The 57,671-nt window shown below is 62.6% G+C and carries 49 protein-coding genes and 1 tRNA gene (1 of these 50 running past the window's edge); 28 read left to right on the forward strand and 22 right to left on the reverse strand.

Annotated features, from left to right (window positions below):
- Positions 1-484 precede the first annotated feature (484 nt).
- Positions 485-1,450: a quinone oxidoreductase family protein gene (locus CFR79_RS11245; RefSeq protein WP_110547971.1), complete on the reverse strand. Its 966-nt coding sequence runs from the start codon at positions 1,448-1,450 to the stop codon at positions 485-487.
- A 157-nt stretch (positions 1,451-1,607) separates the two neighbouring features.
- Here CFR79_RS11245 and CFR79_RS11250 point away from each other — a divergent pair, with 157 nt between their 5' ends.
- Both CFR79_RS11250 and CFR79_RS15920 read left to right on the forward strand, forming a co-directional pair.
- Positions 1,608-2,507, forward strand: coding sequence for a LysR family transcriptional regulator (locus CFR79_RS11250; protein ID WP_258373554.1), 900 nt, complete (start codon positions 1,608-1,610; stop codon positions 2,505-2,507).
- A 165-nt stretch (positions 2,508-2,672) separates the two neighbouring features.
- Positions 2,673-2,825, forward strand: coding sequence for a hypothetical protein (locus CFR79_RS15920; RefSeq protein WP_181417421.1), 153 nt, complete (start codon positions 2,673-2,675; stop codon positions 2,823-2,825).
- A gap of 172 nt (positions 2,826-2,997) precedes the next feature.
- Here the strand turns inward: CFR79_RS15920 and CFR79_RS11255 are convergent.
- Positions 2,998-3,072 (reverse strand) — tRNA-Met (locus CFR79_RS11255).
- A 177-nt stretch (positions 3,073-3,249) separates the two neighbouring features.
- Between CFR79_RS11255 and CFR79_RS11260 the strand changes: the two genes are divergently transcribed.
- Complete coding sequence (locus CFR79_RS11260) at positions 3,250-4,476, forward strand: mechanosensitive ion channel family protein (protein WP_102323453.1); 1,227 nt, start codon at positions 3,250-3,252, stop codon at positions 4,474-4,476.
- Positions 4,477-4,497: 21 nt separating this feature from the next.
- Here the strand turns inward: CFR79_RS11260 and CFR79_RS11265 are convergent, their stop codons facing one another.
- Complete coding sequence (locus CFR79_RS11265; RefSeq protein ID WP_102323454.1) at positions 4,498-5,337, reverse strand: undecaprenyl-diphosphate phosphatase; 840 nt, start codon at positions 5,335-5,337, stop codon at positions 4,498-4,500.
- 90 nt (positions 5,338-5,427) lie between these two features.
- Between CFR79_RS11265 and CFR79_RS11270 the strand changes: the two genes are divergently transcribed.
- Positions 5,428-5,919 (forward strand): MlaD family protein, encoded by a 492-nt coding sequence (locus CFR79_RS11270; protein ID WP_243705302.1) that lies wholly within the window; start codon positions 5,428-5,430, stop codon positions 5,917-5,919.
- A gap of 20 nt (positions 5,920-5,939) precedes the next feature.
- Here the strand turns inward: CFR79_RS11270 and CFR79_RS11275 are convergent, their stop codons facing one another.
- On the reverse strand, positions 5,940-7,034 hold the full coding sequence (locus tag CFR79_RS11275; protein WP_102323455.1) for a D-alanine--D-alanine ligase: 1,095 nt from the start codon (positions 7,032-7,034) through the stop codon (positions 5,940-5,942).
- Complete coding sequence (locus CFR79_RS11280; RefSeq protein WP_110547973.1) at positions 7,031-7,609, reverse strand: DedA family protein; 579 nt, start codon at positions 7,607-7,609, stop codon at positions 7,031-7,033. Before CFR79_RS11280 ends, CFR79_RS11275 begins: the two co-directional genes overlap by 4 nt.
- A gap of 255 nt (positions 7,610-7,864) precedes the next feature.
- On the opposite strand from CFR79_RS11280, the gene CFR79_RS11285 reads away from it, so the two are divergent.
- From CFR79_RS11285 to CFR79_RS11330, 10 genes are all read left to right on the forward strand, one after another.
- Positions 7,865-8,887 (forward strand): lytic murein transglycosylase, encoded by a 1,023-nt coding sequence (locus CFR79_RS11285; protein ID WP_110547974.1) that lies wholly within the window; start codon positions 7,865-7,867, stop codon positions 8,885-8,887.
- On the forward strand, positions 8,884-10,170 hold the full coding sequence (locus CFR79_RS11290) for a D-alanyl-D-alanine carboxypeptidase family protein (RefSeq protein WP_408884571.1): 1,287 nt from the start codon (positions 8,884-8,886) through the stop codon (positions 10,168-10,170). The genes CFR79_RS11285 and CFR79_RS11290 overlap by 4 nt, the downstream gene beginning before the upstream one ends.
- A 2-nt stretch (positions 10,171-10,172) precedes the next feature.
- Entirely contained in the window at positions 10,173-10,829 is a 657-nt protein-coding gene (tmk, locus tag CFR79_RS11295; protein WP_110547975.1) for a dTMP kinase, read from the forward strand.
- Complete coding sequence (locus CFR79_RS11300; protein WP_110547976.1) at positions 10,822-11,784, forward strand: DNA polymerase III subunit delta'; 963 nt, start codon at positions 10,822-10,824, stop codon at positions 11,782-11,784. The genes tmk and CFR79_RS11300 overlap by 8 nt, the downstream gene beginning before the upstream one ends.
- Positions 11,781-13,319 carry a methionine--tRNA ligase gene (metG, locus tag CFR79_RS11305; RefSeq protein WP_102323460.1) on the forward strand — a complete coding sequence of 513 codons (1,539 nt, stop codon included), beginning with the start codon at positions 11,781-11,783 and terminating at the stop codon, positions 13,317-13,319. Before CFR79_RS11300 ends, metG begins: the two co-directional genes overlap by 4 nt.
- On the forward strand, positions 13,316-14,113 hold the full coding sequence (locus tag CFR79_RS11310; RefSeq protein ID WP_110547977.1) for a TatD family hydrolase: 798 nt from the start codon (positions 13,316-13,318) through the stop codon (positions 14,111-14,113). The genes metG and CFR79_RS11310 overlap by 4 nt, the downstream gene beginning before the upstream one ends.
- Before the next feature lie 4 nt (positions 14,114-14,117).
- Complete coding sequence (locus tag CFR79_RS11315) at positions 14,118-14,903, forward strand: MBL fold metallo-hydrolase (protein WP_102323462.1); 786 nt, start codon at positions 14,118-14,120, stop codon at positions 14,901-14,903.
- Positions 14,904-15,056: 153 nt separating this feature from the next.
- Positions 15,057-16,559 carry an IMP dehydrogenase gene (gene guaB / locus CFR79_RS11320; protein ID WP_102323463.1) on the forward strand — a complete coding sequence of 501 codons (1,503 nt, stop codon included), beginning with the start codon at positions 15,057-15,059 and terminating at the stop codon, positions 16,557-16,559.
- Positions 16,560-16,598: 39 nt separating this feature from the next.
- Entirely contained in the window at positions 16,599-17,894 is a 1,296-nt protein-coding gene (locus CFR79_RS11325; RefSeq protein WP_110547978.1) for an RsmB/NOP family class I SAM-dependent RNA methyltransferase, read from the forward strand.
- Positions 17,895-17,987: 93 nt separating this feature from the next.
- Positions 17,988-19,847, forward strand: coding sequence for a cation:proton antiporter (locus CFR79_RS11330; RefSeq protein WP_110547992.1), 1,860 nt, complete (start codon positions 17,988-17,990; stop codon positions 19,845-19,847).
- Here CFR79_RS11330 and CFR79_RS11335 read toward each other — a convergent pair.
- Positions 19,834-20,289: a L,D-transpeptidase family protein gene (locus tag CFR79_RS11335; RefSeq protein ID WP_102323465.1), complete on the reverse strand. Its 456-nt coding sequence runs from the start codon at positions 20,287-20,289 to the stop codon at positions 19,834-19,836. The genes CFR79_RS11330 and CFR79_RS11335 overlap by 14 nt on opposite strands.
- A 208-nt stretch (positions 20,290-20,497) precedes the next feature.
- Between CFR79_RS11335 and CFR79_RS11340 the strand changes: the two genes are divergently transcribed.
- Entirely contained in the window at positions 20,498-21,217 is a 720-nt protein-coding gene (locus tag CFR79_RS11340; RefSeq protein WP_102323466.1) for a response regulator transcription factor, read from the forward strand.
- A gap of 141 nt (positions 21,218-21,358) precedes the next feature.
- Here CFR79_RS11340 and CFR79_RS11345 read toward each other — a convergent pair whose 3' ends face one another.
- A complete protein-coding gene (locus CFR79_RS11345) occupies positions 21,359-22,153 on the reverse strand; it encodes an exodeoxyribonuclease III (RefSeq protein WP_181417422.1) in 795 nt (264 codons plus the stop codon).
- Positions 22,154-22,533: 380 nt separating this feature from the next.
- Between CFR79_RS11345 and uvrC the strand changes: the two genes are divergently transcribed.
- The 7 genes from uvrC (at position 22,534) to CFR79_RS11380 (ending at position 29,734) form a co-directional block, all read left to right on the forward strand.
- Positions 22,534-24,420, forward strand: coding sequence for an excinuclease ABC subunit UvrC (gene uvrC / locus CFR79_RS11350; RefSeq protein WP_110547980.1), 1,887 nt, complete (start codon positions 22,534-22,536; stop codon positions 24,418-24,420).
- A gap of 92 nt (positions 24,421-24,512) precedes the next feature.
- Positions 24,513-25,112: a CDP-diacylglycerol--glycerol-3-phosphate 3-phosphatidyltransferase gene (gene pgsA / locus CFR79_RS11355; protein ID WP_102323469.1), complete on the forward strand. Its 600-nt coding sequence runs from the start codon at positions 24,513-24,515 to the stop codon at positions 25,110-25,112.
- A gap of 105 nt (positions 25,113-25,217) precedes the next feature.
- Entirely contained in the window at positions 25,218-25,697 is a 480-nt protein-coding gene (locus tag CFR79_RS11360) for a hypothetical protein (protein ID WP_254058021.1), read from the forward strand.
- A 51-nt stretch (positions 25,698-25,748) separates the two neighbouring features.
- The gene (moaD, locus tag CFR79_RS11365) at positions 25,749-26,003 is read left to right on the forward strand and encodes a molybdopterin converting factor subunit 1 (protein WP_102323471.1); all 255 of its coding nucleotides are present in this window, start codon (positions 25,749-25,751) and stop codon (positions 26,001-26,003) included.
- Positions 26,004-26,010: 7 nt separating this feature from the next.
- Positions 26,011-26,475: a molybdenum cofactor biosynthesis protein MoaE gene (locus tag CFR79_RS11370; protein WP_102323472.1), complete on the forward strand. Its 465-nt coding sequence runs from the start codon at positions 26,011-26,013 to the stop codon at positions 26,473-26,475.
- A gap of 307 nt (positions 26,476-26,782) precedes the next feature.
- Positions 26,783-28,633 (forward strand): ribonucleoside-diphosphate reductase subunit alpha, encoded by a 1,851-nt coding sequence (locus CFR79_RS11375; protein WP_371208308.1) that lies wholly within the window; start codon positions 26,783-26,785, stop codon positions 28,631-28,633.
- Between the two features lie 87 nt (positions 28,634-28,720).
- Positions 28,721-29,734 (forward strand): ribonucleotide-diphosphate reductase subunit beta, encoded by a 1,014-nt coding sequence (locus tag CFR79_RS11380; RefSeq protein WP_102323474.1) that lies wholly within the window; start codon positions 28,721-28,723, stop codon positions 29,732-29,734.
- A gap of 29 nt (positions 29,735-29,763) precedes the next feature.
- Here CFR79_RS11380 and CFR79_RS11385 read toward each other — a convergent pair whose 3' ends face one another.
- A complete protein-coding gene (locus CFR79_RS11385) occupies positions 29,764-30,558 on the reverse strand; it encodes a methyltransferase (RefSeq protein ID WP_110547993.1) in 795 nt (264 codons plus the stop codon).
- A gap of 160 nt (positions 30,559-30,718) precedes the next feature.
- On the opposite strand from CFR79_RS11385, the gene CFR79_RS11390 reads away from it, so the two are divergent.
- Complete coding sequence (locus tag CFR79_RS11390; RefSeq protein ID WP_110547983.1) at positions 30,719-31,723, forward strand: polyprenyl synthetase family protein; 1,005 nt, start codon at positions 30,719-30,721, stop codon at positions 31,721-31,723.
- A gap of 32 nt (positions 31,724-31,755) precedes the next feature.
- Here the strand turns inward: CFR79_RS11390 and CFR79_RS11395 are convergent, their stop codons facing one another.
- Both CFR79_RS11395 and CFR79_RS11400 read right to left on the reverse strand, forming a co-directional pair.
- Positions 31,756-32,604, reverse strand: coding sequence for a glutamate racemase (locus tag CFR79_RS11395; RefSeq protein ID WP_110547984.1), 849 nt, complete (start codon positions 32,602-32,604; stop codon positions 31,756-31,758).
- A 15-nt stretch (positions 32,605-32,619) separates the two neighbouring features.
- Positions 32,620-33,381 carry an orotate phosphoribosyltransferase gene (locus tag CFR79_RS11400; protein ID WP_102323477.1) on the reverse strand — a complete coding sequence of 254 codons (762 nt, stop codon included), beginning with the start codon at positions 33,379-33,381 and terminating at the stop codon, positions 32,620-32,622.
- A 226-nt stretch (positions 33,382-33,607) separates the two neighbouring features.
- Between CFR79_RS11400 and CFR79_RS11405 the strand changes: the two genes are divergently transcribed.
- Entirely contained in the window at positions 33,608-33,862 is a 255-nt protein-coding gene (locus CFR79_RS11405) for a hypothetical protein (protein ID WP_102323478.1), read from the forward strand.
- A gap of 196 nt (positions 33,863-34,058) precedes the next feature.
- Here CFR79_RS11405 and CFR79_RS11410 read toward each other — a convergent pair whose 3' ends face one another.
- The 4 genes from CFR79_RS11410 to CFR79_RS11425 form a co-directional block, all read right to left on the reverse strand.
- Positions 34,059-35,357: a citrate synthase gene (locus tag CFR79_RS11410; protein WP_102323479.1), complete on the reverse strand. Its 1,299-nt coding sequence runs from the start codon at positions 35,355-35,357 to the stop codon at positions 34,059-34,061.
- Positions 35,358-35,578: 221 nt separating this feature from the next.
- Entirely contained in the window at positions 35,579-36,127 is a 549-nt protein-coding gene (locus tag CFR79_RS11415; RefSeq protein ID WP_110547985.1) for a SixA phosphatase family protein, read from the reverse strand.
- Between the two features lie 7 nt (positions 36,128-36,134).
- Positions 36,135-36,458: a chorismate mutase gene (locus tag CFR79_RS11420; protein ID WP_102323481.1), complete on the reverse strand. Its 324-nt coding sequence runs from the start codon at positions 36,456-36,458 to the stop codon at positions 36,135-36,137.
- Between the two features lie 52 nt (positions 36,459-36,510).
- Positions 36,511-37,218, reverse strand: coding sequence for a metallophosphoesterase (locus tag CFR79_RS11425; RefSeq protein ID WP_162900534.1), 708 nt, complete (start codon positions 37,216-37,218; stop codon positions 36,511-36,513).
- Between the two features lie 620 nt (positions 37,219-37,838).
- Here CFR79_RS11425 and CFR79_RS11430 point away from each other — a divergent pair.
- Positions 37,839-39,356, forward strand: coding sequence for an acetyl-CoA hydrolase/transferase family protein (locus tag CFR79_RS11430; RefSeq protein WP_102323483.1), 1,518 nt, complete (start codon positions 37,839-37,841; stop codon positions 39,354-39,356).
- A gap of 90 nt (positions 39,357-39,446) precedes the next feature.
- Here the strand turns inward: CFR79_RS11430 and CFR79_RS11435 are convergent, their stop codons facing one another.
- From CFR79_RS11435 to miaB, 6 genes are all read right to left on the reverse strand, one after another.
- Positions 39,447-43,991 (reverse strand): AAA family ATPase, encoded by a 4,545-nt coding sequence (locus CFR79_RS11435; protein ID WP_110547986.1) that lies wholly within the window; start codon positions 43,989-43,991, stop codon positions 39,447-39,449.
- Between the two features lie 16 nt (positions 43,992-44,007).
- The gene (locus CFR79_RS11440; RefSeq protein ID WP_102324181.1) at positions 44,008-44,601 is read right to left on the reverse strand and encodes a thioredoxin domain-containing protein; all 594 of its coding nucleotides are present in this window, start codon (positions 44,599-44,601) and stop codon (positions 44,008-44,010) included.
- Positions 44,602-44,780: 179 nt separating this feature from the next.
- Positions 44,781-45,704: a hemolysin family protein gene (locus tag CFR79_RS11445; protein WP_102323485.1), complete on the reverse strand. Its 924-nt coding sequence runs from the start codon at positions 45,702-45,704 to the stop codon at positions 44,781-44,783.
- A complete protein-coding gene (gene ybeY, locus CFR79_RS11450) occupies positions 45,701-46,213 on the reverse strand; it encodes an rRNA maturation RNase YbeY (protein ID WP_110547987.1) in 513 nt (170 codons plus the stop codon). The genes CFR79_RS11445 and ybeY overlap by 4 nt, the downstream gene beginning before the upstream one ends.
- Before the next feature lie 52 nt (positions 46,214-46,265).
- Positions 46,266-47,312, reverse strand: a complete 1,047-nt coding sequence (locus tag CFR79_RS11455) for a PhoH family protein (RefSeq protein WP_102323487.1) — start codon at positions 47,310-47,312, stop codon at positions 46,266-46,268.
- A 92-nt stretch (positions 47,313-47,404) separates the two neighbouring features.
- The gene (gene miaB, locus CFR79_RS11460; protein ID WP_110547988.1) at positions 47,405-48,808 is read right to left on the reverse strand and encodes a tRNA (N6-isopentenyl adenosine(37)-C2)-methylthiotransferase MiaB; all 1,404 of its coding nucleotides are present in this window, start codon (positions 48,806-48,808) and stop codon (positions 47,405-47,407) included.
- A gap of 486 nt (positions 48,809-49,294) precedes the next feature.
- Between miaB and CFR79_RS11465 the strand changes: the two genes are divergently transcribed.
- The 3 genes from CFR79_RS11465 to CFR79_RS11475 all read left to right on the forward strand — a co-directional run bounded on the left by CFR79_RS11465 (position 49,295) and on the right by CFR79_RS11475 (position 56,689).
- The gene (locus CFR79_RS11465) at positions 49,295-51,178 is read left to right on the forward strand and encodes an autotransporter assembly complex protein TamA (protein ID WP_408884572.1); all 1,884 of its coding nucleotides are present in this window, start codon (positions 49,295-49,297) and stop codon (positions 51,176-51,178) included.
- Complete coding sequence (locus tag CFR79_RS11470; protein WP_110547990.1) at positions 51,178-55,380, forward strand: translocation/assembly module TamB domain-containing protein; 4,203 nt, start codon at positions 51,178-51,180, stop codon at positions 55,378-55,380. The genes CFR79_RS11465 and CFR79_RS11470 overlap by 1 nt, the downstream gene beginning before the upstream one ends.
- Positions 55,381-55,486: 106 nt before the next feature.
- Positions 55,487-56,689, forward strand: a complete 1,203-nt coding sequence (locus CFR79_RS11475; protein ID WP_102323491.1) for an MFS transporter — start codon at positions 55,487-55,489, stop codon at positions 56,687-56,689.
- A 31-nt stretch (positions 56,690-56,720) separates the two neighbouring features.
- On the opposite strand, the gene CFR79_RS11480 is transcribed toward CFR79_RS11475, so the two are convergent.
- On the reverse strand, positions 56,721-57,068 hold the full coding sequence (locus tag CFR79_RS11480; RefSeq protein ID WP_102323492.1) for a zinc ribbon domain-containing protein YjdM: 348 nt from the start codon (positions 57,066-57,068) through the stop codon (positions 56,721-56,723).
- A 130-nt stretch (positions 57,069-57,198) separates the two neighbouring features.
- A protein-coding gene (locus tag CFR79_RS11485) for a CarD family transcriptional regulator (protein WP_102324182.1) crosses the window boundary here: on the reverse strand, positions 57,199-57,671 show its 3' portion. Its footprint extends 124 nt past the window's final position; 473 of the gene's 597 nt are visible here — the last part of the coding sequence; the start codon falls outside the window, past its right edge; the stop codon is at positions 57,199-57,201.

The following is a 57,671-nucleotide window of genomic DNA, read 5'->3' on the forward strand; positions in this document are numbered from 1 at the left end:
CTCGTCCGTCAGGTCGCCACGCATCCACAGGTCTCCGCAAAGACCAACGTTGAATCACGTCCAAGCCAGTCTGAAAAGACCTTTTGTCAACAGAACCTAGGCACGCGACATATTCCAAGAAGCCAGACAGTAAAGTTGCGTTGAACGGTACACAGGTCTGTAGACAGGTATTGAGAGCAGTTGGTTCGATAAAAAAAGTATAACGCATAGAAAACATGTGCGTCTTTATATACTTATGATCGCTTTCTTTCGGATATCAGCATTACGTTGCTATTGCTCAGTAAGGTAATGAATTCTTAAGGTCGGGTTTGATCCGGGTCATGTATCGATAAGAAGCTGTTTGAAAGTCTGCCCGGGAAACATATAGAAATCATAAGGAAGTTTTTGGTGAAGCTTTTTTCAAAAAGCTTCGGAAGACATCGCCTTTTTGAAAAAAAAGGCGATACCCAGAAAACTTTTCCTGTTTTTTGTCAAAGATTTATTTTCAAACAATTTTTAAAACGATTTTCCCTGCAAAGTTGCGATCTTCAAGCAGTCGATGCGCATCCTGACCTGCATTCAGGGGAAAGGTCCTGATATGGGGTAGCGTGATCCGGCCTGCATGCAGTGCCGCGAAAAGGCGGTCCACACGACCCTGTCGGCCCTCGCGATCATTGAGATAGGTCCATAAGTCTCCACCAATGATGCCTTTGGACCCTTCCATAAGTTCAAGCGGATCGATGAAGGGGGGCGTCCCACCCGCCTTGCCGAAGATGACGGCACGGCCGCCGGGACGCAGTGCGGCGACACTTTGCATCAGGGTCGTTCCGATCGAATCATAAGCGATATCGACACCCTTTCCCGTTGCCTGCTGAACCCGCGCTACCCAATCTTCCTGATAATCATATGCCGCCACGGCCCCATTCTCGCGCGCCAGTTCGCGTTTTGCGGGTGTCGATGCGAGTGCATGCACCTGCGCACCAAGTGCCGTCGCCATCTGCGTCACCAGTCGACCGACGCCTCCCGCAGCCGCCTGGATCAGGACCGTGTTACCGGAACGTACAGTCACGCTATCCTCCACCAGATATTGAGCTGTCAGCCCTTGCAGCAACAGGGCGGCGACGCTTTGGTCCGCAATATCATCCGGTAACGTTACCAATTGATCGGGGCGGGCCATTACCAGTTCGGCATGGGCACGCGGCACGTCAACAAACCCCACGCGCTGGCCGATTTTCCAGCCACATACATCGGCACCAATCGCCACAACATGACCGACGCCTTCATAGCCGCCAATCCACGGTGCTTCGCCTTGCAATACATAATTGCCCTGACGGCGATAAATGTCCGCGAAGTTAAGCCCGACAAAAGTCGGTGCCACCAATACTGATTGTGCATCCAGAGCGGGAGCAGGCAAGTCGCCATAGGACAGGACATCCGCATCCCCAAACCGGTCAAAAAACAGGGCTTTCATCGCTGTGTGTCCTTAAACAAAAAAGATCCAGATTTGGTTTATTTGGTTCGGAATGAAAGATATGACACAACAGTAGGGTTGGATTAATCGCCCGTAAGTGCGTTGTATTAAAACCTGTGGTTTGAAATGAAGGCCGGTTATGGATCGATTGACAAGTATGGCCGTTTTCCTGTCGGTCGTTGATCTGGGCAGTTTTACTGCTGCCGCGGAACACCATGCGATTTCCGGAACCATGGTGGCCAAGCACATCAACGCGCTTGAGGCACAGTTTCAGACGCGCCTGCTGCACCGGACAACGCGCCGGATGGCGCTGACAGAAGTCGGGGCGCTGCTTGCTGAACGGTACCGCAGGATACTGGCGGATGTGGCGGAGGCGCAGGCCGTCGCCCACACATCGGCAGTCAGTCCCTCCGGTCGCCTGCGTATCAGTGCGCCAGTGACGTATGGGAGCCTTAAGGTTGCGCCATTACTGGCTGCCTATCTCGAACTTTATCCGGATGTGCAGGCTGAACTTGTTCTGGATAATCGCAAGGTCGATCTGATCGAAGATAGTTTCGATGTCGCCTTTCGTATCGGGGATCTGGAAGATGAATGGCTTGTTGCACGACCACTCGGCCTTTACCGGACGATCCTTGCCGCATCTCCTGCATATCTTGCCAGATATGGCTGTCCTCACGGGATAGAAGAGCTATGCTCCCATCGTCTGATTGGTTACCCGCAATGGCAGTCAGATGATGTGTGGACGCTACATGGCCCCGGAGGTGACTATAAGATCCCGCTGCCTTCGCCCCGGATACGGATCAATCATGCTGCTGGCCTGCGCGAAGCTTGTGTTGCGGGGTTTGGCATTATTCTTCAGTCGTCGCTGGCCCTGAAAGCCGATCTTGCGGCTGGACGCCTCGTTCCCGTCTTGCCTGACTATGCGCCGGTCCCACGCCCCATTACCCTTGTTCATCTGCCTGATCGCCGCATGACGGCAAGCCTCCGCGCTTTCATCGCCTTCGTAAGTCAGGCCCATCTTTCGCGAAGCAGTGAGAGTGAACGTAGTAATTCCTGAAGGATTAAACGGATTCCTGAGAGAAAAATGTCTGTTCCCGGCAGTAGTCGACAGTAAGGATGACGACATTACCTGTCCACTTTCTGAATAATCGGACAGGCAGAAGGGGACTTATTATAGAACTGCTACCTCTGCTCTGTCTTCCAGAAGCAGGGCTTGGGAAAAATGACAGGATATGGGTACCATGAAGGGCAGCATCACGCCTGGGTCGTGTCCGGTTGCCGCCTGATGGATGGCAGGGGCAGGCTGTCCAGTGCAGGGACCATGGCGATTGCACGACTGGCCAATTCGGCCTGTTGGCGGCTGATCCATACGTGAGGCAGGTTTGAAATGTAGGACGCAAGGCGCGGCAACGAAGGTCTCTTGCTGCCGTTTAGAACAGGCAGGTGCCAGACCCGATGGGCAGGGAGTGCCAAAAATCCCGACAACCCCAATAGAAAGGAGATTCGGAAAAGCACAAAAATGTAAGGAAAATCAATCCTAACGCAGATGGTAGCGGTGGACGGATTTGAACCGCCGACCAAGGGATTATGATTCCCCTGCTCTACCGCTGAGCTACACCGCCATCGCGTTAGGATGAGTGCGAAATACCCGCGCTTATGGGGGAAGTCAACCCGCGTTTTGGGCACCTGCATGAAAAAGCGCAAAAAGTCGCCTGATTTGTCAGGCTCAGTCGTTAGGGGGTAAAAGTGTCCGCTCACCCCATGGCACGCACACAACCCGAAAAGGCTGCGTATCCTTTGTGAGAACTGAATTCCTTAGATTTCTGACTGCCCTGCGCCTGATGTTCGGCTGGTTGCCCGGCCTGCTGTCTTCCATCCTCATGCTCTGCGTGGCGGGTCTGGCTGCTGAAATGTTCAGCCGATTCATCACGAAACTGATCCTGCGTATTCCGGGACAGAAGCGTGGGGCTTTCATACGCTCCTTCACCATGGCCATGCAGCGCCCCGTGCGCATCATGCTGGTGCTTCTTTTCGTGGGCACGGCGCTGCCGGTTTCGGGGCTGCCTTATTCAATCATGCAGGTCGCCACCCATACGCTGGTGGTGCTGTTCGTGCTGATGCTGGGTTATGCGGCGGTTGTCGCCACCCGTATCCTGTCCGACGCCTATCTCAGGCGGATCAATGGCAAGGATGACAAGGACGACATCCTGCTACGCACGCATATGACGCAGGTGCGCGTCCTGCGCCGCACGACGGATCTGCTGATCGGACTGCTGACCATCGGTGCTGCGCTGATGACGTTCGAGCCGGTGCGGCAATATGGCCTCAGCCTGTTCGCTTCCGCCGGTGCGGCATCGCTGGTTGTCGGTCTGGCAGCGCGCCCGCTGCTGACCAACCTGTTCGCGGGCATGCAGATCGCCATGACGCAGCCCATCCGTATGGAAGACCTCATCATCATCAACGGGGACTGGGCGTGGGTGGAGGAAATCACCTCAACCTACGTCGTGCTGCGTGTGTGGGACTGGCGGCGGCATATCGTGCCGATTTCCTATTTTCTGGAAAATACATTCCAGAACTGGACCCATAATTCGGCAGCATTGATCGGGGTTGTGTTCATCTATGTGGATTTTAACGCGCCGATGGACCGGATACGGGCACGGCTGCGTGAAATCGTGCATTCCGCCCCCTTGTGGGATGGCAAGGAATTCGCCGTTCAGGTTTCCGACTGCAACGCCCATGTCATGACGATCCGTGTGATCGCAAGCGCGCGCTCCGCCATGCAGAGCTGGGACCTGCGCTGTGAAATCCGCGAACAGATCCTCGCCTTCCTGCGCGATGAATGCCCCGAAGCCCTGCCGCGTGACCGGCTTTCGCACGTCGCATCCGCATCGGGGCTGGATATGATGGGGGATCCGGCCATGCTGTCACCACCCATCTCACGCCCGCCGCCGGGCGCCTATATGGGGCCGCGTAATGGCATGAGCGGCGGTATGGGATCGACCGATGGCGGGCAGGGGCATGGCTGACCCCCACCGGCCGGTTATGGGTCAGGACAGGTAAAGGAACGCCGCCGCGCCGGCGCCAATGCAGTACCAGCCGAAGGGGCGTAGCGCCCAGTCCTCATGTTCGCGGAAATAACGCATCAGGATGCCGGTGCAGACCAGTGCGACGACAGCGGCGACGATCGCGGCGATAACGGCCACGTGCATCTGTCCCGGCAGGGGCGGGGCATGCCGCAGTTTCAGCGCTTCAAGCACGGTGGCGGCCAGAATGACCGGCTGCGCCATGAGAAAGGCGAAGCGCGCCGCGTTTTCATGCGACAGGCCGCGCAGCAGCCCGCCTGCGATGCATGCCCCCGAACGCGACAGGCCGGGAAAGAATGCCAGACACTGGAACAGCCCGATGACCACGGCTTCCCCAAATCCCAGTGAAGCAAGGGGGCGATCGCTTTCGGGCAGCAGGTTTTCGCGCATCCGGTCTACCAGCAGCAGCATGACGCCATTGAGTGCCAGGAAAACCGCTGCGTAACGCGCCGTGCCGAACAGGCTGCGGATGGCATGTTCGAACAGGCCGCCAATCAGCACCGCCGGAATGGTGGCCACGATCAGCAGTGCAAGGATACGGATGCTGTCCATCTGGATGGTGACGCCGTAGCGGCCGGTTGTACCGGTAAACAGCGCCACCCAGTCGCGCCAGAAAAATACCAGCAGTGCGACGCATGTGCCCAGATGCAGCATGACCAGCAGGGGCAGGAACATTTCCCCGTGCAGGTCCACCGGCCATTTCAGGATGGCGGGCACGATGGCCGCGTGGCCAAGGCTGCTTATGGGGAACTGTTCGGTAGCCCCCTGAATGATCGCTATAATAATTGCCTGAAGGAGTGTCATTGTCCGCTCGTCCATGACGCAGTAGGATGAAAAAAGAAGGTACGGCGTAGCGCCGGTCCCACCTTGTCCCGCATTGCGGCGGATTTCAGGATGGTACGGGGCCGCATCGGGCAGGGGGCCAGCATGGCACGGGAAAGAAGTGGCGCGATCATATCCAGCGGGCTTGTCCTTCTGGTTGCGGGAGGATTCTGTTTTTATGCCCGTGCATCGCAAAGTGGCGGATACCATGACCGCTACCCCGTAACCGCGCGTTTCGTGTCGGCTAACGGGCTGTCCGTGGGCGCGGATGTCGCCATGGATGGTGTGCCAGTGGGCCGGGTTACCTCCATCATGTTAGACCCGACGACTTATATGGCCAATGTGGGTTTCACGGTGGACCGTACATTGTCCCTGCCTGAAGATACAAGCATTTCAATCGGTAGCCCCACCCTTACCGCCGATAACGCCCTGATGATCGAAGCCGGGCATGCGACCACCATGCTCCGCCCCGGCGCCGTGATTACCAATACGCGCGAACCGGTCAGTCTGGAGCAGCAGGTCAGCAATTATATTTTCGGCAATGGCGGCCTGCCCACGGACTGACCGGGGCAGGCGATCGGCTTTCAGTCGTTCAGGGGGTAACTGGCCATCAGCCTGCGCTGGCGCAGCCAGCTCCGCAGCATGGTCATCGCGCCGCTGCTTTTCCAGCCATCGCGCCGTTTGCGCGCGCCGATGCGGAAGGTCTCGCGGTAGTGCATGAACTGCGTGGCGTAGGCATCGCGCAGGGTGGTGCGCGCATCCCATATATGGGTGGCTTCGGAACCCACGCCATTGATTTCGATGATCTGGAAATCTTCCCCCCGGCGCAGGGCGGCGAGGCTCTGCGCCTTGGCATCGATACGGCCGAAGTGGAAATCGGGAATGTCGCGCATGATGGTGTTGACGCGCGCGACAAGGGCCGGGGTGATGTCCACCGCCCGGTCGTGGAAAATCGAACCCTTGCAGTGATTGCCCGCGAATACCAGCGGCAGGGACTGACCCAGGGGCAGAACGTCGCGCAGGCGGTCCTTCAGACGGGGCAGGTAGATATGCGGCACGAGCCGGGTGCGGGCATCGGCGTGGATCAGTTCCTCCACCGTGGAATGGCCATCGCCGGTCAGGTGCGGCACCTCCTTGTAGGTGAGGGAGGTAATGCGGCCCTCCGCCTCGTCAGGGTGGCGGATATAGAACAGCCCGACTTCATGTCCGTAGGGGATCAGGTGCTGGAGCATGACCGCCACATTGCGGCCAAAGGCGGCAAGCCCGGTGCGCAGGCTGTCCACGTCGCGCATGATCCGCACGCCCGTTCCGTTGCAGCCGATATCGGGCTTGAGCACGACGGGAAAGGACAGGCCGGCCTTTTCCATGGCGTCGAGCGCGCGGGGCAGGTCGTTGTCGCCAGTGGTCAGCACGGCGTAGGGGGCGATCCATTCGCGCGCCACATCGCCCGCCATGTCAAGGATGGAGCTTTTGCTTTCACCGCACAGCCCGCCGGTTTCGATGCGCGGATTGGCGGCGGTGGGCAGGCTGAAATCCCGGTACCACAGTCCCAGCACGATCCAGTACAGGACGACCGGCGTGTAGAAGATCCACCCCGGCCAGAACTCGAAAGCCGACACGGTGGGGGCGGCTGCAGGTGACGGCGGCCGGTGGTCAAGGGTGGTGGTCATGTCGGTCATCGGGTCTCATTGCTCTGCAAACGTGCGATCATGCGGCTGATCAGGAAAATGGTCAGGACAAAACCGGCCATGCCCGCCCATTTCCATGTTCCCAGATGGTCAATCAGGAACTGTCCCACGCGTAGCGAGACCAGAAAAAGCAGGGATGTCCATATCAGGGTTGCGAGGACCGCGGCGATACAGAACAGTCCGAACCGGGCGCGAAAGAAACCACATGCCGTATAAAGCGGCAAGCGTGCGCCGGGCACGAAGCGGCTTATGAACACGATGCGGAACACGTTGCGGTCAAACCAGCGGCCTTCCTGCACGTGATCGGGCAATGTGATCCACCGTCGCGCCGGGGGCCACAGCGCGGCCAGACGGCCCATGCCATAAAGCCCCATGTCCCCCACCACGATGCCGATATACAGCGCGACCAGCGCCACCATGATATCGACATGCCCGGTGCGCACCTGCATGGCGGTCAGGATTGTCGCCGCATCCTCCAGTATAAAGGTACCGACAATGATCGCCATCGCCTGCACGAAGGGGGAGGCACCGGCGGCGGCCAGACAGGACATCAGGTATGTTGGCATACAGGCTGTTTCAGTACATCCGGCGGGGATGGAAGGGAAAAACCGTAACCACGTAACACAAGCCCTTCGGTCGGCCCGTCAGGCGGGCAGGGAAATACAGGCCATAAGGCCAACGCATGAACTGCTGTTGGCGTTCTTGTGGCATGCTTCGTCCATGGCCACAAACCGGAAATTATGTCGCGTATTGTATCACGCCTTATCCGATCTGCTTATCAGTGATTGAAACGGGCGGAACGGCGTGGCACAGCATCGGGTATGCTCGTACGTCGTCGCCTTCTTCATGTTGCCGCCGCTTCCCTCGCCGGGGCGGGTGCGTCGTGGCTGCTGCCCGCCCATGCGGCACTTCCGCATGCAGGCGCGAAAGCGGCGGCGGCGCCGGGGGATTACGCCAGTTTTGTCGCAGGCATCAGGCGTGATGCGATTCGGCAGGGACTGACGGCGGATGCCGTAACCCAGGCGCTTGCTGCCCTGACCACGCCCAACATGCAGGTGATCCAGCGCGACCGGCACCAGCCCGAATTCCACCTGACATGGGCGCAGTACCGCAGCCGTGTGCTGACACAGCGCAAGATAGATGACGGACGCGCCGCCTTCGCCGCCCAACGCGCCGTGATGGAGCAGCAGGTCCTGACCCGTTACGACGTGTCGCCGGGCGCGGTTATGGGGGTATGGGGGCTGGAATCGGCCTATGGTACGCTGACCGGCAGGTTCGACGTGGTCGATGCGCTGTGCACCCTTGCCTATGAAGGGCGGCGGGCGAAGTTCTTCCGCGATGAACTGTTCCATGCGCTGGCCATCCTCAATGCGGGTGATGTCGCCCCGGGGGACATGACCGGCAGTTACGCGGGTGCCATGGGCCAGCCACAGTTCATGCCAGGCGCCTACCTGAAATACGCCGTGGATATTGATGGCGACGGGCGACGCGACATCTGGCATTCGATGCCTGACATATTCGGTTCCATCGCCAGCTACCTTGCCGGTTCCGGCTGGGTGGGGGGCGAAAGCTGGGGGCAGCAGGTCACGATGCCCGACAGCGTGCCGCAAGCCATACTGGGCCATGCCCGTATCCGTACACTGGCGGAATGGACGGCAATGGGCGTGCGCCAGATCGGTGGCGCGCCCTTCGCCCAGCCCGACATGACGGGCGCCGTGCTGCGCCCGGACGGGCCGGGGGGCGAAGCCTTCATGGTCTATCGTAATTTCGCCGCGATCCGTCGCTACAATCCATCTGATTTCTATGCGCTGGCCGTTGGCCTGCTGGGGAACGAAATCGCGTGACGGGCACCGTCACCCCGACCGGCGGTCCGCGCCCGGTCGGTACCTACCGGACCAAGGATGCAATGCACACCCGACGTTTCCTTCTGGCTGGGGCAACCAGCCTTCTTGTATCCACCACGGCGCTGGCCGCCCCGGCACGTCGCCGCCATGCGGCCCCACACGCGGCCGATGGCGCGGCGCAGGCTTCAGCCGTACCATCCACCCCGGCGAACAGCCTGATCGGTCCCATCGACACGATTGCGCGCTGGGCGTGCATTGTCGATTACACCACCGGGGCGGTGATACTGGAAAAGGCGGCTGATGAACGGATGCCGCCATCCTCGCTGACCAAGATGATGACGGCCTATGTCGTGTTCGGCATGCTGCATGCGGGCAGGCTGACGCTGGAGCAGACGCTTCCGGTCAGCGAGAAGGCATGGCGGATGCAGGGCTCGAAAATGTTCGTGCCGCTGAACGGAACCGTCACGGTCGCCGAACTGATTCAGGGCATGGTGATCCAGTCCGGTAACGATGCCTGCATCGTGCTGGCCGAAGGCATTGCCGGATCGGAGGACCAGTTCGTCAGCCTGATGAACGCGCAGGCGGCCCAGTTGGGCATGACCAACAGCCACTTCCTGAACGCGACGGGCTGGCCGATGGACGGGCATTACATGTCCGCGCGCGATGTGGCGACGATCGCCATGCACCTGATCCACGACTTTCCGGAATATTATCATTTCTTTTCGGAAAAAAGTTTCCAGTTCAACAAGATCACGCAGGAAAACCGCAACGCGCTGGTGGTCAAGGGCATTGCGGACGGCCTGAAGACCGGCCACACGGACGCAGGCGGATTCGGCCTGTGCGCCAGCGCCGAGCGTGGCGGCAACCGTGTCGTCATGGCGCTTAATGGCCTGCCCAGCAGCAACGCCCGCGCGCAGGAAGGCGAACGGCTGTTTGAATGGTCCTTCGTCAATTTTGAAAATGCGACGCTGATCCATAAGGGCGTAGCCATGGACAACGCGCCCGTATGGCTGGGGCAGGCGGCGACCGTGCCGCTGGTGGCCACAAGGGACGTGACGCTGACCCTGCCGCACGGCTGGCAGAACAGGGTGCATGTCAGCATGGATTACAGCAGTCCCATTCCCGCCCCGGTCATGGCGGGGCAGCAGGTGGGCGAACTGGTCATCGCCAATACCGGGCTGGCTGAAATCCGGGTACCGCTGGTCGCGGGCGCCAGCGTGCCCCGACTTGGGCTTATGGGGCGGGCTACGGCGGTTCTGGGCCAGAAGCTGGGACGGGGCTAGGCATGTCCGGCCTGTTCATTACGTTTGAAGGAGGGGAAGGCGCGGGCAAGTCCACACAGGCGGGCCTTCTGGCCGGTTTCCTGCGCGCGGCGGGGCATGAGGTGGAGCTTACGCGCGAACCCGGCGGCACGCCGGGGGCGGAGGCGCTGCGTGATTTCCTGCTGTTCGGTGGCCATGACCTGTGCGCCCGGGCGGAGGTGCTGGCCCATTTCGCCGCCCGGGCCGATCATGTCGAACGGCGCATCCTGCCTGCCCTGCAACAGGGGCGGATCGTCATCTGTGACCGCTTTACCGATTCAACCGAAGCCTATCAGGGCTATGGGCTGAGCCATGCCGATCCTGCCATGCTGGACATGATCGCCCGTCTGCGCGCGCTCATTCCGGTCGTGCCGGATCTGACCTTCGTGCTGCAGGTGCCTGCCGCCATCGCCCATGCCCGCATGGCGCAGCGTGGCAGCGACCGCACGGATCGGTATGAAGCGCTGGATACCGCTTTTCACGCCCGCGTGGCGCAGGGGTTTGACGCCGTGGCCAGCCGTGACGGCACGCGCTGCCGCCGCATTGATGCAAGTGGTGCGGTGGACGGGGTGCAGGCAGCGCTTCGCGCGGAACTGGAGCCTTTCCTTGCGGATATGGCGGGCAGGGCTGGCAATGGATGATCCCCGCGCCTGCCGTCGCCTGATCGGGCATGACGCGGCATGGCAGGAGTTTCTTGCGGTCATAAGGTCAGGCCGGTTGCACCACGCATGGTTGCTGACCGGGCCGGAGGGGATCGGCAAAACCACCATGGCCTTCATGATGGCCCGTGTGCTGCTGGGCGCGGAAGATCATGACAGCGCCGTGGGCCGCCGGGTCACGGCTGGCACGCATGCCGATCTGCTGGTGGTGGCCCGCGGGATGGACGATCGGCGTCACCGCCAGCGGCGCGAGATCGTGGGCGATGACGTGCGTCCCATTTCAGCCTTCCTGCGTCGCACCGCAGCCGAGGGCGGCTGGCGCGTGGTGATCGTGGATGGTGCGGAATACATGAACCGCACGGCGGCCAACGCCATCCTCAAGATCCTTGAGGAACCGCCCGAACGCGCCATCCTGATCCTGACCTGTTCCGTGCCGGGGCGTCTGCTGCCCACGATACGCAGCCGGTGCCGGGTGCTGGGCCTGTCCCCGCTGGATGACGCAGCCATGCGCACCGTGTTCGCCGGGCGCACGGGTGGTCCCGATGCGGGCAGTCTGGCCACTATCCTGTCGCAGGCCCGTGGCGCGCCGGGCAGGGCGCTGGCGCTGCTTGATGGTGAGGGGGATGTGCTGGCCGGCCTTGTCGCGCGCGTCATGGAAGGTGAAGGGGGCGAGGCGGCAGGCTATGATATTGCCGAACAGGTCACAAAACGGGAAAATGGCTTTTCCGTCTTTTTCGATCTGCTGTGTAATGCCATATCTGAAAAGACGCGCGCGCTGGCCTGCAATCCCGGCCCCGCGCGCATGAGTGACCTTCGCCCGGCCCGCCTGGCCCTGCTGTGGCAGGAAATGGTACGGCTGCGTGCGGAAACCGAACAATTCAATCTGGATAAACAGCAGGCGGTCCTAACGGCGCTTGCGCGGGTGAGTGAAACATGACACGGCGCTACTACGTCACAACACCAATCTATTACGTGAACGGGGCGCCACATATCGGCCACGCCTACACATCCGTCGCAGCCGACGTGATCGCGCGTTTCAAGCGGCTGGCGGGTTTTGATGTCTTTTTCCTGACCGGCACGGATGAACACGGGCAGAAGGTGGAACAGGCCGCGCAGACGGCGGGCATGGAACCGATTGCGTTTGCCGACCGCGTGGCGGCCGATTTCCGCGATATGTACGATACGATGGCCATCTCCTACGATGATTTCATCCGTACGACCGAACCCCGCCATGCCGAAGGGGCATCCGCCCTGTGGAAGCGGCTGGAAGAAAATGGCCATATCTACCTTGATGCGTATGAAGGCTGGTACGCGCTGCGTGACGAATGTTTCTACGGCGAAGACGAACTGGTCGATGGTCCCGATGGCAGGAAGGTGGCCCCCACCGGCGCTGCCGTGGAATGGGTGCGCGAGCCGTCCTACTTCTTCCGCCTGTCGGCCTTTGGCGACAGATTGCTGGAACTGTATGAAAACCGTCCCGGCTTCATCGAACCGCAGAGCCGCCGTAACGAGGTCGCAAGTTTCGTGCGTCAGGGCCTGCGTGACCTGTCCATAAGCCGTACCAGCTTCAACTGGGGCATTCCCGTTCCGGGTGACCCGAAGCATGTGATGTATGTGTGGGTGGATGCGCTGGCCAACTACCTGTCCGCCCTTGGCTTCCCGGATGAAAAAGGGCCGCGATGGGATTTCTGGCCCGCCAACCTGCATCTGGTGGGCAAGGACATCCTGCGCTTCCATGCCATCTACTGGCCCGCGCTGCTGATGGGGGCGGGGCTTGAACTGCCTGAGCGTGTGTTCTCCCATGGCTGGTGGACCATCGAAGGCCAGAAGATGAGCAAGTCGCTGGGCAACGTGGTGGACCCGCGTGACCTTGTTAAGACCTTCGGCCTCGACCCGATCCGCTTCTTCCTGATGCGCGAGATGCCCTTTGGCGGGGACAGTGATCTCAGCCGCCGGGCCATCGTCTCGCGCATGAATGTGGAACTGGCGAACGATCTGGGGAACCTTGCACAGCGCACGCTGTCCCAGATCGCGCGCAACTGTGAAGGGGTGCTGCCCCCGCAGGGTGCCCACACGGCGGAAGACACCGCCCTGCTGGCCCCGGCAAGCCTGCTGCCGCAGATCATGCATGAACAGATCGACCGTCAGGCCCTGACCGATGCGCTGGAGGAGGTGTGGAAGGTCATCCGCGCCTGTAACGCCTATATCGACCATCAGGCCCCGTGGAAGCTGAAGAAGACAGATGCCGCGCGCATGGCGGACGTGCTGCGCGTGCTGGCTGATGCGCTGCGGATCATCGCCACCGTGCTTCAGCCCTACATGCCCGGCAGCATGGACCGGATGCTGACCCAGCTTGGCGTGGAAGCCGGGGAACGTGATTTCGCGGCCCTTGATACGCCGCTGCCTGGTGGCCGGGTACTGCCCGCGCCGCAGGGCATCTTCCCCCGCTTTGTCGAACCGGAGGCCACATGACCCGTACGGGACTGACTGACTCCCACTGTCATCTCGACCATTTTTCTGACGGGGAACTGCCCGAAATCCTGGCCCGCACGCAACAGGCCGGGGTGGATGGCATGGTCACCATCGGCACGCGTCTGTCGCGCGCGCAGCAGCAGAAGAAACTGGCGACGCTGGATCAGCCCGACCTGCGGGTGTGGTGCACCATCGGTACCCATCCCGACCATGTGACGGAAGAAGACCTGCCCGACGCCGCCACCATCGCCGCCATGGCGGATGATCCCTGCGTGGTGGGAATCGGGGAAAGCGGGCTGGACTATTTCCACGGTCAGGCCGATGTCCGCCCGCTGCAGCACGAAAGCTTCCGCGTCCACATCGACGCCGCGCGCAGGACCGGCCTGCCGCTGGTGATTCATACGCGTGAGGCTGATGAGGACACGCTGGCGATCCTGCGCGATGAGACGACGCGCAACGGTGCTTTCCCGTTCCTGATCCACTGCTTTTCGTCGGGGCCGGAACTGGCGCGCGGGGCGCTGGAACTGGGGGGATATATCAGCTTCTCGGGTATTGCGACGTTCAATCGTGCGCAGTCCGTGCGCGACGTGGCGAAAGACGTGCCTGCCGACCGGCTGCTGGTGGAAACCGATTCGCCATATCTTGCTCCCGTGCCCCGGCGTGGCAAGCGTAACGAGCCGGGTTATGTCGCCTATACCGCCCGCGTTCTGGCGGAACTGCGCGGGATGGAAGATGCGGCGTTTGCCGAAATGACCACGGCCAATTTCAGCCGCCTGTTCACGCAGGCGGTCTGACGGGATGGAAATGATCATCCTCGGCTGCGGTGGGTCGGCTGGCGTGCCCATGCTCGGCGGTCCGGACGGGGCAGGGGACTGGGGCGAATGCGATCCGGCGGAGCCGCGTAATCGCCGTACCCGGTCTTCCGTCATCATCAGTGACGGGCCGGGACGCACATTGCTGGTCGATACGGGGCCGGACCTGCGGGACCAGTTTCTGGCGCAGCGTGTCAGCGTGGTGGATGCGGTTCTGTATACCCATGCCCATGCCGACCATGTGGGCGGGCTGGATGAACTGCGGGCGATCAACCGTATTATCGAGGGACCACTGCCCGTCTACGGAACGGCGGAGACGCTGGATGAAATCGCCATCCGGTTCGACTATGCCTTCCGCCCGTGGACACCGCCGCGCATTTTCCGTCCCATACTGGACGCGCATCCCCTTACGCTGCCCTGCCGTCATGTGATGGCGGGGATGTCCATACACCTGTTCAGCCAGCGGCATGGCCGGACCGAAACGATCGGCCTGCGGGTGGGGCCGATGGCGTACTGCACCGATGTGGTCGAACTGAGCGACGCGGCCCTTGATACGCTGCGCGGGGTCGATACGTGGGTGGTAGACTGTTTCCAGCGTGACGATCATCTTTCCCACGGATGGCTGGATCAGGTGCTGTACTGGCGCGGGATCATACAGCCCCGCCGCACGGTGCTGACCCATATGGGGCCGGACATGGACTGGGGCTGGATGCAGGAAAACCTGCCCGCAGGGGTCGAGGCCGCCTATGACGGGATGCGGCTGTACGCCTGATCCCGCACAGTGTACGGGCCACGAGGGGCAGAAAACGTACGGACCATGCGTGTAATGCTTGCCAGCAGCGGTTTCGCACCCTATGAGGGTGCGCCAACGGTCGGTGACCCGAGGCGCGGGGAAGCCGCCATCTGCTGACGAGGCCCCTGCATCATGTCTTCCATTCAGAAAAACACATCTGCTCCCCGGCTTGAGGATCGCATCCGCGAGGCCCTGGCGTTTGATGATGTGCTGGTCGTTCCCGACGAATCGAGTGTCCTGCCTTCGCAGACATCGACCAAGACCCGGCTGACCCGCAAGATCACCCTGAACATCCCGCTCATTTCCTCGGCCATGGATACCGTGACCGAAGACAGCATGGCCATTGCCATGGCCCAGAACGGGGGGCTGGGTGTCATCCACAAAAACCTGACCGTTGAACAGCAGGCCGAACAGGTCCGTCGCGTCAAGCGCTTCGAATCCGGCATGGTGGTCAATCCTGTCACGGTCTACCCGGACCAGACGCTGGCGGAAGTCAACGCCATCATGTCCCGCCACGGCATAAGCGGCCTGCCGGTGGTCGAGCGTGAAACCAACCGTCTGGTCGGTATCCTGACCAACCGCGATGTCCGCTTCGCCACCGATCCGGCGCAGCGCGTGTATGAACTCATGACGCGCGAAAACCTTGTGACCGTGCGCAACAATGCCGACCGCGATCAGGCCCGCCAGCTTCTGCACCGCCACCGGATCGAAAAACTGCTGGTCATTGATGATGAAGACCGCTGCATCGGTCTCATCACCGTCAAGGACATGGACCGTGCGGTGCAGTATCCGCAGGCCAACAAGGACAGCCTTGGCCGTCTGCTCTGCGCAGCCGCGACGGGTGTGGGTGATGACGGGGTGGTCCGCGCACGTGAACTGATCGGGGCAGGCGTGGACGTGGTGGTGATCGACACCGCCCACGGCCATTCCGCTGGCGTGCTGAAAACCATCGAGCGTATCCGCGCGATCGAGAACGACATCCAGATCATTGCCGGTAACGTCGCAACGCCGGAAGCCGCGCGGGCGCTGATTGGCGCTGGTGCCGATTGCGTAAAGGTCGGTATCGGGCCGGGGTCGATCTGCACCACGCGCGTGGTCGCAGGCGTGGGCGTGCCACAGTTTTCCGCTGTTATGGAAACCTCTGCGGCCTGTCATGAACTCGATGTGCCTGCCATTGCCGATGGCGGCGTGCGTACCTCGGGCGATATCGTCAAGGCGATCGGCGCGGGTGCTGACGTGGTCATGATCGGCTCGCTGCTGGCCGGAACCGAGGAAGCCCCGGGCGAGGTGTTCCTGTATCAGGGACGGACCTATAAATCCTATCGCGGCATGGGCAGCCTTGGCGCCATGTCCCGTGGTTCGGCTGACCGCTATTTCCAGCAGGACATCAAGGACACGCACAAGATGGTCCCCGAAGGGATCGAAGGCCGCGTTGCGTACAAGGGCGCGATGGGTGCCGTGATCCATCAACTGGTGGGTGGCCTGCGCGCAGGTATGGGCTATACCGGGTCCGCTACGGTGGCCGACCTGCAGAAACGCGCGCGCTTCCGCCGGATTACCGGCGCGGGCCTGCGTGAAAGCCACGTGCATGACGTGTCCATCACGCGTGAAGCCCCGAACTACCGGCAGGACTGACCCTGCCGGTTCCATGACAGTATAACGGTTCCATAATCCATGACACCCAGCGCACGGCTTTCCGCCGCCATTGATCTTCTTACCGCAATGGAGGCGACGCCGCTGCGACCGGCGGACGCTCTGGCCAATGCCTTCTTCCGTGAACGGCGCTATATCGGCGGGGGCGACCGCCGGGCCATATCGGCGCGGGTGTGGGGCATCCTGCGGCACTGGCGCAGGATGCACTGGTGGATTGAAAACGCTGACATGCAGCCGACGCCCCGCCTGCTGGCGCTGGCGATGATGGCGCTGGAGGCACAGGGGCGTGAAAACCCCGATGATCTGTTTACGGGTGAACGCTATGCCCCGCTGGGCCTGACCGGACCGGAACGGCGGCTGTATGACCGGCTGCGGGGGCAGGACCTGCTCCATCCGGACATGCCGCGCGCCGTCAGGCTGGAAGTGCCCGACTGGCTGCTGCCCCGGCTGGAACGCACGTTCGGCGATGCGCTGGAAGCAGAACTGGCGGCCATGGAAGGTGAAGCGACACTCGACCTGCGTGTAAACCTGCTCAAGTCCGACCGTCCCACGGCGCGCGCGGCACTGGGGACGGAGGGCATCCATGCCGTGGAGACCACGCTTTCCCCGTGGGGGTTGCGGGTAACGGGGCGCCTGCCGGTTACATCCAGCGCTGCTTTCCGCAGTGGCCTGATCGAAATACAGGACGAAGGCAGCCAGCTTGTCGTCGCGGCCGTTGGTGCGCGACCGGGCATGCGGGTGCTGGATTATTGCGCGGGTGCTGCGGGCAAGACGCTGGGCATGGCCATGACCATGGAAAATCGCGGTCATATCGTGGCCTGCGACGTATCCGAACCCCGGCTGGAAGGGGCGGTGCGCCGCCTGCGCCGTGCGGGCGTGCATAATGCCGAACGTCACTTGCTGGTAGCGGGCGACCGCTGGGCGCGTCGGCGTAGCGGCAGTTTCGACCGTGTTCTGGTCGATGCGCCATGCACGGGCACGGGTACGTGGCGTCGTAACCCTGATGCCCGCCTGCGCCTGCGTGAACAGGACCTGCTGGAACTGACCGCCAAACAGGCCGAAATCATTGACCGTGCCGCAGCACTGGTCCGTCCCGGCGGACGCATGGTCTATGCGACGTGTTCCGTGCTGCGCGAAGAAAATACGGACCAGATCACGGCCTTTCTGGCGCGCAATCCCGACTTCGCACTGGTTCCCCCTGATTCGGAACACGATGACCTGCCGCCCGGACTGAGTACGGATGGTCAGGTCAGCCTTACCCCCCGCCAGCATCATACGGATGGCTTTTTTGCTGCCATGATGCAGCGTAAATCCTGATATACACGAACCATTACGCCCGGTCGTATTTACGCGCATGAACTGGATGCCGGCCAGGCGGCAGGGGTGTTTGCAACAAAGTGGGATACGGGCATGCAGGCCACAAACCTTGCCATAGGAATTCTGTGCGTTCTGGGCGGCGGGATCGCCGCGCAGTGGGTGGCGTGGCGCTTTCAGCTACCTGCCATCGTGCTGCTGTTCGCCCTTGGGCTGTTTTACGGGCCGGGGGTGGGGATGCTGCATCCGGCGGCGACCATTGGCCCCTATTTCCATCCCCTGGTTTCCATGGCCGTGGCCTTCATCGTGTTCGAGGGGGGACTCGCCCTGAACCTGCGCCAGTGGCGTGAATCGGGGGAAGGGGTGCTGCGGCTGACTGCAGCGGCCCTGCCGGTCAACTGGGTACTTGCATCCATTGCCGCGCATTATGTCGGGCACCTGAACTGGGGCACGGCATGGCTGTTTGGCGCGATCGTGGTCGTGACCGGGCCGACCGTGGTGCTGCCGCTGCTACGGCATACCAAGCTGCAACCCCGGGTGGCAGCCTTCCTGCGGTGGGAAGCCATCGTCAATGACCCGATTGCGGCCATCCTTGCGACGCTGGTTCTGGAATACCTGCTGATCCGGCCTTCGCATATGGGGGGCATTTCGCTGGAAGCGGTCGAGATCGGGCCGCAACTACTGTTCGCCACCATGGTTGCGATCGGGTGTGGTGTCTTTGCCGCCCTGCTGATCAAATTCCTCTCCTCACGCGATCTGCTGCCCGAGATCCTGCGTATCCCGATGATCCTGGCCTTCGCCGTGGGGGTTGCGGCGGTGTGCAATCTGGTCATGCAGGGGGCAGGGCTTATGGCGGCGACCGTGTTCGGCATGGCGCTGGCCAACCTGCAGGTCTCGGGCATGTCGGAACTGCAGCGCATCAAGGAATCCCTCGGCGTGATCGTGGTTTCATGCCTGTTTGTCCTGCTGACGGCCGATTTGCAGCGTACTCTGCTGAACCAGCTTTCTCTGCCGATCATGGCGCTTACGCTTACGGTCATGTTCGTGGTGCGTCCGCTGGGTATTTTCCTGTCCACCATCGGGGCCAGCATGTCATGGCAGGAGCGGCTGTTCGTGGGCTGGATCGCGCCGCGCGGGATCGTGGCCGCCGCCGTGGCGGGGGTGGTCGGGTTGCAGTTGCAGGAAGCGGGCTATCCGGGGGCGGACCTGATTACGCCCGCCGTGTTCGCCCTGATCGCATCGACCATGATCCTGCATGGCTTCTCGCTGCGTCCACTGGCGCGCGCGCTGCGGCTTACGCTGTCTGATGAACCGGCGCTGGCCATCATGGGGGCCAATGCGTGGTCCACCAACCTTGCCCGCGTGGTGCACGAGGTGGGAGTGCCGGTGCTGCTGGTCGATACCTATGCCCCGGCACTGGACAAGGCCGCGCGGTTTGGCGTGCCGGTGCTCAAGGCGGAACTGTTATCGGTCGAAGGACAGGAGAGCCTTGAGGAGCGGCCTGCGGACTACCTGATCGCGGCGACGCCGGATGCCATCTATAACGGTCTTGTCTGCGCGCGCATGGCGCCTGATCTGGGGCGGCAGCGTGTGTTTCAGGTCAGTCCGGGACTGGCGCGACTGGACCTGTACCATGGCCTGAGCCGGGATTCGCGCGGGAAGGTTCTGGGGGAACCGGGCTGGAATTTCTCCCTGATCGATTCCCGTTATGCGAAAGGCTGGCGTTTTAGCAGCCACGTCATCGAAGAATCCGATAACGAGGATGAAAACCCGTTACCCTCTGATCCGGTCATGCTGTTCATGATTATTCGCAAGGGAACCGCGATCTGGGTCTTTTCGGCCGAGGACGTAACCCCGATCGAGCCTGCGGCGGGTGACATCATCATTACCTACGTGCCGCCAGAAGAGGCCGCAGCGCCGGATGCGCCCCAGGTGGCGGCGCCTATACCGGCCTGACCTCGATTTCCCCCAGTCCCGCCGCCAGCAGGTGACGCAGCACGGGTTCAGGCAGGGCGATGCAGCCTTCCGTCGGTCTGCCACCGGCGGGCGGCAGGTGCATGAATATGGCCGACCCCGCGCCACGGCGTACAGGCGCGTCGTTATAACCAAGTACCACGATGATGTCGTAAACGTGATCATCCCGCCAGAGCCGTTCGTGGCGGGCGGAATGGGGCAGCGTGATATGGCGGTTATAGTCGGGATGGGTGGGGTCATCGCACCATCCATCAAGCGCGGAGAGGGGTTCCACCGGCAGATGACAGACTGGTGATGACACGCGGTCCGCGCGGTAGAAAACCCGCCGTAGCGGCAGAATACCGGCAGGCGTTGCGTGATCTCCCTCCGTTTTGTGGTTTTTTATGCCCCCTGCGCCGATGATGGCGGGAACAATTTCGCGCATGCAATGCAGTTGTGCATCCAGCCCTGTATTCGTTTGCAAAATTGCGCGTATCATGGATTCCTCTGGATTGGGTCGTATTTATGTTTATCTCCGGCCCTGATCTGACTGCGTACGGCATCATGACCGGGGGTTGTGGGGCCGGGCATGAACAGGCAAGACAAAGACCGGACCGATAACGGGCCGGGACTAAAGTGATAAAGAGGGTTCGATGGCAGGAGCACGTCCCATACTGATAGCGGACGACGATCAGACTTTACGTCAAATGCTCGTTGAACAGCTACAGGTTGATGGTGAATTTGAAGCGATCGAGGCTGGCTCCGTCGCCGAAGCCTGGGAGAAACTGCAGACGCCGGGCGCCCGGTTCGATGCAATTATTCTGGATGTTTCCCTTCCCGACGGGGATGGCCGCGATTTCTGCGCCGAGCTGCGCCGCAAGGGCAAGCGCATTCCCATCATCATCCTGACAGGTTCCGATGATGAAACGGATGTCGTCCGCGGGCTTGACGCCGGGGCGAATGACTATGTCGCCAAGCCGTTCCGTATCGCGGAACTTCTGGCCCGTCTGCGCGCGCAGATGCGTATTTTTGAAAACAGCGAGGACGCGGTTTTCGCTATCGGGCCTTATATCTTCCGCCCGTCCGCCAAGCTTCTGCAGGAAACGGCGAAGAACCGCCGCATCCGCCTGACGGAGAAGGAAGCGGCCATCCTGAAGTTCCTGTACCGCGCCGGCACGCGTCCCGTGCCCCGTCAGGTACTGCTGAACGAGGTATGGGGTTACAACGCAGCGGTCACCACCCACACGCTGGAAACCCATATCTACCGCCTGCGCCAGAAGATCGAGCCGGACCCCACCAACGCCACGCTGCTGGTGACGGAAGGGGGCGGTTACCGTCTGGACCCCGAAGGTGGCAAGACGGTCCTCGCCTGAGGACGCTCGCCCCTGGATTTACAGGCTGATTATGACGGGCCACCTGTTACGGGTGGCCCGGTCGCATTTCAGGGGGAAGCCATCCGCATCGGGCGTTAACCGGCGGCCTGTTTCTTCCCGCCCTGTGTCGAAAAAACGCCGTTAGACGGCAAGATCGACAATGACCGGCACATGGTCGGATGGCTTGTCCCAGTCACGGGCGGGGCGAAGCACTTCCATGCCACGCAGCGCGTCCTTCAGGTCCGGCGTGACCCATACATGGTCCAGGCGGCGCCCACGGTTCGATGCGCTCCAGTCCCGGTTGCGATACGACCACCACGTATAAAGCTTCTCGCTGGCCGGGACGAAGTGACGCATGGCGTCAACAAAACCGGTATCCTGCCATTTCAGCAATCCCTCGGTCTCCACGGGCGTATGGCTGACGATCTTGAGCAGTTGTTTGTGGCTCCACACATCATGTTCCAGCGGGGCGATGTTCAGATCCCCCACCAGAACCGTGCGCCGCATCGCGCGGGCGGAAAACCAGTGCCGCGCTTCCTCGATAAAGGCGAGTTTGTGCGCGAATTTCGGATTTTCCACCGGATCGGGAATATCGCCGCCCGCGGGGACGTAGAAGTCATGCACATCAATGGCGTCCGCGCCTGTGCCATGGCGCACGGCGATATGGCGGCAGTCGCCGCGCTGGCACCAGTCGGGCGTATCCTCCAGCACGGTTACGGGCTGGCGTGACAGGATGGCGACCCCGTTATACCCCTTCATGCCCCGGAAAACGACATGATCGAATCCCAGCGCCCGGACCTGTTCCATGGGGAACAGATTGTCCGGTACCTTGGTTTCCTGCAGGCACACCATATCGGGTGCCGTATCCCGGCAGAGCTGTTCCAGCAGGGGCATCCGCAGGCGAAGGGAATTGATATTCCAGGTGATGATACGCATATCGGGTGCATTGCCGATCCGGCGCGGGCTGACAAGAATATTTTTGCCACCATCGGGAAGCGGGCAGGACAAAAACAGGAACGAATTGCAAAAGGCGGCTGATATTTCGTGTGAAAAGGAAAACAACCCTCTTGAACACAGGGATGCCACAATTTGTCCACTTGTGGGGTTGACAGGGTTAAATTTGGCTAATGTTGCGAAGGAATTTTGTTCCGGTCTATGGGTTCCCAAATATATTTATTTAAAACCAATGGGTTAGCATTAGTGATGTTTTTTTGGGCAATCCAAGTTCAGGAAAGGAAAACCGCCATCCGCACGTTTTTTTCTGCTTCTGCTCCACAGACTTATCCACATCATCGGTGGATGAACGGCTACCATCCATGACAACAGCCATTTCAGCCCCCTCCACCCGTCCCAAAGGGGTGGAGGCGATTCACCATGCCCTGCAGACCATGCCGCAATCGCCCGGCGTGTACCGCATGCTGGGGCCGAAAGGCGATGTGCTGTATGTGGGCAAGGCGCTGAACCTGAAAAAACGGGTGACGTCGTATACCCATATCAGCCGCCTGACCGAACGGCTGCGCCGCATGGTGTCCGAAACGGGCAGCATGGAAATCGTCACGACCCATACCGAGGCCGAAGCCCTGCTGCTGGAGGCCAATTACATCAAGCGTATGCAGCCGCGTTACAATATCCTGCTGCGTGACGACAAAAGCTATCCATGGATCATGCTGACCGACCGGCACGATTTCCCCCAGATCAGCAAGCACCGGGGCAAGCCGGTCAAGGGGGCGTCGTACTGGGGGCCATTTGCATCCGCATGGTCGGTCAACCAGACGCTCAACCTGCTTCAGCGGACTTTCCTGCTGCGTTCATGTTCCGACAGCGAAATGCAGGGCCGCACCCGTCCGTGCCTGCTGCACCAGATCCACCGCTGTTCCGCGCCCTGCACCGACCGCATAAGCCGTGAGGAATATGCCGAACTGGCGCGCGAGGCCCGTAACTTCCTTGCCGGAAAAAGCACCCACCTGCGCGAGGAACTGGGCCGGGAGATGGAACAGGCCGCCGAGGCGCTGGAGTTCGAGCGCGCCGCCGCCATCCGTGACCGGATACGCGGCCTGTCCGCGCTGCAGCAGGATTCCAGCGTGATCAATCCCTCTACCGTGAGCGATGCGGACATCATCGCCATCTGGCAGATTGCAGGACAGTCCTGCATTCAGGTGTTCTTCATCCGCGGCGGGCGCAACAACGGCAATCGCGCGTTTTTTCCCAGCCATGCGCGCGATGAAAGCGCGCCCGACGTGCTGGCCGCCTTCATCGGGCAGTTTTACGATGACAAGCCGCCCCCCGCGCAGGTGCTGGTCAATCAGGACCTGCCGGAATGCGATGTGCTGACATCTGCCCTCAGCATACGGCGTGGGCGCAAGGTGGAAATCACCCATCCGCAGCGCGGGGAAAAGCGCGGCGTGATCGAACATGCCGAAATCAACGCGCGCGAAGCGCTGGAACGCAGGCTGGCCGAAAGTGCCGGGCAGGCCCGGCTGCTTCAGGGGGTTGCCGACCTGTTCGGGCTGGATGCCCCGCCCAGGCGGATCGAGACCTACGATAACAGCCACATTCAGGGCGCGAATGCCTATGGCGTGATGGTGGTTGGCGGGCCGGAGGGGTTCGACAAACGTGCCTACCGCAAGTTTTCCATCAAGGGACCGGTCACGCCGGGCGATGACTTCGGCATGATGCGCGAAGTGCTGGAACGCCGGTTTCGCCGCGCCCTGCGCGACCGGGAAGAAGGCAACCGCCCAGAAGACTGGCCCGACATCCTGCTGATCGATGGCGGTGCGGGGCAGTATTCAGCCGTGCGGGCGGTGCTGGATGAACTGGGGGTGACGGGCGTGACGCTGGTGGCCATTGCCAAGGGGCCGGATCGTGACGCGGGGCGGGAGTGGTTCCATATGGCTGACCGTCCACCCTTCCAGCTCCCGCTGCGCGACCCGGTTCTGTACTACCTTCAGCGCCTGCGTGATGAAGCCCATCGGTTTGCCATCACCACCCACCGCGCGGGGCGGTCCAGGACGCTGGTGCGCTCGGAACTGGATGATATTCCCGGCGTTGGTCCGGCACGCAAGCGTGCGCTGCTCAATCACTTCGGCTCGGCGCGCAGTGTACGGCAGGCGGGGCTGGGGGAACTGGAAAATGCGCCTGGCATCAACCGTGACATGGCGCGTGCCATATACGGATATTTCCATCCGGACTGGACAGGGGACTGAGCGCCTGTCATGCAGGTGTGAGCGCAGAACCTGCCTGACAGGCGTTATCGGTATTTCGATTTTTCCTCATCCTTGGCTATAGCAGTATCAGCATGCTTACCGACCTGCCCAATCTCCTGACCCTGTCCCGCATTGTCGTGGTTCCCATTGTTGTGGGACTGGTCGTCATCCATACCCCGCAGACCGATTGCGCGGCCTGCGTGCTGTTCATCCTTGCGGGGATCACGGATTATCTGGACGGAAAGCTGGCGCGGGCGTGGAACCAGAATTCCGATCTGGGCCGGATGCTCGACCCCATTGCGGACAAGCTGCTGGTCGGTGCCTCGCTCATGGTCATGGCCGGACTGGGGCGGCTGCCCTATGGCTGCCTGTATCCGGCCATCATCATCCTTTCACGCGAAATTCTGGTCAGCGGCCTGCGTGAATATCTGGCAGCGACCCGTGTGGGGCTGCCGGTAACGCGGCTGGCGAAATGGAAAACCGGCTTCCAGATGACGGCCATCGGCTTCCTGCTGGCCGGGGACAGCACGGCGGCCCTGCTGCATATCGGCTGGCTGCCGGTTGATGCGCTGGGGGCGGTAATGATGTGGATCGCGGCGGCGCTGACCCTCATCACCGGATGGGATTACCTGTCCACCGGGCTGCGCCACGTCAACGGAACCGGTACGGGCGCGACCAAATTATCTTCCTGACCTACATGAAAAATTAACGCGTATCGTTGTTGTTCTTTCCTGCGGGCCGATGCGCCCGCCTGTTGCCAGACAGATCAAGGGGGAAGAACGGTGCGCCATGTCTTGATGCTGCCAGTGCTGGTCGGTCTGGCGGGATGCGGTGGATTCGGCAAAATCCTGTCCGATAATACGGAACTGCCCGGCTCGCTTCCCAATACTCCGCGTGCCGATGTGGAAAACATGCGGCGCGTGGCGGGCGAAGCGCCACAGGTGCTGCCGATCCTGCCGCAGGAAACCAATATATGGCCGGTCGTGCCCCGGGGGCAGTCGATGCTGGCGGATACGGACGATACATCCGGCACAACGGTCGGCGCGCGCATGGCGGTGCGTGAGCAGGACCTGCCCGCGGGTGGGGAGATGCAGATCGGCAACGATGGCGTGCTGCTTGCCATGCCGGGGCAGGGGGCGCGCGTTTCTGCATTGTCTTCGGGGGCATCGCCGACGCATAAGGGCGTGTCGGATACGGCCATCATCGTGCCCAACGGCGATGGCACCAATACCGTGGTCGCATCAGACGGCACGGTGCAGGAACAGCAGACCCCCTGACAGCGAGTGGCTGTCAGTTTTCGGCCTGGCGTTAAGGGAGATAAGACCGGAATGCTGCGCATTCTCTATTTTGCATGGCTGCGGGACCGGCTCGGTCGTTCAGGTGAAACGCTGGACCTGCCACAGGGCGCGCGTTCCGTGCAGGATCTGGTTGACCAGTTGCGTGCCCGTGGTGGTGAATATGGCGAAATCTTTGCCCGGCCCGAACTGATCCGCGTTGCCGTCAACCAGAGCTTCGCCGCCATTTCGGCCCCCATCGCCGCCAATGACGAAATTGCCTTCTTCCCGCCGGTCACGGGGGGCTGATCCGGTCATGCCGCGCATCACGATCCGGGTTCAGGCCGAAGTCTTCGATTCCGGCCATGAAACCACCCTGCTGCTGGACGGGCAGGAGAGTGTGGGCGGGGTTGCCGCATTCACTGGCATCGTCCGTGGCGGTGACGGCCTGTGTGCGCTGGAACTGGAACATTATCCCGGCATGACCGAGTCCATGATGCAGCGCATCGCCGAATCGGCATGTGCGCGATTCGGGCTGGTTGGCTGCACGGTCATCCATCGCGTAGGGCGGCTGGAGGTGGGCATGCCCATCGTGCTGGTATTATGTGCCGCCGCGCATCGCAGTGCCGCCTTCGATGCGACCGAATTCATGATGGACTGGCTCAAGACCAGCGCACCCTTCTGGAAACGCGAGGAATTCGGAAATGGTCGCAGCGCGTGGGTCGAACCCCGGGCGCAGGATGACGCGGCGACGGCGCGCTGGGGCACTCTGGAATCCTGATGGCGGCGGGACGGAAAATTTAAAAAATATTCTGCCCCTTTTCGTGCTTGACCCAGCTTCCCCGCTGATTCGGACAATCCGTCCACAATTTTGTCCCCTACATTATATAGTGCAATCGGGCGCGCGGTGGTCCATATATAGGGGGCAAATCAGAAAACCTTGCCCCCAGCCACAGGCTCGAAAGACCCTGTGCATTGGCACGAGCCGATTACGGAGAATGTAAATGGTCCTGGATGACGTATCCGAAGGCATGTCCGACTGTTCTGCCTACGGGGACGGTAGCGTCCGGGGAAAGGACAGTGAGACAATGTCTGACATGCTGGATAACGTGGTCCAGTTGCCCGGTCATCATCCCGTGCGCGTGGACCATTCCCGCGATGCGCTGCTGACGGCATTTGGCAAGGCCACGCTTGATAACCGCTATCTCCTGCCGGGTGAAAGCTATCAGGACCTGTTCGGGCGGGTTGCGTCCTATTACGGTGCCGATGCCGCCCATGCGCAGCGGCTGTATGATTATATTTCCCGCCACTGGTTCATGCCCGCAACCCCGGTGCTGTCCAATGGTGGCACCACGCGCGGCCTGCCCATTTCGTGCTTCCTGAACGAAGCGAATGACAGCCTGCGCGGCATTGTCGACCTGTGGAACGAGAATGTATGGCTGGCCTCCAAGGGTGGGGGCATCGGTTCCTACTGGGGCAACCTGCGTTCGATTGGCGAGAATGTGGGCCGCAACGGCAAGACATCCGGTGTCATCCCCTTCATCCGCGTGATGGACAGCCTGACGCTGGCGATCAGCCAGGGATCGCTGCGCCGTGGATCGGCTGCGGTATACCTGCCGGTCTGGCACCCCGAGATCGAGGAATTCATCGAACTGCGCCGTCCGACCGGCGGCGATCCCAACCGTAAGGCGCTCAACCTGCACCACGGCGTGCTGGTGTCCGATGCGTTCATGCGCGCGGTGGCGGACGATGCGGAATGGGCGCTGCTTTCGCCCAAGGACAATACGGTCATCCGCAAGATTTCGGCGCGGGCGCTGTGGATCCGGATTCTGACCGCGCGCATGGAACAGGGTGAGCCGTACATCATCTATTCCGACCATGTGAACAATGCCCGTCCCGAGCACCACAAGCTGGCGGGGCTGGAGGTCAAGACATCCAACCTGTGCGCGGAAATCACGCTGCCCACGGGCATGGACCATCATGGCCGGGAACGTACGGCGGTGTGCTGCCTGTCCTCGCTCAACCTTGAGACATGGGATGAGTGGAAGGACGAACCGCAGTTTATCGAGGACGTGATGCTGTTCCTCGATAACGTGCTGCAGGATTTCATCGACCGCGCGCCTGACGATATGGAACGCGCCCGCTACGCCGCCATGCGCGAACGTTCGGTAGGGCTGGGGGTCATGGGTTTCCATACCTTCCTTCAGGCCAATAACGTGCCGTTCGAAAGCGTTGTGGCCAAGGTGTGGAACCGCAAGATATTCAAGCATATCCGTGAGCAGGCGAATGCGGCGTCCATCAAACTGGCGCAGGAACGCGGGCCGTGCCCCGATGCCGCCGAATACGGTGTGATGGAACGCTTTTCCAACAAGATGGCGATTGCGCCCACGGCGTCGATTTCGATTATCGCGGGCAATGCCAGCCCCGGAATCGAACCGATCGCGGCCAATGTGTTCCTGCAGAAGACGCTGTCGGGTTCTTTCACCGTGCGCAACCGCCACCTTGACCGCCTGCTGACCGAAAAGGGAAAGAACACCAGCGAGATCTGGTCCTCCATCACCCTGAACAAGGGCAGCGTGCAGCATCTGGATTTCCTGACCCAGCAGGAAAAGGACGTATTCAAGACCGCGTTTGAACTGGACCAGCGCTGGGTGATCGAACATGCCGCCGACCGTGCGCCGTTCATCTGTCAGGCGCAGTCGATCAACATCTTCCTGCCCGCCAACGTGAACAAGCGCGACCTGCACCAGATCCATTACATGGCATGGAAGCGGGGCGTGAAGTCGCTGTATTACTGCCGTTCGCTGTCCATCCAGCGCGCCGATGCGGTAAGCGACGGACAGGAAAAGCGTGACATGACCCAGAAGGAAGGCTCCGCGCCCGCTCCGGCGGCCACGGGCACTTCCACCGATTACGAGGAATGCCTGGCCTGCCAGTAAGGCGGGGCATTCCACCCTTGGTATAGTATTCCATGCGTTCCCCAGCCTGTCCGGGCCGGGGGGCGCATATCGATGTACAGGACAGGCATGGCCATGACCGACAACGCCCCCGGCGCAGATGCCACGACCAGGCAGGAACATAACCTGCTGACCTCCAACCCCGTCTACAAGCCCTTCCGCTATCCCTGGGCCTATGATGCGTGGCTGACGCAGCAGCGCGTCCACTGGCTGCCCGAGGAGGTGCCGCTGGCCGATGACGTGAAGGACTGGCACCGCACGCTGAGCGAAAGCGAGCGCCATCTGGTCACCCAGATCTTCCGCTTCTTCACGCAGGCGGATGTGGAGGTGAACAACTGCTACATGAAGCACTACAGTCAGGTGTTCAAACCGACTGAAGTGCTGATGATGCTGTCAGCCTTTTCCAATATCGAAACGATCCATATCGCTGCCTACAGTCATCTGCTCGATACCATCGGCATGCCCGAGACCGAGTATTCCGCTTTCCTTAGTTATAAGGAAATGAAGGATAAATATGACTACATGCAGAAATTCTCGGTCTCCGATAACTACCAGATTGCCCGCACGCTCGCGGCTTTTGGCGCGTTTACCGAAGGGCTCCAGCTTTTCGCATCCTTCGCGATCCTGCTGAACTTCCCGCGTTTCAACAAGCTCAAGGGCATGGGGCAGATCGTCTCGTGGTCCGTGCGTGACGAATCCCTGCACTGTGATTCGATGGCGCGGCTGTTCCGGGTCTTCGTGCAGGAAAATCCGGAAATCTGGACCGATACGCTGCGTGACGACATCCGCCAGATCTGCCGCGACATTGTCGAACACGAGGACGCCTTCATCGACCTCGCGTTTGAAATGGGCGCGGTCGAAGGGCTGGATGCCGGGCAGGTCAAGCAGTACATCCGCTTTGTCGCCAACCGCCGTCTGGGACAACTCGGGCTTGATGGCATCTACGATGTCGCCACCAACCCGCTGCCGTGGGTGGATGAAATGATCAACGCGGTCGAACACGCCAACTTCTTTGAAAACCGGGCGACCGAATACAGCCGTGCCTCGACCACCGGCACGTGGGAAGAAGCTTTCGCCGACTGAACCGGCGGCAGGGCCGCCCTTTGCCCGTATCAGGGCAGCAGGGCGGCCCCATCTTCCAGCACCGCGCGGGCGGTGGCGGTAAAGCGGCCATCGGCTTCATGCAGAACCAGTCCGGGCAGCATTTCGCTGCCCGCGCGTGCGTTCGCGCATCCCTGTAGCAGCACGATACGCGCCGGGCGGCCCTGCCGGGGCCAGCATGGGAAAATCCTGATCCGTCCCAGCCCGGCGTCTTCCATGGCGGCGACCCCCATGGCCAGCAGCGTGGCGGGCAGGGCGAGTGTCAGCGTGCCATGATGGCGAAGCTGGCTGCCAAGGGCGTTTACCCATCCCGCCAGCGTGCCTGCGGGCAGACGGCGGGCAAGATCACGGCGCAGATGGGGCGAAGGGGACGAATCATGCCCATGCCATGGCGGATTGGCAAAAGCATGGTCGATCCGGCGCTTGCCCGGCCCTGACAGCAGGGGGTCATCGGGCAGGGCGGGAATGGTGGCAGCGCATATACGCAGGTCGTGGCGTCCGTTCAGTTCGAAATTATGGCCGGCGAGCGCGGCGGTCGCCGTGTCATGCTCCAGCCCGATTCCGGCAAGACCGGATATCCGATTCGTCAGGCAGAGCAGCCCTGCGCCAGCGCCGCATCCACCCTCCAGCACGGTCTGACCGGCGCGCGCGGGCACGAAAGCAGCCATCAGAACCGGTTCCAGTCCGGTCCTGTTTCCCGTGATAAACTGGCGATAGATCACCTTTCCGCCCAGCAGCGCACCGGTCGAGACCGGGGGCAGGCCGACAGGTGGCGCGGGCAGCAAATCACCCGTCCCGGACCCCATGCCTGTCTGCTCCCGCTTGACCGTTATTCCAGCGCCGCCCATATACTCATATTCATGTTCATACATTCGGAACCCGGAGAGTAACCTTTTGGCCCTAGCAGTTAGTCTGCCGGAATCCGACGAAACGGCAAGTCAGAAAGACGAAGGGGCTCGCCGCCCGATGGCAGATGGATCAGAAGTCGCCCTGCGCGATCTGGCGGAATATCTCGCTGATGACATGGCTGCGTGCAATCGCGCCATTGTCGAGCGGATGGACAGCCCGGTTGCGCTTATTCCCCAACTTGCGGCCCATCTGGTCGCCGCTGGCGGCAAGCGGCTGCGGCCGCTGCTGACGCTGGCCTCAGCGCGGCTGTGCGGTTACCAGCCCGATGCCACCCATCAGCGGCACGTGGCGCTGGCAGCCTGTGTGGAGTTCATCCATACCGCGACCCTGCTGCATGATGACGTGGTGGACGAAAGCGCCCTGCGTCGCGGCATGGCGAGCGCCAATGCCGTATTCGGCAACAAGGCATCGGTGCTGGTGGGCGATTTCCTGTTCGCGCGCTCCTTCCAGCTCATGACCGATGACGGTTCGCTCAAGGTCATGAACATCCTCTCCTCCGCTTCCGCCACGATTGCGGAAGGGGAGGTGCTGCAGATGTCCACCCAGAACGATCTTTCCACCAGGATCGATCAGTATCTGGAAGTCATCCATGGCAAGACGGCGGCCCTGTTCGCCGCAGCCTGCCGTGTGGGGGCGGTCGTGGCCGAACGTGACGAGCGTGAGGAACGTGCGCTTGAATCCTACGGCACCAATCTGGGCATGGCGTTCCAGCTTGTGGATGACGCGCTGGATTACGCCGCCGATCAGGCCCGTCTGGGCAAGACGGTGGGCGATGATTTCCGTGAAGGCAAGATCACCCTGCCGGTGCTGGCGGCCTATGCCGCGGGATCGGAGGAAGACCGTGCCTTCTGGCAGCGTGTGATCGAGGAAAGCGAGCAGCGTCCCGACGATCTGGATCATGCGCTTAGCCTGATTGAAAAGACCGATGCGATCCGCATCACCCTGGACCGTGCGACGGAATATGCACAGGCAGCCTGCGAGGCCCTGTCGATCTTCCCGCCGGGCCGCCTGCGCCAGCTTTTGCAGGATACGGCAAGCTACACGGTCAACCGCCTGCGTTGATCCCGGACAGGGGCGGTGAAAGCCGCCCCCTTTTATGGGGCAGTCATCTTTCGAGGGGGCTCAGTCCCGTCTTCGTCAAAAAAGCCGATATTGCTGGCGTCATACCCCATCTGGTCCAGACCCGGCAGCAGGGCATCCAGATCAGCGGGCATTGCGGTGAACAGCACCTGCTCGGCTCTGGCAGGCATGGTTTCCCGTAGGGGGAAACTGCATGTCGTCAGCATGCTGGCGGCCTGTCTTGCAACCGCAGGGGCGGGGTCCAGCCATGTTACATCAGCCGGTCCCAGCGCCCGCATGGCATCCAGCACAAAGGTGTAGTGGGTGCAGCCAATGCCCACGACGTCAATACGCTCGCCACCCGGTTGGCCAAACAGGCCAGCCAGTTCGGCTTTCAGTCGTTCGGGGTCAGGCGGGATCTGCCGGAATGCGGCTTCCCCCATATCCGCCAGATGGCGCGCACCATGGGCCAGCAGCGTGCAGGCCGGTGCAAAGCGCATCTGTAGATCATGCAGATAGGGACGGCGCACTGTCGCGCGCGTAGCCAGCAGGCCAATCGTGCCGGTACGGGTATGATCCGCCGCCCATTTGATCGGGGGCACACACCCGACAAAGGGCACGGCATAGGCAGCGCGCAGGCTGTCCAGCGCAAGGGTGCTGGCGGTATTGCAGGCAATGACCACCACATCGGGTTTCAGCCGGGTGATGGCATGGCCCAGAAGCCTGACGATGCGCTCCCGCAGGAGCGCATCGGGCTGTTCCCCATAGGGAAAGACGGCGGTATCGGCCAGATAGTCAATCGGAACGGCGGGCAGGAGCGTGCGCAACCGGGCGACAACGCCCAGCCCCCCGATACCGGAATCAAAAGCCAGGATACGCGACATCAGCAGGGATGCGGATCAGGCTCCGGCGTCGCGCTTGGCCTTGAGCGCAAGCGCTTCTTCCGCGCTGCCCACGCCACCATGCTTTGCGGACCATGCGCAGGGATCTTCAAGGAAGCGGCGGACCTCGGCTGCATCCTTTTCCGAGAAATAGGGCTTGCCCGCGCAGGCTTCCAGCACGTCCCACCATGTGCACAGGGCATGCAGGCTGATGTTCATGTCAGCCAGCGTACGGTAGGCGCCGGGGAACACGCCATAGAAGAACACGACGAATGTGTGGTCCACGATCGCGCCCGCATTGCGCAGGGCATTGGCGAACTGCACCTTGGAAGAACCGTCCGTGGTCAGGTCTTCCACCAGCAGGGTGCGCATGCCTTCGGGCACATCGCCTTCAATCTGCGCATTGCGGCCAAAGCCCTTGGGCTTTTTACGCACATAGGCCATGGGGGCCATCATGCGGTCCGCAATCCATGCGGCGAAGGGAATCCCGGCCGTCTCGCCGCCGACTACCGCGTCGATGCTTTCATAGCCGACATGGCGGCCAATTTTCTCGACCGCCAGTTCCATGATCTTCTGCCGCGCGCGGGGGAAGAAGATGATGCGGCGGCAATCGATGTAAACCGGGGACTTCCAGCCGGACGTAAGGGTATACGGATCATCGGGACGGAAGTTGACGGCCTTGATTTCCAGCAGAAGGCGCGCCGTCATCAGTGCCGCATCGCGATCCCACGCTGTTGAACCTGTTGACAGTCCAGCCCCGTTTCCCGTGGCGTCGTGCATACCCTATCTCCGGCCAAATGATATTCGCTGTCGTGAATGACAGGACAGACGATTAACCGCAACAGATGGGAAAATCCATCGGTCTGCACGGCCTGCGGCCAAAAATGCGTAAAAAAGCGGTCCGGGAAATATAATGTGACAACTCGGCGCGGGATGAGGGGCATGTATACCTTGCCCAATCAGTCCATTCGCTCTAGTATCCCAGTATTGATAATCATTCTCAATAATAGGTCATCGCATCGTGTCTGTTGAAAACAGTCGCATCGCTCGTAAATGTGAGCGTGCCGTAATCACCGCCTACCAGGAACTGCGTGGCGTTGGGACCAGCGATGTGTCGGCTTTCCATGCCTGCACGACCCTTTACCGCATCCACCATCCCGAATCCTCGCTGAACGAGGCCCGGCGGCTGGTGTCGGAATGGATCGACCATCACGTGATCCAGAAGCGCCCCGGTCCCACAAACGGCTGCGAGTGCGACTGACCCCACTGGCTGGGGCCAAAGACATGAGAAAGGCAGGCACATGAATGTGGCCTGCCTTTTTTGTATCGGGGGTAAATCCCGATGCGACCCTATCGCGTTATTTCAGTCCTGAAATCAGGCCGGTGACGGGAGAGGGCGGCTGGTTGTCATCATGTCCATGCCGGGCGACATTCCTGCCGCCCGGCATGAAATATGATCAGCTCCGTTTGTCGAACCCGACGAAGTCACGCTGCGGCGAACCGACATAAAGCTGGCGGGGACGACCGATGCGCTGGCCCGGTTCTTCGATCATTTCCTTCCACTGGCTGATCCAGCCGGTGGTGCGGGCGACGGCAAACAGCACGGTGAACATGCTGGTAGGGATGCCCATGGCCTTCAGGATGATGCCCGAATAGAAATCGACATTGGGGTAGAGGCTGCGCTTGACGAAATATTCGTCATGAATGGCAATCTTTTCCAGTTCGATCGCCAGATCCAGCAGCGGATCATCCTTGATCCCCAGTTCGCCCAGCACCTCATGGCAGGTGGCCTGCATGATCTTCGCACGCGGGTCGAAGTTCTTGTATACGCGGTGGCCAAAGCCCATCAGGCGCACGCCGCTGGTCTTGTCCTTCACCTTGGCGATGAATTCGGGAATGTTGTCCTTGTGGCCGATTTCAGCCAGCATCTTCAGCACGGCTTCGTTGGCGCCACCATGCGCAGGCCCCCACAGCGCCGCGATACCGGCGGAAATACAGGCAAACGGATTGGCGCCCGTGGACCCGGCCAGCCGCACGGTGGAGGTCGATGCGTTCTGTTCGTGGTCGGCATGCAGGATCAGGATGCGATCCATCGCGCGCGCCAGAACCGGGTTGATCTTGTACGGTTCGCTGGGCACCGCAAACATCATGGACAGGAAGTTTTCCGCATAGGACAGGTCGTTACGCGGGTAGATGAAGGTTTCACCCTGCGTATATTTGTACGCCCATGCGGCGATGGTCGGGATCTTGGCGATGATGCGCAGGGCCGACTGGTAGCGCGTCGCCGCGTTCGAGACATCCAGCCCTTCATGATAGAAGGAGGACAGCGCCCCGACCGTCCCGCACAGGATGGCCATGGGATGCGCATCACGGCGGAAACCGTTGAAGAAGTTGCGGATCTGTTCGTGCAGCAGGGTGTGGTGCTTGATCGAGTTCACGAAGCCGTCGTACTGCGCCCGGTCCGGCAGTTCACCGTTAAGCAGCAGGTACGCCACTTCCATGAACGTGGCCTGTTCGGCCAGTTGGGCGATGGGGTAGCCGCGATGCAGCAGGATGCCCTTTTCACCATCAATGAAAGTGATCTTGCTGGAGCAGGATGCGGTTTCGCCATAACCGGGATCGTAGGTGAATACGTCGGCCTGTGCTGGCAGCTTGCGGATATCGACGACATCGGGGCCCATCGTGCCGGACAGCACGGGCAGTGACACATCCTTGCCGTTTAGCGAGATTGTGGCGGTTTTTGCGGACTCGCTCATCTACAACTCTCCTCTTGGGTGCCAGCCCCGGCGCGCTATGGGGCAGGGCGGGCACATGTCTCCATCCTCCGGGCGGTCTGTTGTTCGGCAACAGTTTGTAAGTCTGCCCGGATTTTATATTCCCGCCTGCCCATGTGGCGGCAGTCGGCGGGTCTCGGGTGTGACGATAGGAACGAAACCCCCGGCGTGGCAATCCATGCACCCGTCCTGTGGCAATGACATTATTGGCAAGACAGCTCCACAAGCCGTATTTCACCATCAGTCGCGGTATTCCACCGCTGGTCCGTGGTGAAACAGGCGATTGATGCCGGTGGAAACCCGCGTATCAGCATGTTTTCCAGTCCGGGCGGGCAGTGCCCCCCGGCCCAGTGAAGCACCAGTCCCTGCAGGCCGGGATTGTGGCCTAATATCATGATATTGTTAATTTTATCGGGAACGGCATACAGGCTGTCACGGATTGTTTCCGCCGTGGCGTCATACAGCGTGTTCACATATCGGATATCGGGTGCCTGATCGCCATAAAATGATCCGATGGCGTCCAGCGTCTGGCGCGTACGCAGCGACGGACTGACCAGAACCAGTTCCGGCGCGAAATGCCGCGCGCGCAGCCACGCCCCCTGCCGGGCGGCTGTTTCATGGCCATGGGGGGTAAGCGGGCGCTCAAGGTCGGCGTGCATTCCCATCTCCCCGAACGGGGCGGGGGCGGCCTGCGCGTGGCGCATCACAATCAGCCGCCGGGTGGGGAAGCCCCCTTCGGATCGGTCCGGCATCTGGGATTTACCGGCTTTCGCGTGCGAAGGCTTCGTGATGGCGGATGACCTCGCGGATGATGAAGGCGAGGAATTTTTCCGCGAAGTCTGGGTCAAGCTGTGCCGCCGTGGCCAGTTGCCGCAGCCGGGCGACCTGACGGGCTTCGCGCGCGGGGTCGGCGGGCGGCATCTCGTTGGCGGCCTTGAGTTTGCCCACCGCCTGCGTATGGCGGAAGCGTTCGGCCAGCATGTAGATCAGGGCGGCATCGATGTTGTCGATGCTGCGGCGCAGTTCTTCCAGTTTCTGCTGCGCTGCGTTTGCTGCGTCATGCGTGGCCTGGGTGGTGTTCATCTGTTTCTGTTCTCCTGGAAGGGGCGTGCGGAAGGCATGTCGTATGCCCCTGTTATATGACAGGTGGCAGGTCGATCCATGCCAGATGGCCGCCCTTGCCTGCGCCCGTATCGGTAAAGATGGCCTTGCCGCCCATGCGGCCCTGCCGGACCCAGGGCCTGCCATCGGTCGAACGGCGGTCATGCCCGCAATAGACGGTGTAGCCCGCAGGAATATGATCGACCCAGTTCAGCCGCCGTTCCGGGTAGCCGTCTTTCTGCATGTGGCCTGTTGTCTCGCCAAACAGGGCGCGTGACAGCAGGGGACTGACCGTGCCCAGGCCCGGCGGCGGCAGTTCGCCCAGCATGCGGACATGAAAACCCCCATGCACGAATATGGACTGCCCCAGCACGATCCACGCGGGCGCACGCGACAGGTCGGCCAGCGCGCGCTGGTACACATCGCTGTTTTCTTCCGCCATGAACTGCGCCAGCGTTTCCATAAGCGGCGGGTCGCGCCGCATCTTGCGCCCCTGTAGCGCGCGGGCCAGCTTGCGGTCGTGATTGCCCAGAATGAACAGGCCCCGGCGTTCGTCTATCAGGCGCTGCATGAGGCGGAACGCCCCCGCGCTGTCCGGTCCGTAATCGACAAGATCGCCAAGCTGGATGACAAAACGGTCCGTCGCGGCCGCATGGCGGAAGGCGTGAAGATCGCCATGCACATCGCCCACAACACGCAGTGGCCGCCCGGCCAGAAGTTCGGTCAGCGGGTGCGCAGGCATGGCCGTGGGCAGCACGGATGCCTCCGCTGCCGGGGGCGGGGCGGAGTCCTCGCGCGCCATGACAGGCCGGTAAGAGGGAAATCGACGTCTCAAGCGAAAAACCTCTCCTGTCTGTTGCTGGCTATGCCGTGTGGATACCCCTTGCTGGGTCTGGTTTCCTATTATTCACAAGATTGGTCGCCATGCACTAGGGGATGGTCAATAATGTGTCGGGAATGACACGAAATGGTTGCAGGCGGGTAACGTCATGCGCGGGGGAAGGCGGTGTATTGCCAAAAATACATCCAAAAAATACACCGCATGTCTGATCGCGCTTCCCGATGGAGCAAACGTGAAACCGCAAAGCGAAGCCTGCCGCCCGGTGTCACACTTTTTTGTTGTGACGTGGCCCGCAGGACGGAGAACAGATGATGACGTCATGCTGAAGTCAAACGCAGCGCCACGGCATAAGGTGCAAAGGGAATACCCACACCGGATGCGGCACGCGGGCTGACGGGGACAGGCCAGAGGTACTATCGGGGGCACGCTGCCCCGCCTGCCGGACCGTGGCTGAAGCATCTGACATATCCGGCCCGGCGCAGGCTGGCCGGACATAACAATAAGAGTTTGAGGGAAAGTTCATGATCGACCACACCCGAATCCGGAATGCGGCGCTCCGGGCCAAGATCACTACTGCCGAACAGGCGGCCGCCCTGATCCGCCCCGGCAGTACGGTCGGCACCAGCGGCTTTACCGGTGCAGGCTACCCCAAGGCCGTGCCGCAGGCGCTTGCGGCCCTGATGGAACGTGAGCACGCCAAGGGAAACGAATACCGCATCCGGCTTCTGACCGGGGCTTCCACAGGCCCGGAACTTGACGGCGCACTGGCGAAGGTCAACGGCATCTCCTTCCGCATGCCCTATAATTCCGATGCCGGCCTGCGCGCGCGCATCAACGCGGGCGAGACGGAATATCTGGACATGCACCTCAGCCACGTCGCGCCAATGGCGTGGGCGGGCTTTTTCGGGGAAATCGATACGGCCGTCATCGAGGCCACCGCCATCCGTGAAGATGGCAGCATCGTCCCGTCCTCCTCCGTCGGTAATTCCAAGACATGGCTCGATACCGCCCGGCAGGTGATCATCGAGGTCAATAGCTGGCAGGACAGCGCGCTGGAAGGCATGCACGACATCTGGTACGGCGCGGCCCTGCCGCCGCACCGCCAGCCCATTCCGCTGCTGCGCCCCGATGACCGCATCGGCGGCACGTCGCTCAAGGTGGACCCGGCCAAGATCGTGGCGATTGTCGAGACCAACGCCCCGGATCGTAACGCCCCGTTCTCCCCGCCCGATGAGACCGCGCGCGGCATTGCCGGGCACCTTATGGAATTTTTCCGCCATGAAGTGAAAATGGGCCGTCTTCCGCCCTCGCTCCTGCCGTTGCAGTCCGGTGTGGGCAACGTGGCCAATGCGGTCATGAGCGGGCTGGAAGACGGGCCGTTCGATGACCTGACCGCCTATACCGAAGTCATTCAGGACGGCATGCTGGGCATGCTGGAAACGGGCAAGATGCGCGTGGCGTCGGCTACCGCCTTCTCGCTCAGCCCCGAAGCGGCAGAGTCGCTCAACAGCCGCATGCGGGAATTCCAGAAGAAGATCATCCTGCGCCCGCAGGACATCAGCAACCACCCCGGCCTGATCCGCCGTCTGGGCTGTATCGCCATGAACGGTCTGATCGAATCGGATATCTACGGCAACGTGAACTCAACGCAGATCATGGGGTCCAAGATCCAGAACGGCATCGGCGGATCGGGCGATTTTGCCCGCAATGCCTATATTTCCGTGTTCATGACGCCGTCCACGGCCAAGGGTGGCAAAATCTCCGCCATCGTGCCCATGGCATCGCATGTCGATCATATCACGCAGGATTCGCAGGTTCTGGTGACGGAGCAGGGACTGGCCGATCTGCGTGGCCTGTCGCCCAAGCAGCGGGCAGAGGTAATCATCGCCAACTGTGCGCACCCGGATTACCGCCCGATGCTGCAGGATTATTACAAGCGCGCCCGCGCGGGGTCGTTTGGCCAGCAGTCGCCGCATCTGCTGACCGAAGCCCTGTCATGGCACCAGCGCTTCATTGAAACAGGCAGCATGAAAGCCTGATTGAGGACCGGCTGCGCGTGCATGGCATGCGCGGCCACCCGATAAAAGCGGCAGGACGGGATTTTTCAGCCCGTCCTGGCGTTCGTGTTTTCAGGATACGGAAACGGGACGTTCCTCATCCACCATTTCGGTGGCGCGTTCCAGATCGACGGACAGTACACGGCTGACGCCGCGTTCCTGCATGGTCACGCCATACAGTCGGTCCATATGGGCCATGGTCAACTGGTGATGGGTCACGACAAGGAAACGCGTGCCCGCTTCGGCCACCATGTCGCCCAGCAGGCTGCAAAAGCGCCCGACATTGGCGTCATCCAGCGGGGCGTCCACTTCGTCCAGCACGCAGACAGGGGCCGGATTGCACCGGAACACCGCGAAGATGAGCGAAAGCGCCGTCAGCGCCTGTTCCCCGCCCGAAAGCAGCGAAAGCGTCGCCAGCTTCTTGCCCGGCGGCTGGGCATAGATTTCCAGCCCGGCCTGTAGCGGGTCGTCATTGCCGACCATGCCCAGATGGGCGCGGCCACCGTTGAACATGCGCGCGAACAGGGACTGAAAGTGCTGGTCGATCTGCGAAAACACGGCCATCAGCCGTTCGCGGCCTTCGCGGTTGAGTTGCCCGATCATGCCGCGCAGACGCGCGATGGCGGAGTTCAGCTCATCACGCTCATGCAGGATCGTGTCGATTTTGGTCGATGCGTCCTGTGCCTCGATTTCCGCACGCAGGTTGACCGGTCCCAGTTCATCGCGCTGGCGGCCAAGGCGCGCCACCTTGCGGCGCAGGCTGGTTTCGGCGGCGACACTCAGGTCGGTCGGGACAATATCGGCAGGCGGGGAGGATTCCGCCTGTAGCTGCGCCAGCAGCACCTGCGCCTGTTCACGCCTGCCTTCGGCGCGTACCAGTGCCTCACGCGCGGTCCCCAGCGTATCTTCAGCCATGCGGCGGCCCTGCTGCATTTCCGCCAGCCGGTTTTCCGCCTGTTGCAGTTCCTGCGCCGCCTGATCGTGCGCGGCGGTATGCTGTTCCAGTTCGGTGGCGATGGCGTCCCGGCGGGCACGTACGGCTACGGGCTGTGGCGCCAGACGCTCATGTTCCGTCCGGGCGTTGTCCAGCCGGGTCCGGGCTGCTTCGGCTTCCAGTGTTGCAGCTTCCACGCGATCGGCCCATTGCGTCCTGTCCTGTTCCAGCGTGGTCTGGCGCTGGTGCAGGGCTGCCTGTTCCGTCTGGAGCCGCGCCATGTCATCACGACTGGCCTGTTCCTGCGTGCGCAGGGTTTCCGCCTGTTCGCGCAGCGTGGTCAGGGCCTGTTCCAGTTCTCCGGTATCGGGGAGGGCGACCATGCGGGCCTGTGCGGCCTGCATCGTTGCGTCCGCCTGTTCCAGCGCGTGCGACAGGTCGGTCATACGGGCACGGCGTGCTTCCAGCCGCGCGCCCGTCTCACGCGATTTCTGTTCCAGTTCGGCGCGTGCGGCGCGGACGTGTTCCAGATGGGCGCTGGTCGTATCCACCGCTTCACGTGCTTGCCGCAGGGCCTGTTCGGCCTGTGCTGCGGCATCCGTGGCCTGTGTGGCGGCGGTTTCGGCAATGGCGGGCAGGGGCAGGCTGGCCAGATGGGCCTGTTTGGCTTCAAGTTCCATACGCAGGGCATCGTGGTCGTTTTCCAGCCGCGCCTTTTCCGGCAGCATGGAATGCAGACGCGTTTCGGCTTCGCTATGGCTGGTTGTGGTGGCGTGCAGGGCCTGACGGGCCTGTTCCACGGTGGTTTCAGCCTGCTGGCGTTCCGCGCGCAGGCGGCTTTCCGTTGCCTGCGCCTCGGCAGTCTGTCGTGCGGCCTGCTGCTGCACCTGTTCCAGTTGCGCCAGTTCCGGCAGGGCGGATGCCTGCGCCATGGCCCGGTCAAGGGCCGCATCGGCTTCGCCCAGGGCCGCCTGCGCGGTTTCGTGCTGCATGCGGACGGCGTTGATCTGCGTGGCGATGGTGGCATGCCGTCGGGACAGGTCGGATTCCTTGGCCCGGCAGGTTTCCAGCACGTTTTCGGCTTCGGTCCGTGCGGTACGGGTGGTGTCCAGAAGCCCTGTTGCCTGCTGGCGGGCCTGCATGGCGTCCTGACATGCCTGTTCCAGCGCGGGCAGGGCATCGCGTGCGTGTTCCAGTTCCGCGCGCAGTTCCCGCAGGCGGCCAAGCTGTTGCAGGCGCAGCGCCGCGCGTCCCGGCAGATTGGGGGCCTGAACATAACCATCCCAGCGCCATAGCGCGCCGTCACGGGTTACAAGGCACTGCCCCGCTGCCAGACGGGGCTGTAAATCCGCCCCATCGCGCCCATCCGCCAGCAGTCCCGCCGCATTCAGCGCGCGCGACAGGGCCGGTGGGGCATCCAGCAGGGTGGAAAGCGGCGTAATATCCGCATCCGCGAAGGGAACGGGCGTGCCGGGTGGCAGGTCGCGCCATTCACGCGGGGCCTTGCCATCAATCGTGGCATCGAGGCCATCCGCCAGCACTACCGCCAGCGCCGTTTCCAGACCGGCGGGCACATGCAGGCTTTCCGCCAGCGTCACGCCGCTGGCCGGGGTCTGCTCCGTATCGCTTTGCAGGGCGCGGGCCAGACCGTCGGCCTCCGCTTCCAGACCCGACAGGCTGGCGCGGGCCTGCGCCAGTCGGGCAGTGCAGGATTCTTCCGCCTTTGCCGCGGCAACCTGTTCGGTTTCGGCGGCGGTCATGGCCTCACGGGCGGCTTCAAGCGTCCGTTCGGCTTCCGTGCGACGGTCAACAAGCCGTGCCAGATCGGCATCGGGTATGGCCTGTGCCTGCAACTGTTCCAGACTGGCGGCCAGCGTATCCACTTCGCTACGGGCACGGGCCTGTGCCGCCTGTGCGCCACGAAGTGCTTCCTCGGCTGCCTGCCGGGTGGAGCGGGCTTCCTTCAGCCGCGCATTGGCCTGTATTTCAGCCTGCGTGGCCTGCGTGCGGTTTTCTTCCGCAACAGTCAGTTCCCCGCGTATCTGCGCAAGGCGATTATCCGCCTGCGCCACCACCTGCGCCAGACGTTGCCGTTCGGCTTCGGGCACAAGGCTGGCACGGGCTTTTTCCACATGGGCATTCAGGGTGGCGACATCGCGCTCCAGCGCTTCCAGCCGGTCGCGCAGCGCCATGGTGTCGCGCGTGGCCTGTTCATGCACGCGACGGCTTTCCACGCTGGCATTACGCGCCAGCCCGGCCTGTAGCACGGCTTCGGAATGGGTGCGGGTTGCTTCTTCCCGCGTGGTCAGGGCCGTGGTGGCCTGTTCCTGCGCGATACGGATCTGTTCATCATGGGCCGCGATTGCGGCTTCGGTCGGCATGGCCGCTTCAAGGGCCGCGATTTCTTCGCTCAGGGCCGCATGCTGGGCCGCCAGTTTTTCGTGCGCAAGGGTTGCGGCATCCAGTACTTCGCGGGCCTGCGTGGCCTGTAACTGGGCTTCACGCAGGGCCACGGTGGCCTGTTCCACCCGCGCGGCCATATCGCCGCTGGCCTGCGCCAGTGCCACGCATTCATCCTGTCTGGCGTCCCGCAGGGCGGGCAGTGCGGACAGGCGTTGTGCGATCCCGGTCCGTTCGGCCTCAAGCTGTTCGAGCATCGTCTGCGCATCATCGCGCCGGGTCAGGGCGGCGGCCTGCACGCTTTCGCACTCGGCAAGGCGGGTGCTGGCCTGTTCCAGGGCGGATTCCGCGCGGGCCAGTTCCTCGGCAATGGTTTCGGCCCGGACCCGGAAACGTTCCAGCGCGGTGCGTCGATCATCCACCTGCGCCCGGAGCTGGGGCAGGGCCTGCGTCATTTCGTAATCGGCAATGACCGCGCCTTCGGCCATTTCCTCGGCGGCCCTGAGGTCGGCGCGGGCCGCATGCAGCGCCGCCTCGCTTTCGGTCACGCCGTGATGCGCGCGGGCATGCAGCAGGGCCAGAAGGGCGACTTCCGATGCCCGCAATTCCTGCGACAGCGTGCGGTAGCGGCCTGCCTGCTCGGCCTGTTCATGCAGGTCGCCCAGCCGGGATTCAAGCTGGATGCGCAGGTCTTCCGCGCGGGCCAGATTGGCTTCGGTCGCCCGCAGTTTCAGTTCGGCTTCATGCCTGCGGCCATGCAGGCCGGTAATCCCGGCCGCTTCTTCCAAAATGGTGCGGCGTTCTTCGGGCCGGGCATTGACCAGTGCCGATACGCGCCCCTGACTGACCATGGCCGACGACCGTGCGCCCGATGCCAGATCGGCAAACAGGGTCTGCACGTCGCGCCCGCGCATGGTGCGCCCATTGACGCGGTAACCGCTGCCAGCCCCCCGATCCGCCCGGCGGCAGACCTGCAGTTCGTCCTGGCCCTGAAACGGGGCGGGGGCGACGCTGGCGGCGCCTTCCAGCGTAAGGGTCACTTCCGCCATGTTGCGCGCCGCACGGGCCGCAGTTCCCGCGAAGATCAGGTCATCCATCTCACCCCCGCGCAGCGAGCGGGCGTTGGTTTCCCCCATCACCCAGCGCAGGGCCTCGACCACGTTGGACTTGCCGCAGCCATTCGGCCCGACAATGCCCGTCAGGCCGGGCAGGATGTCCACGGCGACCGGGTCGGCAAAACTCTTGAACCCGGCGATGCGCAGCCGGACGAAACGGGCGGTCATGACAGAAGGGCTCCGCTCACTGTGCCGCGGCTTCGACCTTTTTGGCGAACTCCTCGTAGGTCAGTTCCTGCGAGACCTGCTCCTTGTCATTGAAGCGGAAGGTGGGGGTGCCGTCGATCTTGTACTGCATCTGGGCGCGGTCTTCCTCCTCCATGATGGCATGACGCAGCGTTTCGTCATGGATCGTCTGCTGGAACAGGTCGGGCGACATGCCGGCAAGGGCCGCCATCTTCTGGATTTCCGCCTCATGGTTGACTTCGTTGCCATAGGCGTCCTTGCCAAAGGCCCAGCGGTCCTGACTGGACAGCAGGGCCAGCACGAAGGCTTCATACCGTTCGGGGGGCAGGGCGCGCGCCACCATGGAGGCCGTGAGCGCCACCTGATCGAGCGGGAAGTCGCGGAAGATGTAATAGACCTTGCCCGTATCGATCAGCTTGCTGCGCACCTCGGGAAAGATTTCCGCCGCGAAGCGGGCGCAATGCGTGCAGGTAAGGGAGAACCATTCCTCCACCCGCACCCTGGCCGAAGGATTGCCCGCCGCGCGGATGGTCAGGCGCGGATCGGATGCCTGCGCCATCGCCCGGCTGGAAAGCAGGCTGCCGCCCGTCATCAGCGCGGGGGCAAGGGCAAGCAGGGTGCGGCGGTTGATGGGCTTCACGGGTCACTCTCCGGTATGGAAATCAGGTGGGGACATCGCCCCGGCGGGTTAAGTGTAAAGATGCGGGCGATCCGCGTAAATCCGTCCCGCCATGCGAAGGCACGCCCCCGGGTAGGAGACGTGCCCTGCGTTCAGGCCGGCTGCGGGGCTTCTGCGGGCGGCAGGCGCACGCGCACATGGCGGATATGGCGGGCATCCGAATCAAGGGTGCGGAAAACCATGCCGCTTTCGTGGGTTACGATTTCGCCGCGCGTGGGGACATGGCCTGCGAGACGGAAGACAAGCCCGCCCACGGTTTCGATCTCGGCCTCGCGTTCGTCGCGCGTCAGGATCTGGCCGACCTTTTCCTCAAACGCCGCGACAGGGGTGCGGGCATCCACGTCAATCGTGCCGTCGGGCCTGTCGCGCATCATGTTGACGGTGGGTTCGTCATGCTCGTCCGAGATGTCGCCCACGATGGTCTCGATCAGGTCCTCGATGGTGACAAGGCCATCAATGCCGCCATATTCGTCAATTACCAGCGCCAGATGGACATGGCGCAGGCGCATCTGCAACAGCAGGTCCAGCACGGGCAGTTGCGGCGCCACCATGAGCGGCTGGCGCAGCAGCGGTTCCATGCGGAAGGCCTCGCTCGTGCCGACATAGGCGATCAGGTCCTTCACATGGATCATGCCCACGATATCGTCGAGCTGTTCGCGATAGACCGGCATGCGGGAATGGTTTTCCCGCCGCATCATCGCCAGCGCCTCATCAAGGCTGATATCCACGGGCATCGCCACGATGTCGGCGCGCGGGATCATGACGTCATCGGCGGTAATGCCGCGCAGACGCAGCACATTGGCCAGCAGGGCGCGTTCCTGCCGGTCCAGTTCGGATGAACGGGGGTCGTCCCCCTCGCTGCCCGCGGCTTCATCCGCTTCCTTGACCAGCGCGGCAATGGAATGACGCAGCCCCTGTTCGCCGCGCTTGCGGCTGAACAGCGACAGGAATCCCCTGCCGCGCGACCCGGACGGAGGTTCCGCGCCCCCTCCCGCATCAGTGTTGGGACGGCTCATGACCGGTTCTCCCGCGCGGAAGCCATGCGGCCCGCTTTCCATGGATTGGCCACGCGCAGGCCGGACAGGGTGCGGGCTTCAAGCATTTCCATCTCCCGCGCCTCGCCGGGGTGATGATGGTCATACCCGGCCAGATGCAGGACACCGTGAATGACCAGATGCGTCAGATGGGCGGCCATGTCGCGCCCGGCGGCGCGGGCTTCGCGCTGGACCGTCTCGAAGGCGATGATGATGTCGCCACCCCACACGCCGCCGCCCATCTGCATGGGAGCGTATTCGAATGTCAGGACATTGGTGGGTTTGTTGCGCCCGCGATGCTGCCAGTTCATATGGCGGACCGTGCGGTCATCCGCCAGCACGACCGTAACCGGTCCATGGCAGCCGGTGGCCTGCAACGCGGCATCCACCGCGCGCGTGACCAGACGGACGGGGCAGGGGACGGCGCGGTTCCAGCGCCTGTCCGCCACTGTTACATCGGGTTCGTCCATTCCGGCCGGAAGGACGGGCATCGTGGCCCGTCCCGCTGCATCCGCGACCCCGCCATGATGGGCGGGGCCTGTGCTACTTCGAGGTTTCATCGTTCTCCTGCTGCGATCGTGCGCGATGCGGGCGGCGTTCGGCCGCAGCACGCTGATCGTATGCCTCCACTATACGCGCCACCAGGGGGTGGCGCACCACGTCACGCGATTCAAATCGCATCATGCCGATCCCGGGCAGGCCGTCGAGTGTCTCGACAGCTTCCCGCAGGCCGGATGTTACACCGCGCGGCAGGTCAATCTGGCTCAGATCGCCTGTAATGACCATGCGCGTGCCTTCCCCCATACGGGTCAGGAACATCTTCATCTGGGCGGGGGTGGTGTTCTGCGCCTCGTCCAGAATGACAAAACAGTGCGCGAGCGTGCGCCCGCGCATGAAGGCGAGGGGGGCGACCTCGATCTCGCCCGTGCCCATGCGGCGGATCACCTGATCGCCCGGCATCATGTCATGCAGGGCATCATAGAGCGGACGCAGGTAGGGATCGATCTTTTCCTTCAGGTCGCCGGGCAGGAAGCCAAGCCGTTCCCCGGCTTCCACTGCCGGGCGGGACAGGACGATGCGGTCCACCTGTCCGGCCTGCAGCATGGCCACCGCCTGGGCTACGGCCAGATACGTCTTGCCCGTACCAGCGGGACCAAGGCCGAACACCATGTCCTGACGCGCCAGCATGGACATGTACTGCCCCTGACCGACCGAACGCGGGGCGATGGGGCCACGGCGGGTCATGATGGTGGGCAGGTCCGACAGCGCGGGGCTGGTGGGGATGACGGCGGTACGGACGTCTGGCATGGGCAGTTCCCCTGTCGCGGCGGACGGAGCGGAAAAGGCATGGGCCGCCATGCGGATGGCGGTATCGACGGCGGCTGTATCCACGGCCTGCCCGGTGCTGGCGCGGCGGTAGAGTTCAGTCAGCGTGTCCTGTGTCAGTCCCACCCGCTGGGCCGCACCCGTAATGGCGATACGGTTCCCCCGGCAGGACAGCCGGACATCAAATCCACGTTCAAGGTGCAGGAGATGCCGGTCATGATCCCCTACAAGCCGGGCCAGAAGCGCATTGTCCTCAAACTGCATGGTGACCGTGCGGTCATTCGCCGCCGTGCCATCCGGGGAGCGCCGGCCGCCGCTACGACGGGGCGCGTGGAGCGTGGATTGTGTCTGTTCTCTCAAGCCCTGTCTGCCTCCTCTGTCAGGACACCACCAAGGGAGTTGGTGTAGGTATGGCCGACCGCCACCGTGGCGATGCGCCCGATCAGGCTGTCCGGGCCTTCAACGTTCACGGCCTGTAGCCACGGGCTTTTGCCTGATATCTGGCCCGGTTTGCGTCCGCGCCCGGTAAAGAGCACCGGCACGACCTGACCCACGGTTGCAGCGTTGAACGCATCCTGCTGCACGCGCAGTACGGCCTGAAGTTCCTGCAGGCGCGCATCTTTCACGTCCTCGGGCACCTGCATGCCCGCACCTGCGGCCGGTGTGCCGGGGCGCGAGGAATATTTGAAGGAATAGGCCTGCGCGAAACCGATCTCGCCAATCAGGCGCATCGTATCGGCAAAGTCGGCATCCGTCTCCCCCGGATGGCCGACGATGAAATCGGATGACAGCGCCAGATCGGGCCGGGCGTCGCGCAGGCGGGCGACCAGCGTGCGGTATTCATCGGCCGTATGGCCCCGGTTCATGGCGGCCAGCACACGGTCGGACCCGGACTGCACCGGCAGATGCAGGAACGGCATGAGCTGCGGCAGGTCACGATGGGCCGCGATCAGGTCGTCTTCCATGTCGCGCGGGTGGGACGTGGTGTAGCGGATGCGCTGTATTCCCACCTCATCGGCCAGCACGCGGGCAAGACGGGCCAGCCCCCATGTTGCGCCATCGGGGCCTTCGCCGTGATAGGCGTTGACGTTCTGTCCCAGCAGCGTGATTTCCGCGATCCCCGCCGCCGCCAGCTGGCGCGCTTCCGCAATCACCGCCGCAGCCGGGCGGCTGCTTTCAGCCCCGCGCGTATAGGGCACGACGCAGAAGGAGCAGAACTTGTCGCACCCTTCCTGAATGGTCAGGAACGCCGAACCGCCCGCCGGGGCGACGCGGTCGGCAGGCAGGAAATCGAATTTCTGCTCGACCGGGAAATCCGTCTCGATCACGGCACCCGCCGCGCGCGCGGCGCGGGCCACCATTTCGGGCAGCCGGTGATAGGTCTGTGGCCCCAGCACGATATCGACATAGGGTGCGCGGGCCAGGATTTCCTTGCCTTCGGCCTGCGCCACGCAGCCGGCTACGGCCAGTACGGTGCCTTCGCCCCGTTCGGCGCGGGCTTCCTTCACCTTGCGCAGGCGGCCCAGTTCCGAAAACACCTTTTCCGCCGCCCGGTCGCGGATATGGCAGGTGTTGAGGATGATCATGTCCGCAGCTTCCGGCGTGCCCACCGCGCGGTAGCCCAGCGGGCGCAGCACGTCGGTCATCCGCTCGCTGTCATACACGTTCATCTGGCAGCCCCATGTTATGACATGAAGCCCCCTGACGGATGCTGTGCTGGGCTGCGGCGTGGCCACGGAGAAGGGAGACAGGCTGTTCACGGGTCAGGTATCCTCGGGCATCATCGCGGGCATGGACCCGCCTAACGGGCGCAACACATCGTAGCTCCCGTGCGTGCGGTCAAGTGCCTTGCGACCAATATGCCAAGGAACAAATGGTCTGCCCATCAACGCTCCCGGTCCGTATGGTGGGGATGCCGGGCGCGGCAACCCCTTCCTGCCTGCTGCGATCATGCCCGCCGGAATCGGGGTGCTGTCAAGCCAAGATCAATGCAGTGGATACAGTTTGCCACACAATCGCCCCCGTTTCGGGGCGCAGACATGGTATTGGGAACTTATTAAGGGACTGGTGTTAATATCGGTTTGATCATGCATGCCGGGAATGGCAGACATAACACAGTGGGAACCTAACCGCACGGAAGACAGGAACAGGGGCGGCACCGTTTGACAGGATTGCGTCATCTCCGCATGGCATGCAGCGCAAGCGCGTATGTCAGGCGCGGTGTCAGTTACATAGGCCTGTATACCATGATGATGGTTTCCCTGACCGGGGGGAATTCCGCATGGGCGGCGGACCCGCAGGATTACCTGACCACCATCCGGCCCACCGGCAATGCGGACCTTGATGCGGCGCTGCGGGCTTCTTCGGACCTTCTGTCGCTACAGAAAACGCAGGCCGTCAGCCCGTTTGCCCTTACGGGGCGTATTCACAACGATTATTCCCGCCTGATCAGCGCGCTGGAAAGTTATGGCTATTATGCCGGTTCCATCAGCATCTCCGTAACCGACGCCAGCACCAGACCTGCTGACGGAGCCGACAGGGGGCATGACGGACGTGACCCGGACCTGCCCGAGTGGCTGCAGACCATTCCCACGGGCCACAAGGCGCAGATCACCATAACCGCCACCCCCGGCGTGCAGTTTACCATCGGCACCGTTACGCTGACGCCGGACAAGGGTGATCCCCCCATCCACCTGAACGCGGATGAGGCGAAAGCTTTCGGCATGAAGCCGGGCATGCCCGCGCAGGCTGAAACTGTTCTGGGCGCGGGCAGCGCCCTTCAGACCGCGATGACGGAGGAAGGCTACGCCCTTGTTCATGTCAGCACGCCGCAGGCATGGCTGCGGCCTGCCACCCATACGCTGGATATTGCCTATACCGTCCATCGCGGGCCGGTGGTCAATCTGGGGGCATTTGACTTCGCGGGGCTGCAGCGCACGCATCCGGCCTATATCGTAAGGCGGCTGACCATTGCGCCGGGAGAGCTGTACCAGCCGTCACGCATCGAACGCGCGCGACAGGATATTGCCTCCACCGGGCTGTTTTCGGACGTGCAGGTCAATCACGGCGATACGCTGGCGTCGGATGGCACGATGCCGCTCAATTTCGCCTTCCGGGAGGGCAAGCGCCACAGCGTGGGTGCCGAAGGCGGCTATTCGACCGATCTGGGTGGCCGCGCGGGTGTGACATGGACGCATAACAACCTGTTCGGCAATGCCGAGCGGCTGCGGCTGACCGCGCTCATGACCGGACTTGGCGGTTCGGCGGAGCAGGGGCTTGGCTATGATTTCTATGCCGATCTGATGAAGCCGGATTTCGGTTCGCGCCAGCAGAATCTGAGCGTCCGGCTGGAAGGGATAAAGCAGGAACTCTATTCCTACCGGCAGACGGCCCTGCTGGCGCGCATCGGTATCGTCCGGCATATCAACCGTCGCTGGAACGTATCCTTCGGCGGTCAGATCGAGCAGGAACAGATCGAGCAGATGGGCAACACCAACAGCTATTTCATCCTGTCGGTGCCCCTTTCGGCCAATTACGACGGGACCGGCGTGGACAACCCCATAACCCCCGCCACCCATGGCGTGCGCATCGGGGCCAATATCACCCCTTCCGCATCCCTGACCGATGGGACATCGTTCTTCACCATCATGCAGGCTACGGTCTCGACCTATTTCGACCTTACGCATCTGGGCATCTCGCGGCCCGGTCGCAGCGTGCTGGCATGGCGGGGAACGATCGGGAATGTGGAAGGGGCCTCAACTTTCGCCATTCCGCCTGACCAGCGGCTATACGCCGGTGGCAGCGCGACGGTGCGCGGGTACCGTTATCAGGGTGTCGGGCCGCAGTTTGCCAATACACGTTATGCCATTGGCGGCACGTCCATGGATGCGGGTTCGTTTGAATACCGCCAGCGCATCTTGCAGAAATTCGGGGCCGTGGGCTTTGTCGATGCCGGGCAGGTCACGGCGGGACATGCCCCCTTCAATGGCACGGTGCGCGTGGGTGCCGGGGCGGGAGCGCGGTATTATACCCCCATCGGCCCGGTACGGCTGGATGTGGCCGTGCCACTCAACCGGCCTGCGCGCGGGGACAAGTGGGAACTTTACGTCGGCCTGGGGGAAACCTTCTGATGCCTGAGCAGACAGCAACACCTGCCCCGCCGCGTCGCCGCTACCGCACGGTCCTGCGTGCCGTCGCCTTCGGGCTGGGAATTCCCGTGGGGCTGGTGGCCGTGGCGCTGGGCATGGTGCTGGTCGCGGGCAATACCGGCATCGGCCAGCGCGAGATCGAACGCCGCCTGCCCGGCCTTACGGGGGGCAGCGTGCATCTGTCGGGGCTGGGCGGACGTTTTCCCGATGCGCTGCATGTCCGGCATCTGGAACTTGATGACTATCGTGGCGCGTGGCTGTCGATTGATGACCTGCAACTGGACTGGTCACCACTGCGGCTGCTGACCCGGCAGGCGGTCATAAGCAACCTGTCCATGGCGCGGCTGTCCATCCCGCGCCTGAGCGAGGACGATCCCGCCCATCCGCCAAAGTCGGAAAAAGAGTCCGGCGAGAGCATCCATATGGGTGTCAGCATCCATGCGGTAAACGTGGCGCGGATAGAAGTGGGCGCGCCGATTGCCCGCATACCTGCCGCCTTCAGCCTGAACGGCCATGCCAGCCTTGCCGATATCGCGCCCGTTCTGGACCATTTTTCCGTCGCCACCCTGCCGCCTGCCGATATTGCGCTGAAGCTGATCCGGCTGGACCATCCCGGCAGTCTGGATCTGGATACCCGGCTGGACCGGCGCACCGTATCGCTGAACCTGCACGCGCATGAGGATGCGCAGGGCTTCCTGTCCACGCTCACCCAACTGCCAGCCCTTGCCCCGCTGGACCTGACGCTTGGCCTGCATGGACCGCGCGATCAGGCGGAACTGGCCCTTGCGCTGACCACGGGGGCCGTAAAGGCGGGTGCGAACGGGCAGGTGGGGCTGATCGACCGGCATATGGCGCTGGATGTCACGGCCAGCAGTACGGACCTTGTGGCGGGCAGCGGACTGAGCTGGCAGGGGGCCAGTCTCAAGGCGCATCTGGGTGGGACCCTGAACCGGCCCAAGGGGAATGGCGTGTTCGATATCGACCGCCTGACGACCGATACCGCCGGTTTTACTTCGCTGCATATGGTGGCCGATGGATTGAGCGGGCAGGAAAATGGCCAGCCCGAACATGCCGCCATCCATGCGACCCTGACCGGCCTGCGTATTCCCGGCAGCCAGCCCACCCTGTTTGCGGATGAACCGGTCAGGCTGGACCTGATGTGGCATCCCGATGCGGCGGGCGGTCCGGTTGACCTGACGCTATCGCACCCGCTGGTCCAGCTTGCGGGCCAGATCATGACGGCGGGTGAAATGGCGGCCACTTTCCACGCGGACCTGCCCGATCTCGCGCCACTGGCGGCTGCGGGCGGGACGAAACTGCACGGTCACGCCGGACTGTCCGGGAACGTGACACTGCCGGGCAAGGGCCATGACGGGCGGTTTGGTCTTGACAGCAAGGTGGTGCTGGATGGCGGCCTGCCGATCGCCGTTGGCCTGATCGGGGACAAGGGACAACTGAACGCCGCGGGCACCATCAGCCGCGACAGGCATGGTGCCAATACCATTACCTTCACCTCGCTTGCGGTGCAGGGCAGCACCCTGCAACTGGATGCCCCACAGCTCCGTCTGGTTACGGGCAAGCCGCTCCGTGTGGATGCGGATGCCCATCTTGGCCTGTCTGATCTGCATGTGCTTGCGCCCACGCTGCATGGAAAGATGCAGGCTGACCTGCATGCGGCGGGACCAGTGGACGACCTTATGGCCAGCGTGAAAACTCAGGCCAGCATCGCCGCGGGCAATACGGTGGCGGGCGACATGCAGGCCAGCGTAAGCATGGCGCACCTGCCGCAGGTGAAGCAGGGGGCACTGGATATTTCAGGCACCCTGGACCGTGCGCCCATCGCTGTATCGGCCCGTCTGGACAGCAATGCCGATGACAGCCGCCATATGCAGGTGGAGCATCTGGGCTGGAAAAGCCTTACCGGTCAGGCGGACATGACGCTGCCTGCGGGCCATGTCGTGCCATCGGGAACGCTGGACCTGCATATGACCCGTCTTGCGGACCTGCATGAACTGACCGGGCAGGACATAAACGGCCACCTGTCGGCCACGGTGCGCACCACGGCCGCCACGGCAACGGCGCCTGCCGAACTGGATGTGAACGTGGACAGCGCGCTTGGCGCCGCCATGGCGCGGGTCGACCGGCTGGTGTTGCGGGGCAGGGTGCTGGACCCGGTCGGCACCCCCACGACCGATCTGGACCTTGTGGTGGATAACGCCCATTTCCGCGATATGGGCGGTCATGGTCATGTTACGGCCAAGGGACCGATATCCGGCCTGAACATTACGGCGCAGTCCGGGGTGGACACGCCATGGACGGGAGCCGCCACCCTTGATACCGCGCTGCTGGCCAACGTCCCCGGTCACTCCGTAACCGTTCACCGGCTGGCGGCGGAAGCGCGGCATGAGCAGGTGCGCCTTGATGCGCCTGTCAGCGTCACCTATGGCAAGGAAACCGCCATTGACCACCTGCGGGCCACCATCACGCCCCCCCACGGGCAGGCGGGTAACGTGGAAGCCAGCGGCAGGATTGCGCCCACGCTGGACCTGCACGCCAGCATCACGCGCCTCTCGCCCGACCTGCTGACGCCCTTCATCGCGAACCTGCAGGCACAGGGCATGCTTTCGGCCGACGCACGGCTGACCGGCACGACCACCAACCCTTCGGGCAAGGTCAGCGTGCATGGGACGGACCTGAAATATCATACCGATTACACATCATCCCTTGCACCTGCATCGCTGGATGCAACGGCCAACCTGAATGCCGGGATGGCGCAGGTCGATGCCCGTCTTCAGGCAGGCACGCAGGTCAACCTGTCGCTGCGTGGAACCGCGCCGGTCAACAGGACGGGACAGCTCAACCTGCAGGCCGATGGCAATCTGGACCTTGCGGTCGCCAATGCCTATCTGGGTGCGCAGGGCATGCAGGCTGGCGGCAACCTGCAGATGGGCATTGGCATGCGGGGTACGCTGGGCCAGCCGCGCATGAGCGGCACGCTGACGCTGGCGAATGGACTGTTCCACGATTTCGGGCAGGGGATTCAGCTTTCCGCCATGCGTGGCACGGTCAACGCCATGGGGGACAGGCTGGTGATTTCCTCCCTGACCGCGCAGGCGGGCAAGGGAACGCTTGCGGCATCGGGCAGCTACGGGGTGTTGCAGCCCGGCCAGCCGATCGACCTGCATATCCATGCGGATAATGCCCGCCCGCTGGCCAGCGACCTGATTACCGCCACACTGGATGGTGATCTGGGTGTAAAGGGGCTGCTGTCCAGCCGGATTGATGCGACAGGGGACATTACCCTGAAGCAGGTGGATATCAACATTCCGGATTCCCTGCCCACTTCGGTCGCCCATCTCAATGTCATCCGGCCGGAAGATGAAAAGAACGCACAAACGGTTGTCCATACCTCGCCACTGGTGGTGGGGCTGGGGCTGGATGTGCGGTCGCCGGGGCGGTTCTATGTGCGCGGGCATGGGCTCAATACGGAAATGCATGGCCGTATCCATACCGGGGGCACCGCCACCGCGCCGGTGGTGACGGGGGCTTTCTCTCTGGTCAAGGGCGGATTCTCTCTGGGTGGCATCTCCCTTGATTTCAGCAAGGGACAGGTGGGGTTCAACGGTGTCGGCGTTACCCATGCCATTGATCCCACGCTGGATTTCGTGGCCGAACGCAGCACCAACGATGGCACGGCCCGGCTGAACGTAGGGGGTTATGCCAGCGCCCCGAAGATCACGTTCTCATCCTCCCCGCCGCTGTCACAGGATCAGATTCTGGCCATCCTTCTGTTCGGCACGGATTCGCAGTCGCTCTCGGCCACGCAGATGGCGTCCATCGCGGCGGCGGTCGCAACGCTGAGTGGTGGTTCCGCCTTCGATCCGCTGGGGATGGTGCGCAAGACCCTGCATCTTGACCGGTTGCAGATGAGCAGTTCATCCAACGGGTCAGGCGGAAACGATACCGGCGCGATCGAGGCCGGGAAATACGTGATGCGCGGCGTGTATGTGGGCGCCAAGCAGGCTACATCGGGTTCCGGCACGCAGGCGCAGGTGCAGGTTGACCTGACCAAGCGGCTCAAGATCAATACGACCGTGGGTACGGGTGGCAACGTGACCGGCTTCACCACGCCGGAAAACGATCCGGGCAGCAGTATCGGCCTGCTGTACCAGTTCAAGTACTGAGCCGTGGCCTGTCATCTCCGCTGGTGAAGCGGAGCGCGGACACCCCTGTCTGGTAAGCTAATTTCACCGTGACCGTAACCGTCATCCCCTGTTCCGCAGGGGGGAAATGCATTACGGTCCCGACATGATTGCTCAAGCTGACGGCCGTGGCGGCCTGTTGCCCCTCATGCTGGCCATTGCCAGCGGCATGCTGGCGATGGGGATGGCGCTGCCGGCCCTGCCACTGGAATTCCAGTCACGTTTTGGCAGTGGCACGACCCTGATCGGCCTTGTGATGGGTATCCAGTCCGCCGCCACCCTGCTGTCGCGTCCATGGGCGGGCCGGATGGCGGACCGGCGCGGCGGTCGGGACACGCTGCTGTCGGGGCTGGCCTGCACGGCATGTTCGGGCATGGCGTACAGTCTCGCCCTGCTGCCGTTTCTTTCGCCACCCGCGCAGCAGGCCGTAATTGTCGTTGGCCGGTTGCTCATGGGACTGGGTGAAGGGCTTATGGTCACGGGCGGCGGGGTATGGGCCGTCGTGATCGTGGGGCGTGCACGGGCGGGGGCTGCGATGTCGTGGGTCGGGCTGGCCATATTCGCCGGGCTGGGCATGGGTTCCGCGCTGGGCGACGTGATCGAGGCGCAGGCCGGTTTCCTGCTGTTGTGCATTGTCGCCATCGCCCTGCCGGTGGGTGGCATGCTGCTTATCCTGTCGCGTCCATCGCCCCCCGCGCTGCATGATGGCACGCATGCGGAGGTGCGCTGGAAGGACCTGATTGCCCATACATGGATATGGGGGCTGACGCTGGGACTGTCCGCCGTGGGATTTGCGGCGATTTCATCCTTTCTGGTCATTTTCTATTCGGCCCGGGGCTGGCATGCGGGCGGCTGGGCGCTGGCGGCCTTTGGTGTCGGCCATATGATTGCAAGGCTGATTGGCAGCCGTCATGTGGACCGGCATGACGTGCGGCCCATGGTCGCCATCATCATGCTGACCGAGGCCGCGGGGCTGGCCATGATCTGGCAGGCATCGGGACCGACGGAGGCCGCGATGGGCAGTTTCCTGAGCGGGCTGGGCTATTCGCTGACCTATCCGCTGCTGGCCGGGCCAGTGCTCCGGCAGGTGCCGCCGCAGGCCGCGGGTTCGGCCATTGGGCTGTTTGATGTATTTTTCGATATTGCGGCAGGGTCCGGCGCTGTGCTGTCGGGCGTGCTGGCGGGACTTGCCGGGCCGCGCAGCCCCTTCGTGCTGGCCATGCTGGCCGCCCTTGCGGGCAGCGCGATCATGCTGATGGTGCGCTGCCCCCCGTCAGGCCGCACGGAATAACCCGTGCACAGGCGGCGGTCAGCGCGGCCCGTCAGGATTTTTTGACGAATTCCGATTTCAGGTTCATCGCGCCAATCCCGCTGATCTTGCAGGCGATGTCATGCCCGTCCGTTCCGTCTACCAGACGGATGTTCTTGACCTTCGTCCCGCCTTTGACGACGGAGGAAGACCCCTTGATCTTCAGGTCCTTGATAACCGTTACCGTATCGCCATCTGTCAGTTCATTGCCGTTGGCGTCGCGGATGACGCGCGGTCCCTGCGTATCGGTGGCGCTGTCCTGCGGGTTCCATTCATGGCCACATTCGGGGCACATCCACAGGCTGCCATCGGGATAGACATGCTCGCACCCACAGGTGGGGCATTTCAGGTCGGTCGTCATTAATGTCCTCGTTATCGGGACGCGTGCGACAGGAGCCACCGGGCATCCGTTGCCATGCGCCCATATCAAAACCGCCGGCCCATGGGCCGGCGGATCAGGTTGGGGGTAAGGGGGCAGGAAAGAAGCTGTTTCAGGCCGCTTTCATGACTTCGGTCAGCTTTTCCAGCACTTCGGTGGGTTCCTTGCCTTCCAGCACGGCAACCTCGGCCACGAAGCGTTCCTGTGCCGCTTCGAACAGCTTGCGCTCACTGAAGCTGCCATCAAGGCTGTCGACATTACGGCGCAGGTCACGCAGCACTTCGGCAATCTGCACCAGATCGCCCGAATTGATCTTTTCCTGATAGGCGACGGCGCGACGTGCCCACATGCCGCGGCTGACATGCGGCTTGCCCTTGATGATGGCCATCGCCTTGTCCACGATCTCGCGCGAGACGATCTTGCGCAGGCCCGACCGCCGGGCCTTGGACAGCGGAATGCGCAGTGTCATCTGGTTGCCGGGGAAGGAAATCTGGATCATCTCCAGCTTCGTTCCGGCAATTTCGTCGACGCCGATCCGGTCGACACGTCCGACCCCGTGCGCCGCGTAGACTATGGCGTCACCTT

The sequence above is a fragment of the Komagataeibacter saccharivorans genome, from assembly GCF_003207825.1.
In the GTDB taxonomy this organism is placed as follows: domain Bacteria; phylum Pseudomonadota; class Alphaproteobacteria; order Acetobacterales; family Acetobacteraceae; genus Komagataeibacter; species Komagataeibacter saccharivorans.

Bases quoted from the DNA above. Each gene is read 5' to 3' on its own strand.
- CFR79_RS11245 (WP_110547971.1), bottom strand. From the start codon at position 1,450: ATGAAAGCCCTGTTTTTTGACCGGTTTGGGGATGCGGATGTCCTGTCC.
- CFR79_RS11250 (WP_258373554.1), top strand. From the start codon at position 1,608: ATGGCCGTTTTCCTGTCGGTCGTTGATCTGGGCAGTTTTACTGCTGCC.
- CFR79_RS15920 (WP_181417421.1), top strand. From the start codon at position 2,673: ATGACAGGATATGGGTACCATGAAGGGCAGCATCACGCCTGGGTCGTG.
- CFR79_RS11265 (WP_102323454.1), bottom strand. From the start codon at position 5,337: ATGACACTCCTTCAGGCAATTATTATAGCGATCATTCAGGGGGCTACC.
- CFR79_RS11270 (WP_243705302.1), top strand. From the start codon at position 5,428: ATGGTACGGGGCCGCATCGGGCAGGGGGCCAGCATGGCACGGGAAAGA.
- CFR79_RS11275 (WP_102323455.1), bottom strand. From the start codon at position 7,034: ATGACCGACATGACCACCACCCTTGACCACCGGCCGCCGTCACCTGCA.
- CFR79_RS11280 (WP_110547973.1), bottom strand. From the start codon at position 7,609: ATGCCAACATACCTGATGTCCTGTCTGGCCGCCGCCGGTGCCTCCCCC.
- CFR79_RS11285 (WP_110547974.1), top strand. From the start codon at position 7,865: ATGCTCGTACGTCGTCGCCTTCTTCATGTTGCCGCCGCTTCCCTCGCC.
- tmk (WP_110547975.1), top strand. From the start codon at position 10,173: ATGTCCGGCCTGTTCATTACGTTTGAAGGAGGGGAAGGCGCGGGCAAG.
- CFR79_RS11300 (WP_110547976.1), top strand. From the start codon at position 10,822: ATGGATGATCCCCGCGCCTGCCGTCGCCTGATCGGGCATGACGCGGCA.
- metG (WP_102323460.1), top strand. From the start codon at position 11,781: ATGACACGGCGCTACTACGTCACAACACCAATCTATTACGTGAACGGG.
- CFR79_RS11310 (WP_110547977.1), top strand. From the start codon at position 13,316: ATGACCCGTACGGGACTGACTGACTCCCACTGTCATCTCGACCATTTT.
- CFR79_RS11315 (WP_102323462.1), top strand. From the start codon at position 14,118: ATGGAAATGATCATCCTCGGCTGCGGTGGGTCGGCTGGCGTGCCCATG.
- guaB (WP_102323463.1), top strand. From the start codon at position 15,057: ATGTCTTCCATTCAGAAAAACACATCTGCTCCCCGGCTTGAGGATCGC.
- CFR79_RS11325 (WP_110547978.1), top strand. From the start codon at position 16,599: ATGACACCCAGCGCACGGCTTTCCGCCGCCATTGATCTTCTTACCGCA.
- CFR79_RS11330 (WP_110547992.1), top strand. From the start codon at position 17,988: ATGCAGGCCACAAACCTTGCCATAGGAATTCTGTGCGTTCTGGGCGGC.
- CFR79_RS11335 (WP_102323465.1), bottom strand. From the start codon at position 20,289: ATGCGCGAAATTGTTCCCGCCATCATCGGCGCAGGGGGCATAAAAAAC.
- CFR79_RS11340 (WP_102323466.1), top strand. From the start codon at position 20,498: ATGGCAGGAGCACGTCCCATACTGATAGCGGACGACGATCAGACTTTA.
- CFR79_RS11345 (WP_181417422.1), bottom strand. From the start codon at position 22,153: ATGCGTATCATCACCTGGAATATCAATTCCCTTCGCCTGCGGATGCCC.
- uvrC (WP_110547980.1), top strand. From the start codon at position 22,534: ATGACAACAGCCATTTCAGCCCCCTCCACCCGTCCCAAAGGGGTGGAG.
- pgsA (WP_102323469.1), top strand. From the start codon at position 24,513: ATGCTTACCGACCTGCCCAATCTCCTGACCCTGTCCCGCATTGTCGTG.
- CFR79_RS11360 (WP_254058021.1), top strand. From the start codon at position 25,218: ATGCTGCCAGTGCTGGTCGGTCTGGCGGGATGCGGTGGATTCGGCAAA.
- moaD (WP_102323471.1), top strand. From the start codon at position 25,749: ATGCTGCGCATTCTCTATTTTGCATGGCTGCGGGACCGGCTCGGTCGT.
- CFR79_RS11370 (WP_102323472.1), top strand. From the start codon at position 26,011: ATGCCGCGCATCACGATCCGGGTTCAGGCCGAAGTCTTCGATTCCGGC.
- CFR79_RS11375 (WP_371208308.1), top strand. From the start codon at position 26,783: ATGTCTGACATGCTGGATAACGTGGTCCAGTTGCCCGGTCATCATCCC.
- CFR79_RS11380 (WP_102323474.1), top strand. From the start codon at position 28,721: ATGGCCATGACCGACAACGCCCCCGGCGCAGATGCCACGACCAGGCAG.
- CFR79_RS11385 (WP_110547993.1), bottom strand. From the start codon at position 30,558: ATGGGGTCCGGGACGGGTGATTTGCTGCCCGCGCCACCTGTCGGCCTG.
- CFR79_RS11390 (WP_110547983.1), top strand. From the start codon at position 30,719: ATGGCAGATGGATCAGAAGTCGCCCTGCGCGATCTGGCGGAATATCTC.
- CFR79_RS11395 (WP_110547984.1), bottom strand. From the start codon at position 32,604: ATGTCGCGTATCCTGGCTTTTGATTCCGGTATCGGGGGGCTGGGCGTT.
- CFR79_RS11400 (WP_102323477.1), bottom strand. From the start codon at position 33,381: ATGCACGACGCCACGGGAAACGGGGCTGGACTGTCAACAGGTTCAACA.
- CFR79_RS11410 (WP_102323479.1), bottom strand. From the start codon at position 35,357: ATGAGCGAGTCCGCAAAAACCGCCACAATCTCGCTAAACGGCAAGGAT.
- CFR79_RS11415 (WP_110547985.1), bottom strand. From the start codon at position 36,127: ATGCCGGACCGATCCGAAGGGGGCTTCCCCACCCGGCGGCTGATTGTG.
- CFR79_RS11420 (WP_102323481.1), bottom strand. From the start codon at position 36,458: ATGAACACCACCCAGGCCACGCATGACGCAGCAAACGCAGCGCAGCAG.
- CFR79_RS11425 (WP_162900534.1), bottom strand. From the start codon at position 37,218: ATGCCTGCGCACCCGCTGACCGAACTTCTGGCCGGGCGGCCACTGCGT.
- CFR79_RS11430 (WP_102323483.1), top strand. From the start codon at position 37,839: ATGATCGACCACACCCGAATCCGGAATGCGGCGCTCCGGGCCAAGATC.
- CFR79_RS11435 (WP_110547986.1), bottom strand. From the start codon at position 43,991: ATGACCGCCCGTTTCGTCCGGCTGCGCATCGCCGGGTTCAAGAGTTTT.
- CFR79_RS11440 (WP_102324181.1), bottom strand. From the start codon at position 44,601: ATGACGGGCGGCAGCCTGCTTTCCAGCCGGGCGATGGCGCAGGCATCC.
- CFR79_RS11445 (WP_102323485.1), bottom strand. From the start codon at position 45,704: ATGAGCCGTCCCAACACTGATGCGGGAGGGGGCGCGGAACCTCCGTCC.
- ybeY (WP_110547987.1), bottom strand. From the start codon at position 46,213: ATGCCCGTCCTTCCGGCCGGAATGGACGAACCCGATGTAACAGTGGCG.
- CFR79_RS11455 (WP_102323487.1), bottom strand. From the start codon at position 47,312: ATGCAGTTTGAGGACAATGCGCTTCTGGCCCGGCTTGTAGGGGATCAT.
- CFR79_RS11465 (WP_408884572.1), top strand. From the start codon at position 49,295: ATGATGATGGTTTCCCTGACCGGGGGGAATTCCGCATGGGCGGCGGAC.
- CFR79_RS11470 (WP_110547990.1), top strand. From the start codon at position 51,178: ATGCCTGAGCAGACAGCAACACCTGCCCCGCCGCGTCGCCGCTACCGC.
- CFR79_RS11475 (WP_102323491.1), top strand. From the start codon at position 55,487: ATGCATTACGGTCCCGACATGATTGCTCAAGCTGACGGCCGTGGCGGC.
- CFR79_RS11480 (WP_102323492.1), bottom strand. From the start codon at position 57,068: ATGACGACCGACCTGAAATGCCCCACCTGTGGGTGCGAGCATGTCTAT.